Source organism: Streptomyces parvus, from assembly GCF_014648875.1.
Lineage (GTDB): Bacteria > Actinomycetota > Actinomycetes > Streptomycetales > Streptomycetaceae > Streptomyces > Streptomyces parvus.
Map to the genome: position 1 here is coordinate 1 of NZ_BMRY01000005.1, position 56,611 is coordinate 56,611.

The 56,611-nt window shown below is 71.3% G+C and carries 49 protein-coding genes and 1 pseudogene (1 of these 50 cut by a window edge); 21 read left to right on the forward strand and 29 right to left on the reverse strand.

The features are described 5' to 3' along the window. Positions 1-564 precede the first annotated feature (564 nt). A complete protein-coding gene (locus tag IE140_RS16795; protein WP_093435920.1) occupies positions 565-1,572 on the reverse strand; it encodes a stage II sporulation protein M in 1,008 nt (335 codons plus the stop codon). A 119-nt stretch (positions 1,573-1,691) separates the two neighbouring features. Here IE140_RS16795 and IE140_RS16800 point away from each other — a divergent pair, with 119 nt between their 5' ends. Next, positions 1,692-2,744 carry an RDD family protein gene (locus IE140_RS16800; protein ID WP_189460493.1) on the forward strand — a complete coding sequence of 351 codons (1,053 nt, stop codon included), beginning with the start codon at positions 1,692-1,694 and terminating at the stop codon, positions 2,742-2,744. Here the strand turns inward: IE140_RS16800 and IE140_RS16805 are convergent. The 8 genes from IE140_RS16805 to IE140_RS16840 form a co-directional block, all read right to left on the reverse strand. Then, complete coding sequence (locus IE140_RS16805) at positions 2,741-3,403, reverse strand: hypothetical protein (protein ID WP_150198419.1); 663 nt, start codon at positions 3,401-3,403, stop codon at positions 2,741-2,743. The two genes, IE140_RS16800 and IE140_RS16805, sit on opposite strands and share 4 nt — an antisense overlap. A 193-nt stretch (positions 3,404-3,596) precedes the next feature. Beyond that, entirely contained in the window at positions 3,597-5,054 is a 1,458-nt protein-coding gene (gene ahcY, locus IE140_RS16810; RefSeq protein ID WP_032784234.1) for an adenosylhomocysteinase, read from the reverse strand. A 280-nt stretch (positions 5,055-5,334) separates the two neighbouring features. Then, positions 5,335-6,321, reverse strand: a complete 987-nt coding sequence (locus IE140_RS16815; protein WP_032784232.1) for a cation diffusion facilitator family transporter — start codon at positions 6,319-6,321, stop codon at positions 5,335-5,337. A gap of 90 nt (positions 6,322-6,411) precedes the next feature. Next, positions 6,412-7,587: a mannose-6-phosphate isomerase, class I gene (gene manA, locus IE140_RS16820; RefSeq protein ID WP_093435927.1), complete on the reverse strand. Its 1,176-nt coding sequence runs from the start codon at positions 7,585-7,587 to the stop codon at positions 6,412-6,414. A gap of 224 nt (positions 7,588-7,811) precedes the next feature. Continuing rightward, positions 7,812-8,948, reverse strand: a complete 1,137-nt coding sequence (locus tag IE140_RS16825; protein ID WP_100561725.1) for an SIS domain-containing protein — start codon at positions 8,946-8,948, stop codon at positions 7,812-7,814. A 176-nt stretch (positions 8,949-9,124) separates the two neighbouring features. Next, entirely contained in the window at positions 9,125-9,307 is a 183-nt protein-coding gene (locus IE140_RS16830; RefSeq protein WP_032769610.1) for a Trm112 family protein, read from the reverse strand. 402 nt (positions 9,308-9,709) lie between these two features. Then, on the reverse strand, positions 9,710-11,077 hold the full coding sequence (locus IE140_RS16835) for a phosphomannomutase/phosphoglucomutase (RefSeq protein ID WP_150197543.1): 1,368 nt from the start codon (positions 11,075-11,077) through the stop codon (positions 9,710-9,712). Positions 11,078-11,159: 82 nt separating this feature from the next. Then, entirely contained in the window at positions 11,160-11,537 is a 378-nt protein-coding gene (locus IE140_RS16840; protein WP_006125017.1) for a DUF3499 domain-containing protein, read from the reverse strand. A gap of 389 nt (positions 11,538-11,926) precedes the next feature. Between IE140_RS16840 and IE140_RS16845 the strand changes: the two genes are divergently transcribed. Continuing rightward, positions 11,927-12,355, forward strand: a complete 429-nt coding sequence (locus tag IE140_RS16845; protein WP_075265990.1) for a metallopeptidase family protein — start codon at positions 11,927-11,929, stop codon at positions 12,353-12,355. Positions 12,356-12,438: 83 nt separating this feature from the next. On the opposite strand, the gene IE140_RS16850 is transcribed toward IE140_RS16845, so the two are convergent. The 3 genes from IE140_RS16850 to IE140_RS16860 form a co-directional block, all read right to left on the reverse strand. Further along, a complete protein-coding gene (locus IE140_RS16850; RefSeq protein ID WP_093442113.1) occupies positions 12,439-13,977 on the reverse strand; it encodes a DUF5719 family protein in 1,539 nt (512 codons plus the stop codon). After that, positions 13,974-17,849, reverse strand: coding sequence for a glycosyltransferase (locus tag IE140_RS16855; RefSeq protein ID WP_150197544.1), 3,876 nt, complete (start codon positions 17,847-17,849; stop codon positions 13,974-13,976). Before IE140_RS16855 ends, IE140_RS16850 begins: the two co-directional genes overlap by 4 nt. 281 nt (positions 17,850-18,130) lie before the next feature. Then, a complete protein-coding gene (locus IE140_RS16860; RefSeq protein WP_003968728.1) occupies positions 18,131-18,394 on the reverse strand; it encodes a WhiB family transcriptional regulator in 264 nt (87 codons plus the stop codon). 674 nt (positions 18,395-19,068) lie between these two features. Between IE140_RS16860 and IE140_RS16865 the strand changes: the two genes are divergently transcribed. The 3 genes from IE140_RS16865 to IE140_RS16875 are packed head-to-tail and all read left to right on the forward strand — an operon-like array spanning position 19,069 to position 21,927. Beyond that, a complete protein-coding gene (locus IE140_RS16865; protein ID WP_006125021.1) occupies positions 19,069-19,569 on the forward strand; it encodes a cysteine dioxygenase in 501 nt (166 codons plus the stop codon). A 13-nt stretch (positions 19,570-19,582) separates the two neighbouring features. Further along, a complete protein-coding gene (gene cofD / locus IE140_RS16870) occupies positions 19,583-20,539 on the forward strand; it encodes a 2-phospho-L-lactate transferase (protein ID WP_032769617.1) in 957 nt (318 codons plus the stop codon). Between the two features lie 59 nt (positions 20,540-20,598). After that, positions 20,599-21,927 (forward strand): coenzyme F420-0:L-glutamate ligase, encoded by a 1,329-nt coding sequence (locus IE140_RS16875; RefSeq protein WP_189460562.1) that lies wholly within the window; start codon positions 20,599-20,601, stop codon positions 21,925-21,927. Positions 21,928-22,283: 356 nt separating this feature from the next. Here the strand turns inward: IE140_RS16875 and IE140_RS16880 are convergent, their stop codons facing one another. From IE140_RS16880 to IE140_RS16890, 3 genes are all read right to left on the reverse strand, one after another. Beyond that, positions 22,284-23,282 (reverse strand): DNA-3-methyladenine glycosylase family protein, encoded by a 999-nt coding sequence (locus tag IE140_RS16880; protein WP_093442123.1) that lies wholly within the window; start codon positions 23,280-23,282, stop codon positions 22,284-22,286. An 89-nt stretch (positions 23,283-23,371) separates the two neighbouring features. Continuing rightward, entirely contained in the window at positions 23,372-24,463 is a 1,092-nt protein-coding gene (gene manB, locus IE140_RS16885) for a mannose-1-phosphate guanylyltransferase (RefSeq protein WP_032783567.1), read from the reverse strand. 80 nt (positions 24,464-24,543) lie between these two features. After that, positions 24,544-26,031 carry a peptidoglycan recognition protein family protein gene (locus IE140_RS16890; protein WP_189460495.1) on the reverse strand — a complete coding sequence of 496 codons (1,488 nt, stop codon included), beginning with the start codon at positions 26,029-26,031 and terminating at the stop codon, positions 24,544-24,546. A 137-nt stretch (positions 26,032-26,168) separates the two neighbouring features. On the opposite strand from IE140_RS16890, the gene IE140_RS16895 reads away from it, so the two are divergent. The 4 genes from IE140_RS16895 (at position 26,169) to IE140_RS16910 (ending at position 32,422) form a co-directional block, all read left to right on the forward strand. Next, positions 26,169-26,921 carry a TIGR03089 family protein gene (locus IE140_RS16895; RefSeq protein ID WP_093442128.1) on the forward strand — a complete coding sequence of 251 codons (753 nt, stop codon included), beginning with the start codon at positions 26,169-26,171 and terminating at the stop codon, positions 26,919-26,921. Between the two features lie 176 nt (positions 26,922-27,097). After that, positions 27,098-28,654, forward strand: coding sequence for an LCP family protein (locus tag IE140_RS16900; RefSeq protein WP_150196571.1), 1,557 nt, complete (start codon positions 27,098-27,100; stop codon positions 28,652-28,654). A gap of 224 nt (positions 28,655-28,878) precedes the next feature. Further along, complete coding sequence (locus tag IE140_RS16905; RefSeq protein ID WP_373296173.1) at positions 28,879-30,657, forward strand: LCP family protein; 1,779 nt, start codon at positions 28,879-28,881, stop codon at positions 30,655-30,657. 37 nt (positions 30,658-30,694) lie between these two features. Further along, positions 30,695-32,422 carry an LCP family protein gene (locus tag IE140_RS16910; protein ID WP_189460497.1) on the forward strand — a complete coding sequence of 576 codons (1,728 nt, stop codon included), beginning with the start codon at positions 30,695-30,697 and terminating at the stop codon, positions 32,420-32,422. Positions 32,423-32,504: 82 nt separating this feature from the next. On the opposite strand, the gene IE140_RS16915 is transcribed toward IE140_RS16910, so the two are convergent. Further along, positions 32,505-33,533 carry a glycosyltransferase family 2 protein gene (locus tag IE140_RS16915; protein ID WP_032783576.1) on the reverse strand — a complete coding sequence of 343 codons (1,029 nt, stop codon included), beginning with the start codon at positions 33,531-33,533 and terminating at the stop codon, positions 32,505-32,507. A 251-nt stretch (positions 33,534-33,784) separates the two neighbouring features. On the opposite strand from IE140_RS16915, the gene IE140_RS16920 reads away from it, so the two are divergent. Continuing rightward, a complete protein-coding gene (locus IE140_RS16920; protein WP_435852572.1) occupies positions 33,785-35,326 on the forward strand; it encodes an LCP family protein in 1,542 nt (513 codons plus the stop codon). A 147-nt stretch (positions 35,327-35,473) separates the two neighbouring features. Here the strand turns inward: IE140_RS16920 and IE140_RS16925 are convergent, their stop codons facing one another. Then, the gene (locus IE140_RS16925) at positions 35,474-36,043 is read right to left on the reverse strand and encodes an acyl-CoA thioesterase (RefSeq protein ID WP_150196573.1); all 570 of its coding nucleotides are present in this window, start codon (positions 36,041-36,043) and stop codon (positions 35,474-35,476) included. Positions 36,044-36,160: 117 nt separating this feature from the next. On the opposite strand from IE140_RS16925, the gene IE140_RS16930 reads away from it, so the two are divergent. Then, on the forward strand, positions 36,161-37,486 hold the full coding sequence (locus tag IE140_RS16930) for an LCP family protein (protein ID WP_150196574.1): 1,326 nt from the start codon (positions 36,161-36,163) through the stop codon (positions 37,484-37,486). Between the two features lie 108 nt (positions 37,487-37,594). Here IE140_RS16930 and IE140_RS16935 read toward each other — a convergent pair whose 3' ends face one another. From IE140_RS16935 to IE140_RS16945, 3 genes are all read right to left on the reverse strand, one after another. Beyond that, positions 37,595-38,641 (reverse strand): DUF5954 family protein, encoded by a 1,047-nt coding sequence (locus IE140_RS16935; protein ID WP_150196575.1) that lies wholly within the window; start codon positions 38,639-38,641, stop codon positions 37,595-37,597. A 77-nt stretch (positions 38,642-38,718) separates the two neighbouring features. Continuing rightward, the gene (locus tag IE140_RS16940; protein WP_150196585.1) at positions 38,719-38,916 is read right to left on the reverse strand and encodes a DUF397 domain-containing protein; all 198 of its coding nucleotides are present in this window, start codon (positions 38,914-38,916) and stop codon (positions 38,719-38,721) included. 5 nt (positions 38,917-38,921) lie between these two features. Next, positions 38,922-39,785 carry a helix-turn-helix domain-containing protein gene (locus IE140_RS16945; RefSeq protein WP_150196576.1) on the reverse strand — a complete coding sequence of 288 codons (864 nt, stop codon included), beginning with the start codon at positions 39,783-39,785 and terminating at the stop codon, positions 38,922-38,924. A 392-nt stretch (positions 39,786-40,177) separates the two neighbouring features. On the opposite strand from IE140_RS16945, the gene IE140_RS16950 reads away from it, so the two are divergent. After that, the gene (locus tag IE140_RS16950; RefSeq protein ID WP_150196577.1) at positions 40,178-41,254 is read left to right on the forward strand and encodes a hypothetical protein; all 1,077 of its coding nucleotides are present in this window, start codon (positions 40,178-40,180) and stop codon (positions 41,252-41,254) included. A 52-nt stretch (positions 41,255-41,306) separates the two neighbouring features. Next, on the forward strand, positions 41,307-41,894 hold the full coding sequence (locus IE140_RS16955; RefSeq protein ID WP_093441027.1) for a Uma2 family endonuclease: 588 nt from the start codon (positions 41,307-41,309) through the stop codon (positions 41,892-41,894). 3 nt (positions 41,895-41,897) lie between these two features. On the opposite strand, the gene IE140_RS16960 is transcribed toward IE140_RS16955, so the two are convergent. The 3 genes from IE140_RS16960 to IE140_RS16970 all read right to left on the reverse strand — a co-directional run bounded on the left by IE140_RS16960 (position 41,898) and on the right by IE140_RS16970 (position 43,953). Then, positions 41,898-42,503, reverse strand: coding sequence for a hypothetical protein (locus IE140_RS16960; protein ID WP_150196578.1), 606 nt, complete (start codon positions 42,501-42,503; stop codon positions 41,898-41,900). Positions 42,504-42,583: 80 nt separating this feature from the next. Continuing rightward, entirely contained in the window at positions 42,584-43,390 is an 807-nt protein-coding gene (locus IE140_RS16965) for a class I SAM-dependent methyltransferase (protein ID WP_167533537.1), read from the reverse strand. A gap of 83 nt (positions 43,391-43,473) precedes the next feature. Further along, complete coding sequence (locus IE140_RS16970; RefSeq protein ID WP_093441036.1) at positions 43,474-43,953, reverse strand: hypothetical protein; 480 nt, start codon at positions 43,951-43,953, stop codon at positions 43,474-43,476. A gap of 158 nt (positions 43,954-44,111) precedes the next feature. Here IE140_RS16970 and IE140_RS16975 point away from each other — a divergent pair, with 158 nt between their 5' ends. Beyond that, complete coding sequence (locus IE140_RS16975) at positions 44,112-44,684, forward strand: dihydrofolate reductase family protein (RefSeq protein ID WP_032767324.1); 573 nt, start codon at positions 44,112-44,114, stop codon at positions 44,682-44,684. 22 nt (positions 44,685-44,706) lie between these two features. On the opposite strand, the gene IE140_RS16980 is transcribed toward IE140_RS16975, so the two are convergent. Then, on the reverse strand, positions 44,707-45,231 hold the full coding sequence (locus IE140_RS16980) for a P-loop nucleotide/nucleoside kinase family protein (RefSeq protein ID WP_150196580.1): 525 nt from the start codon (positions 45,229-45,231) through the stop codon (positions 44,707-44,709). A 134-nt stretch (positions 45,232-45,365) separates the two neighbouring features. Between IE140_RS16980 and IE140_RS16985 the strand changes: the two genes are divergently transcribed. Continuing rightward, the gene (locus IE140_RS16985) at positions 45,366-46,640 is read left to right on the forward strand and encodes an outer membrane protein assembly factor BamB family protein (RefSeq protein WP_167533536.1); all 1,275 of its coding nucleotides are present in this window, start codon (positions 45,366-45,368) and stop codon (positions 46,638-46,640) included. A 37-nt stretch (positions 46,641-46,677) separates the two neighbouring features. Here the strand turns inward: IE140_RS16985 and IE140_RS16990 are convergent, their stop codons facing one another. Beyond that, a complete protein-coding gene (locus IE140_RS16990; protein ID WP_150196586.1) occupies positions 46,678-47,325 on the reverse strand; it encodes a class I SAM-dependent methyltransferase in 648 nt (215 codons plus the stop codon). 95 nt (positions 47,326-47,420) lie between these two features. On the opposite strand from IE140_RS16990, the gene IE140_RS16995 reads away from it, so the two are divergent. Next, positions 47,421-47,999: a maltokinase N-terminal cap-like domain-containing protein gene (locus IE140_RS16995; RefSeq protein ID WP_150196582.1), complete on the forward strand. Its 579-nt coding sequence runs from the start codon at positions 47,421-47,423 to the stop codon at positions 47,997-47,999. A gap of 132 nt (positions 48,000-48,131) precedes the next feature. After that, positions 48,132-48,680, forward strand: coding sequence for a hypothetical protein (locus tag IE140_RS17000; RefSeq protein WP_189460499.1), 549 nt, complete (start codon positions 48,132-48,134; stop codon positions 48,678-48,680). A 43-nt stretch (positions 48,681-48,723) separates the two neighbouring features. Here the strand turns inward: IE140_RS17000 and IE140_RS17005 are convergent. Next, a pseudogene (locus tag IE140_RS17005) lies at positions 48,724-49,131 on the reverse strand (XRE family transcriptional regulator); the annotation flags it as partial. A gap of 146 nt (positions 49,132-49,277) precedes the next feature. On the opposite strand from IE140_RS17005, the gene IE140_RS17010 reads away from it, so the two are divergent. Together IE140_RS17010 and IE140_RS17015 are read left to right on the forward strand one after the other, a co-directional pair. Further along, entirely contained in the window at positions 49,278-49,604 is a 327-nt protein-coding gene (locus IE140_RS17010) for a UCP032817 domain-containing protein (protein WP_229826826.1), read from the forward strand. A 74-nt stretch (positions 49,605-49,678) separates the two neighbouring features. Next, the gene (locus IE140_RS17015) at positions 49,679-50,308 is read left to right on the forward strand and encodes a class I SAM-dependent methyltransferase (RefSeq protein ID WP_150196463.1); all 630 of its coding nucleotides are present in this window, start codon (positions 49,679-49,681) and stop codon (positions 50,306-50,308) included. A gap of 896 nt (positions 50,309-51,204) precedes the next feature. Here the strand turns inward: IE140_RS17015 and IE140_RS17020 are convergent. Beyond that, positions 51,205-52,362, reverse strand: a complete 1,158-nt coding sequence (locus tag IE140_RS17020) for an acyl-CoA dehydrogenase (RefSeq protein ID WP_150196472.1) — start codon at positions 52,360-52,362, stop codon at positions 51,205-51,207. 206 nt (positions 52,363-52,568) lie between these two features. Between IE140_RS17020 and IE140_RS17025 the strand changes: the two genes are divergently transcribed. Both IE140_RS17025 and IE140_RS17030 read left to right on the forward strand, forming a co-directional pair. Next, complete coding sequence (locus tag IE140_RS17025; protein ID WP_093441056.1) at positions 52,569-53,912, forward strand: UDP-glucose dehydrogenase family protein; 1,344 nt, start codon at positions 52,569-52,571, stop codon at positions 53,910-53,912. An 85-nt stretch (positions 53,913-53,997) separates the two neighbouring features. Continuing rightward, on the forward strand, positions 53,998-55,200 hold the full coding sequence (locus tag IE140_RS17030; protein ID WP_150196464.1) for a GDSL-type esterase/lipase family protein: 1,203 nt from the start codon (positions 53,998-54,000) through the stop codon (positions 55,198-55,200). Between the two features lie 161 nt (positions 55,201-55,361). Here IE140_RS17030 and IE140_RS17035 read toward each other — a convergent pair whose 3' ends face one another. Both IE140_RS17035 and IE140_RS17040 read right to left on the reverse strand, forming a co-directional pair. Next, positions 55,362-55,688 carry a pentapeptide repeat-containing protein gene (locus IE140_RS17035; RefSeq protein ID WP_030803064.1) on the reverse strand — a complete coding sequence of 109 codons (327 nt, stop codon included), beginning with the start codon at positions 55,686-55,688 and terminating at the stop codon, positions 55,362-55,364. Between the two features lie 112 nt (positions 55,689-55,800). Further along, positions 55,801-56,611, reverse strand: the 3' portion of a protein-coding gene (locus IE140_RS17040; protein ID WP_109178801.1) for a dipeptidase. The gene runs 386 nt beyond the window's last position; 811 of the gene's 1,197 nt are visible here — the last part of the coding sequence; its start codon lies off the right edge, out of view; its stop codon occupies positions 55,801-55,803.

Below are 56,611 nucleotides of genomic sequence, written 5' to 3' on the forward strand. Positions count from 1 at the left end.
AACATATCTGGCGTTGACTTTTGGCACGCTGTTGAGTTCTCAAGGAACGGACGCTTCCTTCGGTCCCGTATCACCGGGGCCCTCCGGGCGCTTCCCTTCGTTTCACTTCTTTGTCTTGCTGTCTTGCTTTTCCGACTCTATCAGACTCTCTCGTGTCCGATTCCCGGTCGAAGCGGGCCGTGCAGATACGCTTTCCAGGTTCTTCACTTTCGCGTTTTCCCTTTCCGGCGGTTCCAACTTTACCAGACTCTTTTTCGTTCCGTTTCCGGTCCGAATTCGATTTCCGGTGGCCAGTGGAATGGCCTTGCCTTTCGGCGGATCCCACTTTATCAGAATCTCGAGGGGTAAACGAACAACCCGGGTGATTCGATATAAGGAGAATCATGCGGCCCGGCGAAGTTAACAAGAACTCCCGCACGAGCGGAGTAGACATTACGCGCTCATCTCGAACTTGTCCAGTCCGAGGCAACCGTTCAAATCTACCTCCCCACATCTGCCGTGTCAACGGGTTTTGTGGGCGAGGAGGACATTAGCAGCTCAGCAGGGGTGAAAGCACATCGGCGGTCAGGCTGCGGTGGGAAGTTCGGCGCTGCGTTCGACCGCAGCGAGGTCGCCCGTGTCGCCGGCTCGGGCCGCTCGGCCGCCCAGGATGTAGACGTACGCGAGAAAGGCCAGCTCAGCGGTGATGCCGATGGTGATCCGGGCCCAGGTCGGGAGACCGGACGGCGTCACGAAGCCCTCGATGAGCCCGGAGACGAACAGGACCAGGGCCAGACCGATCGCCATGCCCAGTGCGGCGCGGCCCTGCTGGGCCAGGGCGGTCCGGCGGGACAGGGGGCCAGGGTCGATCACCGCCCAGCCGAGGCGTAGGCCCGTGCCCGCGGCGACGAACACCGCGGTCAGTTCGAGCAGGCCGTGGGGCAGCACCAGGCCGAGGAAGACGTCGAGCCGGCCCGCGGAGGACATCAGCCCTATCCCGACGCCGAGGTTCAGCATGTTGAGGAAGAGGATCCAGATCACCGGTATGCAGAGGAACGCCCCCAGGACCAAGCACAGGGCGGCGGCCTGCGCGTTGTTCGTCCATACCTGCGCCGCGAACGACGCCGCCGGGTGGCTGGAGTAATAGGTCTCGTACTCCCCGCCCGGCCGAGTCATCGCGCGGAGGTCTTCCGGTGCCGCGATCGCGGCCTGTACCTCGGGGTGCGTACCGATCCACCAGCCCAGAAGGGCCGCCACCGCGATCGAGAGCACCGCCGTGGGCACCCACCAGTGGCGCGAGCGGTAGACCGCGGCGGGGAATCCCGCGGTGAGGAAGCGGGCGGCGTCCCGCCAGGAGGCCTTGCGGGTGCCCGTCACGGTCGATCGGGCGCGGGCCACGAGCTGGGTCAGGCGTCCGGTGAGGAGCGGGTCGGGGCTGCTCGACTGGATCAGCGAGAGGTGCGTCGCCGTGCGCTGGTAAAGGACGACCAGTTCGTCCGCTTCCGCACCCGTGAGGCGGCGCCCTCGGCGCAGGAGGTGTTCGAGGCGGTCCCACTCCGTGCGGTGGGCGGTGACGAAGACGTCGAGGTCCATGGGCGTCTGTTGCTCCAGGCGAAGGGGCGTACGGGTCCGTACTGCTGCGGCGCGCTGCCGGTCAGCTTGGCAGACTGGGCCCGGCTGGGGCAGGGAAGGTCGGCGAAGGGTGGGGCCCGATGAATGAGCTGGTGACCGGTGACGCGGTCGTTCTGGGCTTGAGGCCCGCTCGGCTGCCCAGCCGGGCTGTGGCCTCCGCCATCGATCTGGCGGTGACGTTCACCGTCTTCATCCTGGTGTCGGTGGTGCTGGGTATAGCCTCCGCGGCCCTGGACGAGGCAGCGGTCGCGGCGATCGGGGTCGCCTCGTTCCTGCTGGTCCTGATCGGTGGGCCCGTCGCGGTGGAGACACTGAGCCATGGCCGCTCCCTGGGGAAGCTGGCCTGCGGGCTGCGGGTGGTGCGGGACGACGGGGGGCCGATCCGGTTCCGGCACGCGCTCGTCCGTGGAGCCATGGGGCTCGTCGAGATCCTCCTGACCTTCGGTGCCCTGGCCTCCATCGCGTCCCTGGTGTCGGCGCGGGGGCGCCGGATCGGTGACGTGTTCGCCGGAACGCTGGTGATCCGGGAGCGCGTCGCCGCGACGGGCCGGTCCGTCGCCGTGCCGCCTCCCCCGCCCTGGCTGGTGGGCCGGTTCGCGCAGCTGGATCTGTCGGGCGTACCGGACGAGCTCTGGTCGGCGATACGGCAGTACCTGACGCGGATGCAGCAGCTGGATCCCGGTGTCGGGCGGGCGATCGCGGAGCGGCTGGCCGGTGAGCTGGTCGCGCGGACGGGGGCCGCCGCGCCGCAGGGCGTTCCCGCAGCCGCGTTTCTGGCCGCGGTGGTGCATGAGCGGCAGTCCCGGGATGCGCAGCGCGTGTTCGCCGGGCCTCGGGCCGGGGGGTACGTCGAGGTCCCCGTTGTCCCCGTGGCTCCCATTGCCGGTGGGGCCGCTGGGGCCAGTGGGGCTGCTGGGGCCAGTGGGGCTGCTGGGGCCAGTGGGGCCGCTGGGCTTGGTGGGGATGGGGGTGCCGGTGCTGCCGCTGGTGATGTCACCGGCCGGGCCGTCGGTGGGAGTGGAGTCGGCGGTGAGGGGGCTGCTGGGGCCGGTTCCCGGGGTGGGGGCGGCGGCGGTGATGACCGGCAGCGGCGCGGGGGTGCTTCCTCGGCGGGGTTCGCTCCGCCCGGCTAGTCGGCGGCCGGCCTGTCCGTGTCCGGCTCGCCGAGGTCCGACCCGTGGATGCGCGGGGACGGGGGTGTCTCCAGGTGTTCGAGCTCGATGCCCGGGGCCGCGAGGACCACGTCACCGGCGATGTGCACGGTGTGCTGCTCCCCCGTGTCCAGGGCGCTGACCTGGTATTCGTCCACGATCAGGGGGCCGTTGTCAGTGGGGTGCGCTTCACTGTTCATCAGGGCCCAGGACTGGTCGACGGTCCTGGGTGCGAGGACCGGGTCCGTGAAGGTGACCACGCGGACGCGGGTCGCGGGGGAAGCGGGGGTGAGGCGCAGGAGACGGGTCATGGCGATGAGGAACGCGGGGGATGTGCCGGCGAAGGTGTGGGCGCGGACGTTGCCTTCGGTGGCGTGGCTGCCGGTGGGATCGGTCCGGACCCAGGTGACCCCTTCCAGGGCCGCTCCTCGTACCTGCCAGCTCGCGGCATGGAGTTCGAGACGGATGGGCCGGCCCAGCTCGTCCAGGGCGAGGTCGACGGAGCCGAGGTGGTCTCCGGAGGGGGAAGTGGTCTGGGAGACGTAGCGCCAGCCGGAGGGGCCGGGGGCGCAGTGGAAGTGTTCTTCGCCGAGGGGGGTGTGATCGTGAAGGTCGTGGAGCGAATACCTGCCGCGGGGCATGGGGTCCTTCGGGTTCCTCGGGCTGTGCGGGGGCGGTAACGGGAGCAGGCCCCCGGCACGGGGGTGCGGGGGCCTGCACTCGGGCTGCTACGGATCTGCTGCGGACGGGAAGGCATCTGCCGCGGGGCTGCTGCTGGATGCTGTGACGCCGCCCGGCGTTCGGAAGGCCGGCCTTCCGAACGCCGGGGGTGGCTCAGTAGCGGTAGTGGTCGGGCTTGTACGGGCCCTCGACCTCGACACCGATGTACGCCGCCTGCTCGGGGCGCAGCGTCGTGAGCTTGACGCCCAGCGCGTCGAGGTGGAGGCGGGCGACCTTCTCGTCCAGGTGCTTGGGCAGCACGTACACGTCGGTCGGGTACTCCTCGGGCTTCGTGAACAGCTCGATCTGCGCGAGGGTCTGGTCGGCGAAGCTGTTGGACATCACGAAGGACGGGTGTCCGGTCGCGTTGCCCAGGTTCAGCAGGCGGCCCTCGGACAGGACGATGAGGACCTTGCCGTCGGCGAACGTCCAGGTGTGGACCTGGGGCTTGACCTCGTCCTTGACGATGCCGTCGATCTGCGCGAGACCGGCCATGTCGATCTCGTTGTCGAAGTGGCCGATGTTCCCGACGATGGCCTGGTGCTTCATCCGGGCCATGTCCTTGGCCATGATGATGTCCTTGTTGCCCGTCGTGGTGATGAAGATGTCGGCCGTCTCCACGACATCGTCCAGCGTGGCGACCTGGTAGCCGTCCATCGCCGCCTGGAGCGCGCAGATCGGGTCGATCTCCGTGATGATCACGCGGGCGCCCTGGCCGCGCAGGGACTCCGCGCAGCCCTTGCCCACGTCTCCGTAGCCGAAGACGACGGCGGTCTTGCCGCCGATGAGGACGTCGGTGGCGCGGTTGATGCCGTCGATGAGGGAGTGCCGGCAACCGTACTTGTTGTCGAACTTGGACTTGGTCACCGCGTCGTTCACGTTGATCGCGGGGAACAGGAGGGAGCCGTCACGGTGCATCTCGTACAGGCGGTGGACGCCGGTCGTCGTCTCCTCGGTGACACCGCGGATCTCGGACGCGAGCTGGGTCCACTTCTGGGGGGACTCGCCGAGGGTGCGGTTCAGCAGGGTGAGGATGTGGGCGTACTCCTCGCTGTCCGCGGTCGACGGGTCCGGGGCTGCGCCGGCCTTCTCGAACTCGACGCCCTTGTGGACGAGGAGGGTGGCGTCGCCACCGTCGTCGAGGATCATGTTCGGGCCGCCGGTGGGGGTGTTCGGCCAGGTCAGCGCCTGTTCCGTGCACCACCAGTACTCCTCCAGGGTCTCGCCCTTCCAGGCGAAGACCGGGACGCCCGCAGGGGCTTCCGGGGTGCCGTTCGGGCCGACCGCGATGGCCGCGGCGGCGTGGTCCTGGGTGGAGAAGATGTTGCAGGAGGCCCAGCGGACCTCGGCGCCCAGGGCGACGAGGGTCTCGATGAGCACGGCGGTCTGCACGGTCATGTGCAGCGAGCCGGTGATCCGGGCGCCGGCCAGCGGCTGGGCGGCGGCGAACTCCTTGCGGATCGACATCAGACCGGGCATCTCGTGCTCGGCGAGCGTGATCTCCTTGCGCCCGAACGGGGCGAGGGAGAGGTCGGCGACCTTGAAGTCCTGGCGGTCGGTGGCCGTCGTCATAACGGGCTGCTCCTCGTGATGGGTCGAGGGTGGGCTGTCTCTGGGCTGACTCTGCGGCGCGGCGGGCACAGGAATGCCCGGGCGGATTCGCAGTGCAGTCCGTCGGAGGCCCTCTGTCCCTCGCCCGGCTCGCTGGTGCCAGCCGGTCGACCGCCATCAGCAGCGACGTCTGTTTTCCGTATCCGAATCTACACCGAACGGCCCAGTGAGCCCCAGCCCGTTCGGGGAGAGGGGCGTGTGTGCGGGGTCACCGGGCCGATCGGGGCTGGTGTGCGATGGGTCAGTGGCCGGAATCGCTCGGGGTCTCGGCCGGGCCGTCGAGTGTCTTGCCCGGATTGGTTCCGGTCGCGGCGGCCTCCGCGTTGTAGATGTCCGGCTCCAGGTAGATGACCCGGGCGATCGGGACGGCGTCGCGGATGCGGTTCTCGGCTGCGTTGATGGCCTCGGCGACCTCGGCGGCGGTCTCGTCGTGCCGGACCGCGATCTTGGCGGCGACCAGCAGTTCCTCGGGGCCTAGGTGCAGGGTGCGCATGTGGATGATGCGGGTGACGGTATCGCCGTCCACCACGGCCGCCTTGATCTTCTGGACGTCCTCGATGCCGGCGGACTCGCCGAGCAGGAGGGACTTCGTCTCGACGGCCAGGACGATCGCGATGAGGATCAGCAGGATGCCGATGCAGAGGGTGCCGATGCCGTCCCAGACGCCGTTGCCGGTGGCGAGGGCGAGACCGACGCCGCCGAGCGCCAGGATCAGACCGACGAGGGCGCCGAGGTCCTCCAGCAGGACGACCGGCAGTTCGGGGGCCTTGGAGCGGCGGACGAACTCGGTCCAGGAGCGGTCGCCGCGGGTGAGGTTGGACTCCTTGATCGCCGTACGGAAGGAGAAGATCTCGGCGATGATCGCGAAGACCAGGACCCCGACCGGCCAGTACCAGGCCTCGATCTCGTGCGGGTGCTTGATCTTCTCGTAGCCCTCGTACACGGCGAACATGCCACCGACGGAGAAGAGGACGATGGAGACGAGGAACGCGTAGATGTAGCGCTCGCGTCCGTAGCCGAAGGGGTGTTCAGGGGTCGCTTCGCGCTTCGCCCTCTTGCCGCCGAGGAGCAGGAGTCCCTGGTTGCCCGAGTCGGCGAGCGAGTGGACGCTCTCCGCGAGCATCGACGAGGACCCACTGAAGAGGAACGCTACGAATTTGGCCACGGCGATCGAGAGGTTGGCGGCGAGTGCCGCCACGATCGCCTTGGTTCCGCCTGACGCGCTCATGAGTGCGTGGTGTCCCTTCGTCGGTGCGCGGCGGTACGTACCGCCGTGGTGAGGCGGCACATTGTTGCAGCCCCCGGGACGGCCCGTGGGTCAGGCCGCCACGGTGGCCCGGAAGAGTGTGCCCGGTCCCGTCGCCTCGACCCGCTCGCCGGCCGGGACGTAGGCCGACTCCCCCGGCCCGAGGGTGAGTTCGCCGAGCGTGACGGTGCCCGCCGTACAGAGCAGGATCTGGGGGGTGGGGGCGGTCAGGGCCGTGGGTGCCGCCCCGGAGGCGAGCGTGTAGCGGGACAGGGCGAACTCGTCGACCGGGGTTTCGTAGAGTTCCTCGCCCGACGGGGCCGCTTCCGGGCGCAGCACGCCGGGCTCGGTGGCCTCGAAGCGGACGATGCGCAGGAGTTCGGGGACGTCGATGTGCTTGGGGGTCAGGCCGCAGCGCAGCACGTTGTCCGAGTTGGCCATGATCTCGACGCCGAGGCCGTCGAGATAGGCGTGCGGGACGCCCGCGCCGAGGAACAGGGCTTCACCGGGCTGGAGTTCCACGTAGTTCAGCAGCATCGCGGCGAGGACCCCGGGGTCGCCGGGGAAGTGGTGGGCGATGCGGGCGTACGGGGCGTGGGCGCCGCCGAGGCGTTCGGCGGCGGCCGCCGCCTCGGTCACGGTCTCGGCCGTCTCCGCCGGGTCCCCGCCGAGGATCGCCGTGAGCACCTCGCGGAGGGCCGCCTCCTCGGGGTGGGCGCGGAGGAGGTCCACGTACGGCTTGAGGGAGTCGACTCCCAGTGCCTCCATCGCGTTCGCCGCCTCGGTGGGCGGGCGGAAGCCGCACAGCCCGGCGAAGGGGGTGAGGGCGCAGATCAGTTCGGGCTTGTGGTTCGCGTCCTTGTACGTGCGGTGGGGGGCGTCGATCGGGACACCCCGGGCCTCCTCGTCGGCGTAACCCTCGCGGGCCTGGTCCAGGTCGGGGTGGACCTGCACGGAGAGGGGGGCGCCGGCGGCGAGAAGCTTCAGCAGGAAGGGGAGGCGGGGGCCGAACCGGGCGACGGTCGGCGCGCCGAGCTCTCCTTCCGGGTCGGCGTCGATGGCGTCGACGAGGGCCAGTTCGATCTCGCCTGACGCGGTGGTGCGGGTGATACGTGAGGGCGCTCCGGGGTGGGCTCCCATCCACATCTCGGCCTGCGGTTCGCCGGTGGGCGCGATGCCGAGCAGGGCGGGGATGGCCGTGGTGGACCCCCAGGCGTAGGGGCGCACGGTGTTGGACAGCCGGTCCATGGAGTCGTCCTCGGGTGGGGCTGGGCGGGTGGGCGGTTCAAGCTCGCACCAGGGGTATCAGGGGTGCGTGAGGCCCTGGCGTCGGTGGGGTGGACGGGGGGTGAGGGGCGGGTGGGGCCGGGGGCTTGGAGACCTGGAGGTCTGGGGAGGCTTGGCGGCCCGGGGTACGTTGCGCCTCGCCGGACGAGGGTTGCCCGTCCTGTCACGCCCTGTCCCGTTCTGTGTCAGGGCTGGGGTGCCGAGGCCAGTGAGAGGTAGACCGCCGCGAAGTCGGTGATCGCGAGGAGTTCGGCGACGGCTTCCAGTGCGCCGCCCTCCTCCGGCTCCAGCTCGCTGACGGGTGTGTCGTGGCCGAGTGCCAGTTCCCGGGCGGCCGGGTAGGCGCTGAGGCCTCCCGTCGGGCGGTCCCGGAGCAGGACGACCCGGGCGCGCAGCGTCTCGCCCTCCTCGACCCGGTCGCGGAAGAAGTCGTCGGGGTCCGCGCCCGCCGCGAAGTCCCCGGCGAGGAGCGTGCCGTGCGAGGGCAGTGCCTCGGGGAGTTCCGCGGCCAGGGCGGGGCGGCCAGCCAGTTCGGACAGTACGGCGGCGAAGCGGCGGCCGACCGGACCCGCGGCTTCGCCCTCCGTCCACAGCAGCGGCAGGCTGTCGGCGAGTTCGGCGGCGAGCGTCTTGGCCGGGTTGCTGTACGTGGCGATGGCCGGGCCGCAGCGTTCCGCGGTGCGGTCCAGGCGGTCCGCCACCTTCTGCAGGTCCTCGGGGGTCGCGGTCACCAGGCCGACCCGGTCCAGGAGCGCCAGCAGAGGTGTGAGCAGCGCCCACAGCGTGCCGGGGCCGGCGGCCGAGGTCTCCGCGTCGTACTCGCCGTGCGGGGCGGCCGCCATCGGGACGACCAGGCCGTGCACCCCGTCGACCGCCTCGCGCAGCGGTGAGCGGGTGGGGGCGACGGCGACGACGGTGCAGCCGCGGCGGTAGGCCTGCTCGGCGAGCAGGGCGAGGCCGGGTTCGGAGCCGTCGGCGGTCGCGATGAGGAGCAGGTCCACGGATCCGGCCCAGCCGGGCAGGGCCCAGCGGAGGGCGCCGGGGGCGGGGGCGACGCCCGTGGGGTTGATGCGGGTGACGGGGGCGGCCGCGCCCGCCAGTGCGCCGATCAGGTCGGCGACGCCGGAGGCGGCGGTGCCGGGGCCCGCGACGAGGACGGCACGGGGGCGGCCCTCGGGGGCCAGGCCGCCGATGCCCGCCTCGGCGGCGTGCCGGGCGGCGGTACGGACCCGGGCGCCGGCCTCGGCCGCACCGCGCAGCAGGTCGCGGCGGTCGGCTCGGGCCAGGGCTTCCGGGGCGTCGAGCAAGGACTCGTCGAGCATGGCGGTGGGCCTCCGATCACCGGGTGGGGTGCGGGCTGCGGGTACGGGGTGGGGCGCCCTCGCCTGGCTTGGCTTCGCCTGGTTGGCCTTGCCCGGCTTGGCCTGGCTCCGAGCCGAGGCGGTTCGCCTCGGCTGCCGTCTGCTGCCGTTCTGTCCCGTACGGGTGTCGCTCGCGGTCAGGCGGGGCGGCGGGCCTCGTCGACGAGCAGGACCGGGATGCCGTCCCGGACCGGGTAGGCCAGGCCGCAGTCGCCGCCCGTGCAGACCAGTTCGGGAGTGTCGGCCGTCGAACGGTCGTCGAGCGGGGAGTGGCAGGCCGGGCAGGCCAGGATCTCCAGGAGGCCGGCTTCGAGCGGCATGGGGTGAGTCCCTTCGAGCATGCGAGTTCCGATCCGCGTGGATCAGGCGTCGTCAGCCTACCGCTGGGGTGGTGGGGGCGCGGCCTGGCCCGGGGGAGGAAGGGGGGGGGGGGGGGGGGGGGGGGGGGGGGGGGGGGGGGCCTGGGCGTGGGGTGGCCGGGTGGGTGGACGCCTGCGGCGGGCTTCTCCCCCCCCCGCCCCTTCCCGTAACCGGGGCTCCGCCCCGGACCCCCTGTGTCCTCAAGCGCCGGACGGGCTGGATTTCGGGGCTCCGCCCCGGACCCCGCTCCTCAAACGCCGGAGGGGCTGGAAGACGGTCCGGACCGCCGGAAGGCCCCCGGAGGGGTTGGAAGACGGCCGGACCGGCTAAACGTGACCCGGGAGGGGCTGCACACCTCCGGGTCAACCCCGGATCAGGCCCAGGACCTCGTCCCGTACCGCTGTCATCGTCTTCTCGTCCCTCGCCTCCACGTTCAAACGCAGCAGCGGTTCCGTGTTCGAGGCTCGGAGGTTGAACCACCAGTCGGGGGCCGTCACCGTGAGGCCGTCCAGGTCGTCGAAGGTGATGCCCTCGCGGGTGCCGTACACCTTCTTGACCTCGGCCAGGCTGGCGGACTGGTCGCCGACGGTGGAGTTGATCTCGCCGGAGCCGGTGTAGCGGTCGTACTCCGCGACCAGCTCGGAGAGCGGCTTCTGCTGGCCGCCGAGTGCGGCGAGTACGTGGAGGGCGGCGAGCATGCCCGTATCGGCGTTCCAGAAGTCGCGGAAGTAGTAGTGCGCCGAGTGCTCGCCGCCGAAGATCGCGCCGTGCTCGGCCATCTCCGCCTTGATGAACGAGTGGCCGACCCGGGTGCGGACGGGGGTGCCGCCGTTCTCGCGGACCACCTCGGGGACGGACGAGGAGGTGATCAGGTTGTGGATGACGATGCCCTCGCCGCCGTTGCGGGCCAGTTCGCGGGCGGCCACCAGGGCCGTGATCGCGGACGGCGACACGCCCGTGCCCCGCTCGTCGACCACGAAGCAGCGGTCCGCGTCGCCGTCGAAGGCGAGGCCCAGGTCGGCGCCCTCGGCGAGGACGCGGGCCTGGAGGTCGACGATGTTCTTGGGGTCGAGGGGGTTGGCCTCGTGGTTGGGGAAGGTGCCGTCCAGCTCGAAGTACATCGGTACGAGGTCGAGCGGGAGGCCCTCGAAGACCGTGGGGACCGTGTGGCCGCCCATGCCGTTGCCCGCGTCCACCACGACCTTCAGGGGGCGGATCGCGGTCAGGTCGACGAGGCCGCGGAGGTGGGACGCGTAGTCCGTGAGGGTGTCGCGTTCCTTGATCGTGCCGGGGGTCGTGGCCGCGGCGGGCCGGGGCGATCCTTCCGACCACTGCTCGACCAGCGTGCGGATCTCGGCCAGGCCGGTGTCCTGGCCGACCGGGGCCGCGCCCGCCCGGCACATCTTGATGCCGTTGTACTGCGCCGGGTTGTGCGAGGCCGTGAACATCGCCCCGGGGAGGTCCAGCGCCCCCGACGCGTAGTACAGCTGGTCCGTCGAGCAGAGGCCGATGAGCGTGACGTCCGCGCCCCGGGCCGCCGCGCCGCGCGCGAAGGCGGCGGACAGACCCGGTGAGGTGGGCCGCATGTCGTGGCCGATCACGATCGCGTCGGCGGCCGTGACCTGGACGAACGCGGCTCCGAAGAGTTCGGCCAGCGACTCGTCCCACTGGTCGGGCACCACTCCGCGCACGTCGTACGCCTTCACGAGCTGCGACAGATCAGCAACCACGGCCGGTCCTCCTGGGGTCTTTGCGGACCGCCCAAACTACCCGGCCGGGCAGTTCCTCAGGAGACGACCTCAGGAGACGGACTCAGGAGTCCGGGGAGCGCAGCACCCTCAGGTGGCCCCGGCGGGCCACCTCCACCGGGTCGGCCGAGCGCCGGCCCCGGCCCTCGCCGTCCGGGCCCCGGTCGTGCGGGCGTGCCGCCTCGCGGACCGCGTTGGCCAGTGCTTCCAGGTCGTCGCCGCTCGGGTGCGCCGGTGCGGAGCCGTCGGAGAGCCGCACCACTTCCCAGCCCCGCGGCGCGGTGAGCCGCTCACTGTGTTCGGCGCACAGGTCGTAGCAGTGGGGCTCGGCGTAGGTGGCGAGCGGGCCGAGGACCGCAGTCGAATCGGCATAGACGTACGTCAGTGTCGCGACGGCAGGGCGGCCGCACGCGGTGCGCGAACAGCGACGTACAGGGCTCACGATGTTGGACGGTACCGCACTCTTGAGCGGGCCGCGACGACTCCCCCTCGGGTCACTCCACCGTGTCGCCCTGTGACCTGCGGCACAGCGGGGCTTCCGGCGGCTACCCTGACCTGCGCCGCGGCAAGGGCTTCGTGATCGCCGGTCGCTCGCGCCGGTCGCGGGCCGGGGGGATCGCGGCGTCAGGAGCAGGGTCAATGATCGGATGACGGGCCTGAAATGGGCTCAACCTTGGCCGAAATGTTCAACTGTGGACATCCGGAAGCGGAGCAGCCGACTGCCCTCCCGGGGGTCGTTGCCCCGTCCGTCCCCGGTCCGGCCGGACCGTCGGTCCGGCCGTGTCGTCCCGCCGATCGCCCCGGTCCCCGGAGCGTTACGCTGCGTCGGTGATGGACAGCTCCGTACCTCCCCACCCGTTCGAGCCGCGGCCCCGGCGCCGTGACCGTCATGGCCGCGGAATGCGCGGGCCGGTCGCGCCGCCGCAGGTGCCGCTGTCGGCCAGCCGGGGCGAGACCTTCCGTGATCTGGTCCAGGACTCGGTGGAGCGGCTGGAGCGGCGCTGGCCCCAACTGGCCGAGGTCGATTTCGTCGTCCTCGATGTGCCCGGTACGCCGGAGGAGGTCGTTCCGCTCGGCAGTGCGGTCTCCGCGGAAAAGGGGCGGCCCGCGCAGATCGTCGTCTACCGGCGGCCCGTCGAGATCCGCACGAAGAGCCGCGACGAGCGTGCCCTGCTCGTGCACGAGGTCGTCGTCGAGCAGGTCGCCGAGCTGCTGGGACTGGCTCCCGAGTCGGTCGACCCCCGGTACGGGCAGGACTGAGCCCCTGGAGCCCGGCCCCCCGGTACGGGCAGGACCACGCGCTCACAACAGACCCAGGTCCCCTCAGCAGAACCAGGGTGCCCTCAGTCGTCCAGCACGGACAGGTCCTGGCGCGCCGACGGGACCTCGACCATGCCCCGGTCGTCGGGGAGCGTCTGCACCGTGAACATCTGGACGCCGTCCGAGGCGATCGCCAGGGAGCGCGACGCGTGGACCGGGCCGCCCGACGTCGTCTCCACGGTCAGGGCGTAGGAGCCCTTGAGGCCCTCCGGGGCCTTCGGGGTGACGGCGAGGGTCGTACCGGCCTTGACCGTGTACGTCTCGACGGCCGGTTCGCCGCCGCCGCTGCCCGCCGACGCGGTGACCTTGACCTTGGCCGTGGCGCCCGGCGCGGTCAGGGACAGCGTCGAGCCCTTGGCCCGGTTGTCCGGGACGGTCGCGCGGGCGCCCACGGGGCCGGTGGCGGGGATGTAGGCGATCTCCTGCTTGTCGCCCTTGCCCCGGACCACGCGCAGCGCGGCCACGATCGGGGTCGCCCGGTCCTTCCGGACGGGGCTCAGGAGCAGGGAGCCCGGCTCGCCGCGGGTGAGGTCCTTGAGGTCGGCGGAGGCCGTCATCGAGGACTTGATGTGCAGGGTGGCGTTCCCGGCCGGGGAGAACGTCGCGTTCTTCCCCATGAGCTGGACCTTCACGTCCGCGTCGTCCTCGCCGGGCGCGAACGCCACCAGCTGCACGGAGGTGGCGTCGGCCGGGATGCCCGGCATCACGAGCGTGCCGGAGGGGGCCTCGGACGCGGTGATCCAGTCGCTGCCCGCACTGTCGTCGGCGCTCATGACGACCGCCCCGATCCGCCCCGAGCGGGTGGTGACGTGGGCGGTCAGCTGGTCGACGGCCTCGGAGGTGAGGGTGGACAGCAGGACGGCGACGCTGGAGCGGGCCGGCACGGTGATGCCGTCGCCGACGTCGGACTTGAGCGCGCCCTCGGGGCCGTACAGCTCGATGTCGGCCACGGCGCCGGTGTCGTCGGGGTTGGTGAGGTGGATGTAGTCCTGGCGGGACTTGGCCGTGCTCGCGCCCGGGAACCAGAAGTCCGTGTCGGGGGCGGTGCAGGTGACCCCGAGGAGTCCGCGGGAGCCGCCCGCGGTGACCTCGGTGGTCTGCTGTGCCGCCCAGCCGGGGGCGAGCTTGCCGGTGGCCGTGCCGACGAGGGCCGGGGCAGCGGACCCGTTCGCCTCGGCGACGACCGGCTTTCCGGGCTCCTTCACGGCGAGGACCGGCTTCTCGGCCTTCTTCTTCGCCTTCTCCGCCGCTTCCTCGGCCTTCTCGGCCTTCTTCGGGTCGGTCTCGTCCTCGTCGTCCACGATCGGCAGCGCCGGCTTCAGCTCGGCGGTGCCCTTGGCGTCGCCGCCCGTGCCCGCCGGGGTGAACGCGGTGTACTGCGTCTCGGCGAGGTCGGAGTTGCTGGGCGCCGGGCAGACCAGACCGGCCCGCTCGACCGGCAGCAGCGTGGCGGACTTCGCGGTGGATTCGGCCGGGGCGCCGGGCGCGGTGACCGTGGCGAATCCGGTGACGGCGGCCAGGACGGCGGCGCCCGCGATCAGGGACAGGTGGGTGGACTTCACTCGGACTCGCCTCGCGATGCGTTACCGGTCTGCCACGGGGCCTGCCCCGGGGCCGGAGGGTCGGTCTGTTCGCCGTTCTCGGTGTACGGGTGCTGCTGGTGCTGCTGCCCGCCGACGTACCGGCCGTACTCGTCGTACGCGCCCTGGTCGTTGTACGCGGCGCCCTGGGCGTCGTACGTGCCCTGGTCGGCGTAACCGCCCTGACCGTTGTACGCGCCTCGGTCGTTGTACGTGCCCTGGTCCTCGTACTGCTGCGCGTACGGGTCCTGGACTCCGTAGCCGCCCTGGTAGCCGGCGTTCTCCGGCCCCTGCTGCCCCTGCTGTTGCTGCTGCTGCTGCTGCTGAGCGTACGGGTCCGGCTGCTGGTACGCCGCGTAGTAGTCGGCGGTCGGCTGCTGCTGCTGTCCGTGCCACTGCGCGTACTCGTCGTACTGCTGCGGAGCCGCCTGCTGCTGCGGGACCGCCGCATAGCCGCCGGTGGCCTCCTGCGGGTCGTGCGTCGGGGGGTTCTCGGCGTACGGGTCGGCCGACTGCTGCGCCGGGATGTACTCCCCCGGGTCCGCGGCATCCTCGGCCGCCGACTCGGCCGCCGCCGCCTCTGCCTGGGCCGCGGCGCGCAGCCTGCGGGCGCGGCGGCCCTCGCCGTCGACCGGCTCGGCGGCGACGGCGAGCGCCTCGTCGGGCAGGTCGTCGTCGATCTCCCGGCGGCGGCCCGGCAGGGCCATGACCACCAGGACCACGAGCAGCCCGATCTGGGTCCAGATCCACGCGGTGTGGGTGATCGGGGCGTCGTGGGTGAGGTCGAGGCGGCCGCCGTTCGCGGGCAGTTCGAAGCCCTGGGCCCAGCCGTCGACGGTCTTGCGGGTCAGCGGCTTGCCGTCCAGCGTGGCCGTCCAGCCCGGGTCGGCGGCGTCCGCGATCCGCAGCACGCGGCCCGCCTCGCCGGACGGGATCTCGGAGTGGGCCTCGACCGCGGCCGAGCCGACCGCGACGCGCTCGCCCTCACCGGAGGCCGGGGTGATCATGACGCGGGCGACCTGGCGGTCCACCCGCCACAGGGCGCTGCCGTCGAGCTGGCTGAGGCGGCTCAGGCCCGGGGTCGAGTCGAGGACCCGGCTCATCTCGCGCGGTGCTCCGTCCCGGACGAGGACGTAGCGGATCGCGAAGCCGCTGAGCTGGCCGCCCTGGTCGGCGCCGGAGCCGGCGACGAGGTTGGCGACGACCTTGTCGAGGTGGCTGTTGCTGCCGCCCGCCTCGGTCAGTTCGCCGTCGCCGAGCCGGGCGCCGGAGCCGCGGACCAGGCTGTACGAGACGGTGTCGGGCGAGGTGCCGCCCAGGATGAGGGTGCGGGGCTGGTCGCGGGTGGTGCTCTCCTCCGCGACGAAAGCGGGCACCTGTACGGGGTCGCGGCGCTCCAGCGGGCCGTCGGCGCCGCCGATCATCCAGCCGGCGGCGGCCAGGACCGGGGCCAGTCCGGCGGCCAGCGCGATCAGGGCGGCGACGGGCTGGCGCCAGCCGAAGCTCTGCTCGGCGACCCGGATGCGGGCGCCGTCCGCGCCGATCAGGGCGGCGGCGATCAGGGCGGTGCCGTAGACGAGGGTGGCGGGCCCGGCCCAGGTGGACCCGTTGGCGACGGCGGCGAAGAGGAAGCCGACGAGCGCGACGGCCCAGGCGGTGCGGACGGCGAACTGCCGCTCCTCGCGCAGCAGGGCGGCGAGCGCGGCCAGCACGATGCCGAGCAGCAGGATGCCGCCCGCCGCACCGGGGCCGCCGGGGCTGATGCCGAGCAGGTCGAGACCCGAGGCCTCTCCCGTACCGAGGTCGAGGCCCGCCTCGGTCAGGAGCGCGGACGGGTTCGTCAGGAGGCTCAGCGACCAGGGGGCGAGGACCAGCACCGGGGTGGCGACGATGGCGACGAAGCGGAGCCCGTACGCCGTGATGTCGCCGCGCCGCAGCACGAGCACGCCGAGGCCGAGGACCACGGCGAGCGGCCAGACGATCGGGGTGAACGCCATGGTGACGGTCAGCAGCAGCGTGTACGCCCAGGTGGCGCGCCAGCTGCCGCGCTCCCCCGCCGCGCTGTCGGCGCGCAGCCCGTGGGCGGCGACGCCCGCGCGGGCGATCAGCGGGAGGAGGACGAGGAGGACGGCGGTGCCGAGGCGCCCGGTGGCCAGGGCGCCGGTCGCGGCGGGCAGGAAGGCGTACGCGATGCTCGCCCAGGCCCGCAGCAGCCGGGAGGGGAGCAGCGGGCGGGAGGCGAAGTAGGCGGTGGCCCCGGCCAGCGGGATCGAGCAGACCAGCAGCACGCTGACGGCGAGCCCGGTCGAGCCGAGGAACAGGGCCGACAGCGCGGCGAGCAGGGCGAGGTAGGGCGGGGCGGTCTGGGTGCCGCCGGTGCCCACCGTGTGCCAGGCGTCCGCGTACCGGTCCCAGAGCGAGCCGAGCTCGGCGGGGACGGGCAGCAGCGCGCCGCCCGCGAGAGCGCCGCCGCTGAGCAGGTTGCGGCAGGCGACGAGCGAGACGACGAGGAGCAGGGCGAAGAGGACGGGGCCGGGCTTGCGGCCGATGCGCTTGAGGCGGGCGAACTGGTCGACTTCGAGGAAGTCGGCGTCGTCGCCGCCGGGACCGGATTCGACGGCTCCGTGGCGCGAGCCGCCCGAGTCGGAGTCCGTACGGCCGCCGAAGTTGCCCGCGACCTGGTCGACGGTGGCCCGGACGGTGGCGCCGGGCGGCGGGAACAGGGCGCGCAGTTCGGCGGCGTCGACGACGCCCTTTCCGCGGTTGCGGCGGGCGGCGAGGATGCGGCCGGGGCGCAGCAGGGTGCCGAGGAGTCCGGTGACCTCGTCGAGTGCCTGGCCCGGCACCTTGCCGACGAGGTAGGCGAGGGTACGGAGCAGGGTGCCGACGACGAGCCGGAGCAGGACCCAGGGCAGGGCCTTGCCGCGGGCGTTGACGAGCATCGTGTAGACCGCGCCCGCCTTGTCGACGCGGTGCGGGCTGGCCACGGAGCGGCCGGCGCAGTCGATGGGGCGGCGTTCGCGGGCGGAGGCCTCGGCGTGCCGCAGGACGGCGTCCGGGGCGACGAGGACCCGGTGGCCTGCGAGGTGGGCGCGCCAGCAGAGGTCGACGTCGTCGCGCATCAGGGGGAGCCTGCGGTCGAAGCCGCCGAGCTCCTCGTAGACGTCGCGGCGGATGAGCATGCCGGCGGAGGAGACGGAGAGGACGGTGCGGACCTGGTCGTGCTGGCCCTGGTCCTGCTCGCGGCGGTCCAGGCCGGTCCAGCGGCGTCCGCTGTTGGCGATGGAGACGCCGACTTCGAGGAGCTGCTTGCGGTCGTACCAGCCGCGCAGCTTGGGGCCGACGATCGTGGCGTGCTTGTCGGTGTCGACGACGCGCAGCATCTCGGCGAGCGCGTCCGGCTCGGGTGCGCAGTCGTCGTGCAGCAGCCAGAGCCACTGGACCGGTTCGCCGTGGGGCAGCTCGGGGAGGTCGTAGTTCTCGTCGACCCAGGTCCGGGTCTGCGGGTCCCAGCCGCCGGGGCGCTTGAGGTACGGCAGGTCGTCCGGGGTCAGGACCCCGGCCGTGCGGGCCGCCTCGTCGACGGCCGTGCCGAAGCTCGTACGGCGCGCGAGGTGCAGGACGCGTTCGTCGCCGAGCGCCTCGGTGACCAGCCGGGCCGAGTCGTCGGCGCTGCCGGTGTCGGCGGCGATGACGTTCTGTACGGGGCGTTCCTGCCCGAGCAGCCCGGCCAGCACGTCGGGCAGCCAGCGGGCGCCGTCGTGGGAGACGAGCACGGCGGTGACGACGTGCCGGGGGAACTCTGGGGCGGCGGCGGCCGCGTTCGGCGCCGCCGAGTGGCTGTGCACGGACATCGAGGTACGGGCCCTCCGGCCGGGTCCGGGGGCGTCCCCGGGGGCTGCATCGGTGTACACGCGCGCCCCGGCGGGGCGTTGGCGCGTCTCGGACGGGGCCCCACACTAACGGTACGGACAGGTGGCGGGGGTCGGAGCCGGTGAAGGGGACGGGCCCGGACCTGCCGACGGCCCGTCCACCGGCCCCGGGGGGAGGGGGCGGTGGACGGGCCGTCGGAGATGATCGGAGGGGCGGCTTGTGCCGGTCTGCCGGATGACGGGCGGCGGCTCAGCCGGACATGTCAGATCGCGGCCTTCTTGAGGCGTCGTCGCTCCCGCTCGGAGAGCCCGCCCCAGATGCCGAAGCGTTCGTCGTTGGAGAGGGCGTACTCGAGGCATTCCGAGCGCACCTCGCAGGCGAGGCAGACCTTCTTGGCCTCGCGGGTGGATCCGCCCTTCTCGGGAAAGAAGGACTCGGGATCGGTCTGGGCGCACAGTGCGCGCTCCTGCCAGCCGAGTTCCTCGTCCGCGTCCTCGACCAGCAGTTGCTGGAACAGCTCGGTCATGTGCGCCCCTCGTCTGTCTCTTGCGTCCCGTGATGCAGCCTTTTGCGGCTGAACGACACGAGTGAAATTACAAATCTGTAGCTCTGGGGCAGTCAAGCGAGGATCTGCTATTGGCCCAGGGATTCACTCTGCGGAACCAAGCGTATGCGGTAAGTGTTCAAATCAGCAAAAATCTGACATATGCCACGGGCTCCGCAGCCCCGCCCTCTCTCGATGAAGACGATCGAGGTCGGCCTTGTGTTGCGATTCGATCACCGAAGCGATCAAGATCACAGTCAGGTCACGGAGCGTCAGCCGCGTTTGAGGGCACGGATGATGCGCCACATGTCCCCGCCCCTGGCTGCATAAACCTTTCTCCGAATCCGACGACCGGAAGGGGTGAAACATTGCCCCCATACCGGGCATTGGGTTGACAGCGGACGGCCGAGCCGGTCTCCTTGACTCCATGCCAGCGACCGCAGCCCTGCACGTCACCCACGTCCGTGGGTTCCGTAGTGCTGTCCAGGCCCGCTGTTGCTGTTCCAGCTGTCACAGCTGTTGATGCCGTAGCGCTCCAGCTCTGATCCAGCCTCTCCGGCTCTCCGGACGAGCGTCTTTCTTCGTTTCCCGCTCCTCCCTGCAGTCATCGTGACTCCCCGCACGTGCACCCCCCATGCCGAGGAACCACCGCAGCAATGAACAGCGACAGCGACCTTCAGATCGCCGGCGACATCCTTGAGGTCCAGCACCTCCTCCAGCCCGCCCGCGAGCATCCCTCCACCGTCTCCGAGTTCGTCGGCCTCGCGCGCTCCATCGCGGCCGACCGCGCGCGGTGGGCCGGAATCGTCCAGTACGACTCCGCCTCCCGCTGGTACCACCGCCTGCACCAGGGCCCCGGCTACGAGGTGTGGCTGCTCAGCTGGGTGCCCGGACAGGGCAGCGGGCGGCACGACCACGGTCTCTCCGCCGGCGTCCTGACGGTCCTGGAAGGCGAGTTGACCGAGCACACCGAGCGCGGGACGCGGTCCCTCGGCGCGGGTGCGCAGCGGTCCTTCGCCCCGGGGTACGTCCACGAAGTGGTCAACGACTCGCTCGAACCGGCCGTGAGCCTGCACATCTACTACCCGGGCCTGACCGAGATGCCGATGCACCCGAGCCAAAGCGCCCCGACGGCCGTGGACGCCGTACCCGCCTGACAAACTGCTGTGCATGCGCATTGTTGTTCTGGCCGGTGGCATCGGCGGTGCCCGCTTCCTTCGCGGCCTCAAGCAGGCCGCGCCCGACGCGGACATCACGGTGATCGGCAACACGGGTGACGACATCCATCTGTTCGGGCTGAAGGTCTGTCCCGACCTCGACACCGTGATGTACACCCTCGGCGGTGGCATCAACGAGGAGCAGGGCTGGGGGCGTACCGACGAGACCTTCCAGGTCAAGGAGGAGCTCGCGGCGTACGGCGTGGGCCCCGAGTGGTTCGGGCTCGGCGACCGCGACTTCGCGACCCACATCGTCCGTACGCAGATGCTGGGCGCGGGCTACCCGCTCAGCGCGGTCACCGAGGCGCTCTGCGCCCGCTGGCAGCCGGGCGTGCGACTGCTCCCCATGTCGGACGACCGGGTCGAGACGCATGTCGCCGTCGAGATGGACGGCGAGAGCAAGGCGATCCACTTCCAGGAGTACTGGGTGAAGCTGCGCGCCTCCGTCGAGGCGCGGGCGATCGTGCCGGTCGGGGCGGAGCAGGCCAAGCCGGCTCCGGGGGTGCTGGAGGCCATCGGCGCCGCCGATGTCATCGTGTTCCCGCCGTCGAACCCGGTGGTGTCCGTCGGCACCATCCTCGCCGTGCCCGGGATCCGCGAGGCCATCGCCGAGGCGGGCGTGCCGGTCGTCGGCCTCTCCCCGATCGTCGGGGACGCGCCCGTGCGCGGGATGGCGGACAAGGTGCTCGCCGCGGTGGGCGTCGAGTCGACGGCCTCGGCCGTGGCCCGGCACTACGGGTCGGGGCTGCTGGACGGGTGGCTGGTGGACACGGTGGACGCCGGTGCGGTCGACGAGGTGGAGGCGGCGGGGATCCGCTGCCGGGCGGTGCCGCTGATGATGACGGACGTGGACGCGACCGCGGAGATGGCCCGGCAGGCGTTGGCGCTGGCCGAGGAGGTCCGGGCGTGAGTGGTTCCTCCGGTGCGCCTTCCTTCGGTCCGCCTTCCTCCGGTGCGCGTTCCACCGCTGTGACTTCACCGGGGCCTTCCGGTGCGCCTTCCTTTCGTGTGTGGGCCGTGGGTGGGATGCCCGAGGTTCGGGACGGTGACGATCTCGCCAAGCTGATCGCCGCCGCCGAGCCGGGGCTCGTCGACGGGGACGTCCTGCTCGTCACCTCGAAGATCGTCTCCAAGGCGGAGGGCCGGATCGTCGAGGCCGCGGACCGTGAGGCCGCCATCGACGCCGAGACCGTGCGGGTCGTCGCCCGGCGCGGGCCGCTGCGGATCGTGGAGAACCGGCAGGGTCTGGTCATGGCCGCCGCCGGGGTCGACGCGTCCAACACGCCCGCCGGGACCGTGCTCCTGCTGCCCGAGGACCCCGACGCCTCCGCCCGGACCATCCGGGACGGGCTGCGGGACATCCTCGGCGTGCAGGTCGGCGTCCTCGTCACGGACACCTTCGGGCGGCCCTGGCGCAACGGGCTGACCGACGTCGCGATCGGTGCGGCCGGGGTGCGGGTCCTGGACGATCTGCGGGGCGGGACGGACGCGTACGGCAATCCGCTCAGCGCCACGGTCGTGGCGACGGCGGACGAGCTGGCCTCGGCCGGGGACCTGGTCAAGGGCAAGGCGGAGGGGCTGCCGGTGGCGGTGGTCCGGGGGCTGTCGCACGTGGTCGCCTCAGGTGACGTGGACGACGGGCCCGGGGCTCGGGCGTTGGTGCGCAGTGCCGCCGATGACATGTTCCGGCTCGGGACGTCCGAGGCCGTGCGCGAGGCGGTGACGTTGCGGCGTACGGTGCGCGAGTTCAGCGACGAGCCGGTGGATCCGGGGGCGGTGCGGCGCGCCGTCGCGGCTGCCGTCACCGCGCCCGCGCCTCATCACACGACGCCGTGGCGGTTCGTGCTGCTGGAGTCCGCCGAGTCGCGGACCCGGTTGCTCGACGCGATGCGGGAGGCGTGGGTCGAGGATCTGCGGCGCGACGGGAAGAGCGAGGAGTCGATCGCGAAGCGGGTGCGGCGCGGGGATGTGCTGCGCAACGCGCCGTATCTGGTGGTGCCGTGCTTGGTGATGGACGGCTCCCATACGTACGGGGACGAGCGGCGGGACACCGCGGAGCGCGAGATGTTCGTGGTCGCGGCGGGGGCCGGGGTGCAGAACTTCCTGGTGGCGTTGGCGGGTGAGCGGCTGGGGTCGGCGTGGGTGTCCTCGACGATGTTCTGCCGGGATGTGGTGCGGGAGGTGCTGGCGCTGCCGTCGTCGTGGGATCCGTTGGGGGCGGTGGCTGTGGGGCATGGGGTGGGGGTGCCTCGGGAGCGGGCTGTTCGGGAGGCGGAGGGGTTTCTCACGGTGCGGTGAGGTGGGGGGCGGGCGTTGGTGGCGGGAGCGGGTGGGCCTTGGTGGGCGGGGTGCCGCTGCGCGGGGCTTGTCCCCTACCCGCCCCTTCCCGAAACCGGGGCTCTGCCCCGGACCCCCTGTGTCCTCAAGCGCCGGACGGGCTGGATTTCGGGGCGCTGCCCCGGACCCCGCTCCTCAATCGCCGGAGGGGCTGAGATTGCCCGGAGCCGCTGGAGAAGGCCCGAGGGGCTGGGGAGTGGCCGGAAGGGCGGGGGGTAGCCCGAGGCGCTGGAGAAGCCAGGGGGCTTGAGGCGGCCCGAGGCGCTGGAGAAGCCAGGGGTAGGGCTTGAGGCGGCCCGAGGGGCTTGGAAGATGCGCTACAGGTTCACGATGTTGCCCGGCTGCATTCTCGGGGCTCTGCGTGCCGGGACGCGGCCAGAGAGCAGGATCAGGCGCGTCGCCCGGTGGCGTTGGCCCTCGTAGGGGGTCAGCAGCCTCAGCATCTCCTCGTCGTCCGCGTCGCGGTTGTCCGCCAGGGCGTGGCCCACGATGCCGGGGAGGTGCAGGTCGCCGACCGTGACCGCGTCCGCCGCGCCGTTCGAGCGCTGGAGGGTCTCCGCCGATGTCCAGGGGCCGATCCCGGGGATCAGCTGGAGGCGGGTCCGGGCCTCGGGCAGCGGCATCGTCGCCGCTTCCTCCAGGCGGCGGGCCACCCGTACCGCTCGCAGGATCGTCGATGAGCGCTTGGCGTCCACGTTCGCCTTGTGCCATTCCCAGGACGGGATCATCGCCCAGCCGCGCGGGTCCGGCATGACGTGAAGGCCCAGGTCTGCGGTGGGGCCCGGGGCCGGGGTGCCGAAGCGGCGGACCAGGTGGCGCCAGGCGCGGTACGCCTCGTCCGTGGTGACCTTCTGCTCCAGGACCGAGGGGATCAGCGACTCCAGCACCAGGCCCGTGCGCAGCAGGCGCAGGCCCGGGCGGCGGTGGCGGGTCAGGGCCAGGAGACGGTGGCGCGGGACGAACGCCTCCGGGTCGTCCTCCGCGCCCAGCAGCGCCGGCAGGCCTTCCAGCAGCCAGTCCGCGCCGGGGCCCCACGCCGCCGCCGCGATCCGGTCGCCGCGCGCCGCGATCCGCAGAGTGCCGGGGCCCGCGGGTGTGCGGGTCGCCCGCCAGAACGTGCCGTCCCCCGTCATCCGGAACGTGGGGTCCGCCGGGCCCCGGCGCAGCGGGCCCAGCACCAGGCGGAGGTCCAGGGGGGCCGGTGGGGTCCACTCCCGGGTGAGGGGGGTGCCGGCCCCGGACGCGGCGGCCCCGGGCGCGGCAGCCTGGTGCGGCAGCGCTGCCCGCGTGGTGCGGGGGGCGAATCGTCCTGCCACGAAGCCTGGTGTCCCTGGGGTGTCGTCGGTGGGAGGAGAGCTGGTTGCTGTTCTCCTGCGGCTCTGTCGAGGGTACGGGCAGGCGGGGGCTACTGGTCCGAGGAGAAGCGGACCGAGGCGTCCGGCAGCGTCGATCCACACCAGATCCTGATGCCGTCGCGCAGTTCGTTGTCCGCGCCCACCCGGGCCCCGTCGCCGATCACCGCGCCCGCCAGGACCGTACGAGCGCCGATCACCGCGCCCGCCCCGACCAGGGAGTCCGTGATGACCGCGTTCGGCTCGACGGTCGCGTTCTCCAGGACCGTGGAGCCGTCCACCCGCGCGCCCGCGCCGATCACCGCGCCGGCGCCGACCACCGTACCTCCGGTGAGCTTGGCGTCCGGGGCCACGGAGGCGGTCGGCAGGACCAGGCGGTCGCCGCAGCGGCCGGGGACCGCCGGGGACGGGGCGCGGCCGAGGACGAGGTCGGCGGAGCCGCGGACGAAGGCCGCGGGGGTGCCGAGGTCCAGCCAGTACGTGGAGTCGACCATGCCCTGGAGGTGGGCGCCTGAGGCGAGCAGTCCGGGGAAGGTCTCGCGTTCGACGGAGACCGGGCGGCCGGACGGGATCGTGTCGATGACCGAGCGCCGGAAGATGTACGCCCCGGCGTTGATCTGGTCGGTGACGATCTCCTCCGGCGTCTGCGGCTTCTCCAGGAAGGCGGTGACCCGGCCCGTCGCGTCGGTCGGCACGAGGCCGAAGGCGCGCGGGTCCTCCACCCGGGTCAGGTGGAGGGAGACGTCCGCCCCGGAGACGGTGTGCGAGGTGACCAGGGCCCGGATGTCGAGCCCGGTCAGGATGTCGCCGTTGAAGATGAGGACCGGTTCGTCCGGTCCCGAGGACAGCTTCGGCGCCACGTTGCGGATGGCTCCGCCGGTGCCGAGCGGCTCCTGCTCGGTGACGTACTCGATGTGCAGACCGAGCGAGGAGCCGTCGCCGAAGTACGGCTCGAAGACCTCGGCCAGGTAGGACGTGGCGAGCACGATGTGCTCCACCCCGGCCGCCCTGGCCCGCGCCAGCTGGTGGGTGAGGAAGGGGACCCCCGCAGCCGGGACCATCGGCTTCGGGGTGTGCACCGTGAGCGGGCGCAGCCGGGTGCCCTTGCCCCCTACCAGGAGAATCGCTTCTTTTGCCTCTGTCACAGCACCGTCTCTGCTTCCTGATGGGGCTTGGTCTGGTTGGTGACTGGTCAGTTAAGCAGACCGGCCCAGCCCCGTTCCGGTCAGCGGCCCTGCAGTTTGGCGGAGCTGGTCCGGGCCGTGCCGAGCTTCTTGTAGAGACGCGCTCCGGGGCATTCGGTTGCGAAGCCGTCCCGATGGCCCGAGATCACGTTCATTTTGACCTTGGTGCCCGCCTTGTACTTGTTGCTTCCGCCGGAGGTGAGGGTCACCTTGCCCTTGGGGTTGGCGCCGAACAGGCCCAGTTTCCAGGCGGTGAGCTTGGAGACGGCGGTCACGGCGGCGGCGGGCGGGTTGGTGGAGGAGTAGGAGCCGAGGACCGCGATGCCCATGGTGTTGCTGTTGAAGCCCAGGGTGTGCGCTCCGAGGACCGCCTTCGTGACACCGCCGGCCCGGCCCTCGTAGATGTTTCCGCACTTGTCGACGGCGAAGTTGTAGCCGAAGTCGCGCCAGCCGCTGCTCTTGACGTGGTAGCGGTAGATGGAGCGGAGCACCGAGGGCGCCTGCTTGCAGGTGTAGTTGTTCCCGGTCGCACTGTGGTGCACGAAGGCCGCCTTGACGGTCCTGGTGTACGCGAACTGACGCTCGCGGAGCCTCTCGTCCGCGCCCCAGCCCTTACGGGTGACGATCCCCGGCCGGGGTCCGATGTACGGCTTCGCCCCGGCCGCGACGTTCGCCGCCTCCACCGTCTCCGCCTTGGTCAGCGCGGGGATGAAGGTCGCGCCGAGCGGTGCCAGCTCCGCGTTGACGGCCGAGGCGGCCTCGGACTCGGCGGTGAGCACCTCCGGCAGGACCACCGGGGTCGTGGGCGGGGCCGGGTTGACGGCGAACGCCGCCGTGACGGCGCTCCGGCCCGCGGGGGCGGCCCGGGCGGGCTCGGGGGCCGCCTCCGCGGCGGGCTCGGGGGCGGGGTCCGGGCCGGGGTCGACGAGTTCGAGGCGCAGCCCTTCGGGGAGCGGAGCGCCTGCGGACCGGTTCTGCGGATCGGCCGCCTCCGGCAGTACACGTACCTCCACGCCGTCCGAGTCGCCGACCCAGAGAGGGGCGGTCGCTCCGCGCACGGCGCCGGACGACCGCTCGTCGCTGCCGAGGTCGGCGGCGTGTTCGGCGTTGTGGGTCTCGACGTCCTGCCAGCCCGACCAGTTCGCGGAGCCGGCCGCCCGGGTCCGGACCTGGACCGTGCCGTGGAGTTCGGCATCGGCGTCGTCCCAGACCACCCCCACCAGGGAGAACGGCCGGGCCGTCCGGCGTTCCAGCCCCTGGCCGGCCGCCGCGCCCGCACTCATGGACCGGTCGGACGGTGCGGCGAGGGGCTCCAGGGGCAGGGACTGCGTCGATCCCGCGGCTTCGGCGGCCGCGCGGGACGCGGCGACGGGGAGTTCGGCGGCCCTTACCGACGGCGGGCCGGACCCCGGTGACTCGGCGGCCTGGGAAGGGGGTCGGGCCGGGGCGGACAGAGCGGGGGCGGCGAGCGGCAGAGTGAGGGCCGCCGCGCAGGTGACGCCGACTGAGGTGACCAATAGTGCACGCATACGAACGATCCTGAACATAGAGTGACGACTCCGGCTACCCGGACATCTGCCCCCTCATGACGCACCGTCTGCCGAACCGGTGTACGTGACACCCGTTCAGCCCGCCCCGCACAGCGTCCCCGCGTACGCTTGCGCGGATGAACTCCAGCGACCGCACCCCCGCCGACCTGCTGCGATCCGCCCTCTCCGCGGACCCGGCCCGCCCCCTGGTCACCTTCTACGACGACGCCACCGGAGAACGCGTCGAACTGTCGGTGGCCACCTTCGCCAATTGGGTGGCCAAGACCGCCAATCTGCTCCAGGGCGACCTCTCCGCGGAGCCCGGCGACCGGCTCGCCCTGCTGCTGCCCGCGCACTGGCAGTCCGCGGTCTGGCTGCTCGCCTGTTCCTCCGTCGGGGTCGTCGCCGACGTCCAGGGAGATCCGGCCACCGCCGATCTCGTCGTGACCGGCCCGGACACCCTGGAGCGGGCGCGGGCCTGCCGGGGCGAGCGCGTCGCCCTCGCCCTGCGTCCGCTGGGCGGCCGGTTCCCGCAGGCGCCCGAGGGGTTCGCGGACTACGCGGTGGAGGTGCCGAGCCAGGGCGACCGCTTCGCGCCCTTCGCCCCGGTGGACGCCGACGCCCCCGCGCTGGCCGTGGATGGGGTCGAGCTGACGGGTGCGCAGCTCGTCGCCCGGGCCCGCGAGGACGCCGCCGCCCTCGGCCTCGTACCGGGGTCCCGGCTGCTCACCGGGCGTACGTACGACACCTGGGAGGGGCTGAGCGCCGGGCTCTTCGCGCCCCTGGCGGCGGGCGGGTCCGTGGTGCTGTGCCGCCACATCGGGCAGCTCGACGCGGACGGCCTCGCCAAGCGGGTCGAGAGCGAGCGGGTCACCAACACCGCGGTATGACAAGCGCGCTGAGTCCACTCGTCCGGCCCACAGCGGGCCGAGTCCTCGGTGAACGGCAGCGGAGCGGGTAGATGATCGGGCGGTACAGACCACTCTCCTGGCCGTGCACAACCAAGCGCGAGTTTCAGCCGTCTACTCCTGCGACCGGCGGCCCCTCGCGCCGCCGAACGTGAAGGATGGACGCAGACGTGACCGACAGTGCTGGCCCGCCGTCCGACCCGGACCGCCCGGAAGCCACCGAGGGCGGGGGCCAGCAGGACGGCACCCCGCAGGACGGCACACCGGAGAGCGGTTCGCCGCAGGACGGTTCGCCGCGGAGCGGCGCGCCTCAGGGCAGTCCCTCCCAGAGCGGTTCGCCCCAGGACGGCACCCCTCAGGACAGCCCCCCTCAGGGCGATGTCCCGCAGGAGAAGGGCCCGACCGCCGCTGAGGCCGATACGGCCGACGGTGCTGGTGCCGCCGAGCCCGAGGCCGAAGCCGGCGCCGCCGCGTCGGGGGAAGCCGAGGGCGGGGCCGAGCCCGCGGCCGGCCCCGTCCGGGACGGGGCCGACGGTGTGCAGACCTGGGCCGATCAGCCCAAGGACGGCATCCTCGCCGCCCGCAGGAGCCACTGGCTGCGCTGGACCGCGCTCGCCGCCTCGTTCCTCGTCCTGATCGCCGCAGGGGTCGGCTGGTGGATGTACAAGAAGCTCGACGGGAACATCACCACCGATACCGGCGCCGTCGCCGAGCTCAAGGCGTACGAGAAGGAGCGGCCGACCCCGGTCGTCGTGGACGCCCAGAACATCCTGCTCATCGGGTCCGACAGCCGGGCCGGGGACAATCGCAAGTACGGGCGGGACGACGGCGGCAGCCAGCGCTCCGACACCACGATCCTGCTGCACCTCGCGGCGGACCGGAAGAGCGCGACGGCCGTGTCGATCCCCCGCGACCTGATGGTGGAGATCCCCAGCTGCCGCACCGCGGACGACAAGAAGACGCGGGAGCGGTTCACCCAGTTCAACGCGGCGTTCGAGCTCGGCGGCACCGCCTGCACGATCCGGACCGTGGAACGGATGACCGGCATCCGCGTCGATCACCACATGGTCGTCGACTTCAACGGCTTCAAGGACATGGTCGACGCCGTCGACGGGGTCGAGATCTGCCTCAAGGAGCCGATCAACGACAAGGACGCGCACCTGGAGCTCCCGGCCGGCCGGCAGACGCTGAACGGCGAGGAGGCCCTCGGTTACGTACGGGCGCGCAAGTCCCTCGGCAACGGCAGCGACACCGAACGCATGGAGCGCCAGCAGCAGTTCCTCGGCGCTCTCGTCAACAAGATGCAGAGCAACGGCGTCCTCCTCAACCCGACGCGGCTCTACCCGGTGCTGGACGCGGCCACCAAGTCGCTGACCACCGACCCGGGGCTGGCCTCGCTGCGCGATCTGTACGACCTGGTGCGCGGGATGCGCGACGTACCGACCGAGCAGGTGCAGTTCCTGACCGTGCCCCGACAGCCGTACCGTAACGACCCCAACCGGGACGAACTCGTCGAACCGGACGCGGGTGACCTGTTCAAGCAACTCCGCGAGGACAAGCCCGTCGCCGTGGTCCCGGCCGATGAACTCGAAGAGGCGGAACGGGACCAGGAGAGTGGACGGGACGGAAAGCCGGACGACGCCGCGTCCGAAAGCCCGACGCCGACACCCACCTATTCGGGTTCGAGTGCGGCGGACGACCTGTGCAAGCAGTAAAGCAATTGCCAAGACACAGAACATAATCGGCGCGTAATGGGAAGTATGCCCGGTTGTAAGGGGGGTGGAATGTGTCACGCACGTCGCTCGACCTGGAATCGGCCGGATAGTGTGACGCGATCCGGTGCTTCCGGCCGTCAGGTCGTGCACTGCTGGAGCGAAGGAACGAGCGCCTTGTCGGGGGAGGGCGCCTCGCGTGGCACCGACGGAGGACGCAGGCAACCGTGGACGCGCACAGTCGTGGACGGGCGGACGATATCGACCCCGCCGACCAGTGGGTACTCAACCCGCACACCGGTAATTACGAATTGCGACTGGACCACTCCGCTGGGGAGTCGAACAGTTCCGCGCGTACGGCGACTGCCGAGGAAACCGGCCGCCGCAGGGAGTCTCGGGCCGGTTCGTCCCGGGAGGGTTCGGGACGCCGCGCGGCCGGTTCGCGCGGGGGTGCCACGGACACGTCGCGCCGCGAGGTGCCGGGCCAGCGCAGCCGCCGCAGCTCCCAGGCGGGCCGCGGCGCCGCCGAGCCCCCCACGACCGGCCGCCGGAAGCGCAAGCCGCAGAAGTCGCGCAAGAAGAAGGCGCTGCTGTGGACGGGCGGTGTGATGGCGTTCGTGGTGGTGGGCACCTCGATCGGCGTGTACACCCTGTACCAGAAGCTCAACGGGAACATCGACTCCATCGACGTCGGTGACGCCGGCAGCAAGAACGTCGTCACCGACGGCCCGATGAACATCCTGGTCATCGGCACCGACAAGCGCACCGGCAAGGGCAACGAGGGCTACGGCGACAAGGGCAGCGAGGGCCACGCCGACACCAACATCCTGTTCCACGTCTCCGAGGACCGGACCAACGCGACGGCGATGAGCATCCCGCGCGACCTGGTGACCGACATCCCCGAGTGCGAGACGAAGCAGTCGGACGGCACCTCCACCACCATCCCCGGCACCCCGAACGAACGCTTCAACACCAGCCTCGGCCAGAACGGCCGCGATCCCGGCTGCACCATGAAGACGGTCGAGAACATCACCGGCCTCAAGCCGGACCACTTCATGATGGTCGACTTCAACGCGGTCAAGGAGCTGACCACCGCGGTCGGCGGCGTCGAGGTCTGCATGTCGAAGCCGGTCGACGACCCGAAGTCGCATCTGGTGCTGCCGCAGGGCAAGTCGAAGGTGCAGGGCGAGAAGGCGCTGGCCCTGCTCCGTACGCGCGACAGCTTCGGCAACCGGAGCGACCTCGACCGGATCAAGGTGCAGCAGCAGTTCCTCGGCTCGATGATCCGCGAGATGAAGTCGAGCGACACCCTGACCAACCCGAAGAAGCTGTACAAGCTGGCCGACGCCGCCACCAACGCGCTGACCGTCGACTCGGCCATCGGTGACGCTCAGAAGCTGATGACGCTCGCCCAGGAGATCTCCAAGGTCGACACGAAGAACATCACCTTCCTCACGATGCCGGTGATAGACAACCCGGCCGAGCCGAAGCCCGTCACCGTGGTCGTGGACCCGGTCAAGGGCGAGCAGCTCTTCGCGATGATGCGCTCCGACACCTCGCTGACCGAGGTGAAGCAGAAGGAGAAGGACGCCAAGAGCAAGCAGGCGGCCCTGCTCAAGGGCCCGAAGGCCGACCCCGCCGACGTACGGGTGGACGTCCTCAACGGCGGCGAGATCCCCGGTGCGGCCGGTTCGACCGTCACCTGGCTCCAGAACGAGCAGGGGGTGCTGAAGTCCACCAACAAGGCCAACGCACCCGAGAAGATCAAGAAGACGACGCTGGAGTACGCGCCCAACCAGGCCGATCAGGCCCGGGCGCTCGCCGAGATGATGGGGCTTCCCGCGACGGCCATGAAGAAGGGCACCGCCGACGCCGAGGGGCTTGAGGCGATGGTGCTCACGCTGGGGGCGGACTTCAAGGGCGCGGGCCAGCTCATCACCGGGCCGACGAAGGCTCCGGAAGGCGTCGAGCAGGCGAGCGCCGACAAGGCGGTATGCGCCAAGTGACACCGGGGCACCGCGCCGCGGCGGAAATCTGAACAGCATGGGGGGTCCGGTGGGACGGAGCAGCACGTCCGGGGAGAAGACGCGATCACGCGTCCGCCGCGCCGATCGGCTCGGCGGAGGCGAGGGCGGGGGCGAGGGTGGGAGCGGCACCGGGGGCGGCAGCCGGGACGCGGAGGACGGCGACGCGCCCGCGAGCGGCGGGAGCGGCCGGCGGGCCGAGGGGCACCGGCGCGGCGGCCCGGCCGGCGCCCGGGGCCGCAGCAGCCGTCGCGCGCCCAAGAGCGGCAAGCGGCGCGTCCTGCGCTGGAGCGCCTCCGTGCTCGCGGTGCTCATACTCGGCACCGGCGGCGCCGGATATCTCTACTACGAGCGGCTCAACAGCAACATCAAGAAAGAGGATCTGACCCTCGGCGACAAGCAGATGGCCGATCACAAGGCCAACGCCGCCGGGCAGACCCCCCTCAACATCCTGCTCATCGGTTCCGACGCCCGGGACTCCGAGGCCAACCAGAAGCTGGGCGGCGCCAAGGAGACCTTCGGCGGGACACCGCTCGCCGATGTGCAGATGCTGCTCCACCTCTCCGCGGACCGCAGCAACCTCTCCGTCATCAGCATGCCGCGCGACACCATGCTGAAGATGCCCAAGTGCACCGCCCCGGACGGCAAGGTCTACCCGGCCAGCACGCGCGACGTACAGACCAATGAGAGCCTGGGGCGCGGCGGTCCGGGGTGCACGGTCGCCACCTGGTACGAGCTGACCGGCATCCGGATCGACCACTTCATGATGATCGACTTCGCGGGCGTGGTCTCCATGGCCGACGCCATCGGCGGTGTCCCGGTCTGCGTCGACGCCAACATCCACTCACGCAGCGCCGACGGCAAGGGCTCCGGACTGAAGCTGGAGAAGGGCACCACGTCCATCAAGGGCGAGCAGGCCCTCCAGTGGCTGCGCACCCGGTACGGCTTCGAGGACAACACCGACCTGGGGCGGGCCAAGGCCCAGCACCAGTACATGAACTCGATGGTGCGTCAGCTGCGCAAGGGCACCAAGCTCACCGATCCGGCGAAGCTGATGAACCTCGCCGAGGCGGCCACGAAGGCGCTGACGGTCGACAAGGGGCTGGACACGGTCAAGAAGCTGTACGACCTGGCCGAGGAGTTCAAGAAGGTCCCGACGAAGCGCATCACGATGTCGACGATGCCGAACGTGTACGGCACCGGCGTCAACAGCGGCCGGGTGTACCCGAAGGCGGGCGACGCCGAGCAGCTGTTCCGGATGGTGCGGGACGACGTACCGCTGGACGGCAAGGCCTCGAAGCGGAAGAAGCCGGAGGAGCCCAAGGACCCGTCCGCGCCGGTCGGCGAGATCGCCGTCTCCGTACGGAACGGGACCGCGACCGACGCCCTCGGACCGGCGTCGGGGCGGGCCGGCGAGGTGGCGGACCAGCTGAAGAACGCGGGCTTCGGGCGGACCAGCGTCGACTCGGGCAACGTGACCGGGGTGGCGCGCACGGGGATCCTGTACCCGAGCGCGGATCTGGAGGGCGACGCACAGGCGGTCGCCAAGGCGCTCGGGGTTCCGCTGTCGCAGGTGAAGCGGTCCACCGACGTGTCGGGGATCTCGCTCGCGGTGGGCGCGGACTGGCGCGAGGACGGGGCCTATCCGGTGTCCAAGGGCACGGAGAAGACCCCGGAGTCGGCGGGCGCCCTCAACGGCGAGGACGAGGGGGCCTGCATGAAGGTCAACCCGAACTACACCTGGTGACGCCGTAACGGCACGCGCACGCGAGGAAGGGCCCCGACGCTCGGCGTCGGGGCCCTTCCGTACGTCCGGGGCGTCCCCGGGCTCAGACGGTCTCGCTGCTGCCGGTCATCGCCGGGCGGCGGCTCGCGATGACCCGCTTGGCCAGGGACCGGGGGCTGGTGAGGAAGCCGAAGCCCCAGCACATGTGCATGGTCGCCAGGGCCACCGGGATCTGGGCGCGGGCCTTCAGCGAGAGTCCCTTGCCCGCGGGCAGCGACCCGGCGACGATCGCGGCGACGTAACCGCCGGGGACGACCAGCGCCCACGGGGTGACGGTCGCGCCCAGGACCAGGCCAGCCGCGATGGCGACGACGGCGGTCGGCGGGGCCAGGTAGCGGAGGTTGATCGAGCCGGCGTGGTAGCGGGCGACGACGTGGCGCCAGCGGCCGTAGTCCTTGTACTGCTTGGCGAGCGCCTTCACCGTGGGGCGCGGGCGGTACTGGACCTTCAGCTCGGGCGAGAACCAGATCAGCCCGCCGGCCTCGCGGATGCGGAAGTTCAGCTCCCAGTCCTGGGCGCGGATGAACTCGACGTTGTAGCCGTCCGCCCGCTCCAGGGCCTCGCGGCGGAAGACGCCCAGGTAGACGGTCTCGGCCGGGCCCGCCTGGCCGCCGGTGTGGAAGGCCGCGTTGCCGACGCCGATCTTCGAGGTCATCGCGGCGGCGACGGCGTCCTCCCAGGCGTTCTCGCCCTCGGCGTGCATGATGCCGCCGACGTTCTGCGCGCCGGTCTCCTCCAGGAGGCGCACGGCGGTGGCGATGTAGTTCGGCGAGAGCATGCCGTGGCCGTCGACCCGGACGACTACCGGGTGGCGGGAGGCCTTGATCGCCGCGTTGAGGGCGGCCGGGGTGCGGCCGGTGGGGTTGGGCACGGTGTGGACGCGGGGGTCCTCGGCGACCAGCTCGGCGGCGATCTCGTCCGTCCGGTCGGCGGAGGGGCCGAGCGCGATCACGACCTCCATCTCGCCGGGGTACTCCTGCTCCAGGATGTGCCGGACCGAGTTCCTGAGATGGCGTTCCTCGTTGAGCACCGGCATGATCACGGAGACGGCGGGGTACTGCGCGGCAGACATGTGGTCCTCGGGGGGTCCTCGGGGGCGCCGGGGGGTTTCGTACCCCAGGAGGCGGCTCGGTTTTCGGCCGCCACGTTACCGCGAATGGGGGACACCGGTGCGCGCCGCCGGGTCGCGGGCGGGGGCCGTGGTCGTATGGGCCTACCGTGCGATTGGTTCCTCGTCCCTGTTCCCGTAGCACTGTTCCCGCAGCACTCGGCCCCCGCGCACCGCAGAGGTGTCTCCCTTGCACCCCGGAGGTGTCTCCCCCCGTGCCCGTACCGCAGCGACCGCAACGCCCCTCGCAGGGCCCGCCGCACCCCCGCACCACTCCCCCGCGACGCCGCCCGCAGCAGGGCGCCGGGCCACCGCGGGGCACCCGGCCGGTCCGGCCCCGGAAGCAGGACGAGCGGCCGCGCTGGGGCATGCGGGTGGCCACCGGCCTCTCGGTGCTGGTGCTGGGGGCGGGTGGGATCGGTCACGCCGTGGTGAGCAGCCTGGAGGGCGGGATCGGCCGGGTCGATCCGTTCCGGGACATGAAGAACCGCCCCGAGGGGGGTCACGGCACGAATCTGCTGCTCGTCGGCACGGACGGCCGGGACACGATCACCAAGGCCGAGAAGAAGAAGTACCGGCTCGGCGGCGCGCCCTGCCACTGCACCGACACGATCATGCTGGTCCATCTGTCGGCCGACCGGCAGCGGGCGAGCGTGGTCAGCCTCCCCCGGGACAGTTACGCCGAGATGCCCGCCCACACCGACCGCACCACGGGCAAGCACCACGAGAGCCACCCGGTGAAGCTGAACGCCGCGTACGCGGAGGGCGGGCCCACGCTGACCGTGCGGACCGTCGAGAACATGACCAAGGTCAAGATCGACCACTATCTGGAGGTCGACTTCACCAGCTTCATGAAGACGGTCGACGCGGTGGGCGGGGTGAAGATCTGCACGGCGCGGCCGATGAAGGACTCGTACACCGGTCTGAACCTGCCCGCCGGCACCCATGAGCTGGACGGCGGCCAGGCGCTCCAGTACGTCCGCTCGCGCCATGTGGACGTGGCCGCCGACCTGGGCCGGATGGAGCGCCAGCAGAAGTTCATGGCGGCGCTGATCAAGCAGGCGACGAGCAGCGGGGTGCTGCTGAACCCGGTGAAGTTCCAGCAGGTCTCCGGCTCGGTGCTCGGTTCGGTCCGGGCCGACAAGGGCTTCGGTACGGAGGAGATGCTGGCGCTGGGCAAGGCGATGAAGGACTTCGGCCCTGCCTCGTCGGAGTTCGCGTCCGTGCCCATCGGCAACCCGAGCTTGCCGGTCAAGGGCATCGGCTCGACGGTGCAGTGGGACGCGAAGAAGGCGGAGAAGCTGTTCCAGGCCCTGCGCGAGGACAAGCCGCTGGCCCCGGCGAAGCCGAAGCCGAAGCCCGCGGCGGGCCCGCAGCAGCAGCCCGCGAAGCTGGTCGACGTGGCGCCGAAGGACGTGCGGGTGCAGGTCTACAACGGGACCCCGAAGGACGGCCTCGGCCGGACCGTGGACGAGGAGCTGCGCGCGACCGGGTTCACCACGACCGAGGCCCCGCTCAACGGGGACGTGCGCGAGCTGAAGCGGACGCTCGTGGAGTACGACCCTCGCTGGGACCGGTCGGCGAAGTCCCTGGCCACGGCGCTGCCCGGGAGCGAGCTGAAGGCGGTGAAGGGCCAGGGTCCGCAGATGAGGGTGACGGTGGGCGCGGACTTCACGAAGGTGCAGCGGGTGAAGGCGGAGCCCCGTCAGACGGGCGAGTTCGGCACGGTGAGGGGCGACGAGGTGGTGTGCCCGTAGGGACGGTTGCGGACGGTTGCCGGGCCGGTGGTAGGCCCGCCCTCGGACCTCGGCCTCAGTCACCCCCGGCCTCCGGCCTCAGTCGCCCTCCGGACCTCGGCCTCACCCGCCCCCGGCCACCGGCCTCAGTCGCCCCGGCCTCCGGCCTCAGTCGTCGATTCCCTCGGCGGCGCGCTTCTCGCGCAGTTCCTTGATCGCGCGGCGGCGGGCGAGCCGGTGGGTGCGCCGGATCTGCGCCTCCTGGTAGCGCCGGTTGTCGCGCTCGGTCTCGGGGATCACCGGCGGTACGCGACGCGGCTTGCCGTCCCCGTCGACGGCGGCGAACACCAGATAGGCGCTGCCGACCTGCTGGGCGGGGGTGGACTCGTTCCAGCGTTCGGCCATCACGCGGACGCCGACCTCCATGGAGGACCGGCCGGTCCAGTTGACCTGGGCCTTCACATGGACGAGGTCGCCGACGCGGACCGGCTCCAGGAAGACCATCTCGTCCATCGACACGGTCACGGCGGGCCCGCCGGAGTGCCGGCCGGCCACCGCGCCCGCGGCGTCGTCGACCAGTTTCATGATCACGCCACCGTGCACCGTGCCGAGGAGGTTGGTGTCGCTGCCGGTCATGATGTGGCTGAGGGTGGTCCGGGACGCCGCGGTCGGCTTGCCCGGAATCTCATCCTCCGCGCGGTTGGCCGGATCTGTTACGCCAGTGGCCTGATCTGTCATACCGTCCACCTTATGCGGGGTCCGCGGTCCCGCAGAATGCATCAGGTTCGCAACAGCCCTGGTGCGATTTCCCTTACACCCTGTAATAGCTGTGGGCCGGGACGGCACACTGTCGGGATGAACGATTGGCCCGATCGACGGACCGGCGACCGCAGCGAACGCTACGGGCGGGGCAGCGCCAGCGCCCAGCCCGAGGGTGCGCGGGCGATGCCGCACATCCAGCGCCGCCCGTCCTCGCCGCAGCGGCCGCAGATGCCGCCCCAGCGGCCGCAGGTGCCGCCGCAGAGCCAGGGGTACGACGATCGCTACCAGGACGGCGGCTACGGCAACGGCCCCGAGCCCGGGTACGACAGCGGCTACAACACGGGCCAGGTCTACGGATCGGGCAGCGGCGGCTCCGACAGCCGGGGCGGCGGTGGCCGTCGCGGCGGCGGTGACGGAGGTTACGTCCAGGGCCGCCCGGCTCCGGACTGGGGCCGCCGGATCAAGCTCGGCGCGGTGACCCTGGTGGTCGTGGTGCTGGCGGTCTCGATCTCGACGTACTTCTGGGCCGACTCGAAGCTGAAGCGCGAGGTGGACCTCTCCAAGGTCATCGACCGGCCGGAGTCCGGCGACGGCACGAACTACCTGATCGTCGGGTCCGACAGCCGGGAAGGCATGTCGGCCGAGGAGAAGAAGCGGCTGCGCACCGGTTCCGCCGAGGGCAAGCGCACCGACTCGATGATGATCCTGCACGACGGCTCCAACGGCCCGACGCTGATCTCGCTGCCGCGCGACTCCAACGTGGAGATCCCGTCCTTCAAGGGGTCCGAGTCCGGGAAGATGTTCCAGGGCACCGGCCGGCAGGTGAAGCTGAACGCCGCCTACGCCGAGGACGGCCCCGAACTCCTGGTCCGTACGGTCGAGTTCAACACGGGCCTGCACATCGACCACTACGTCGAGATCGGCTTCGGCGGCTTCGCGAAGATCGTGGACGCGATCGGCGGGGTCGAGATGGACATCCCGAAGGCGTTCAAGGACAAGAAGTCCGGGGCGGACTTCCAGGCGGGCAAGCAGACGCTGAACGGCGAGCAGTCCCTCGCCTTCGTCCGTACGCGGTACGCGTTCGCGGGCAGCGACCTTGACCGTACGAAGAACCAGCAGAAGTTCCTCGCGGCGCTGGCGAGCCAGACGGCGACCCCGTCCACGATCCTCAACCCGTTCAAGCTGTACCCGACGATGGGCGCGGGCCTGGACACGCTGATCGTGGACAAGGACATGTCGCTCTGGGCGCTGGGCAACATGTTCTTCGCGATGAAGGGCGTCACGGGTGGCGACGGTACGTCGATGAACATGCCGATCTCGGGCAGCGTCAACGGGAACCTGGTCTGGGACAAGGCGAAGGTGAAGCAGCTGGTGCAGCAGCTCAACAACGACGAGAAGGTCACGGTCAAGGGCAACTGAGGCCGTACACCCAGCCGTTGGGGGGCGCCGGACGAATTGCAGCCCGGCGCCCTTTCGCTTTCGCCGTCCGGGGACGCCCGCTACGTGCCGTAGGACGCCTTCGACGCGCTACGTGCCGTAGGTGATGTTCCCGTGCTCGTCCATGGGGGGATGCATCTGGGAGGGGCCGTACTCGTCGACGTCGGACGGGCGCGGCGTCTCCGGTCCGTCGGGCCCGATGCGCATCATGCGCTCGACCCGGACGACCTCGAACCGCTTTCCGCGCACGAAGAGTTCGTTGGGCCGGCGACGTGCCATGAACTTCTTCGCGGCCCGTTCGTTGACGGCCGCCTCCTTCTCGTCCACCTTCATCCACGCGGGCAGCTCCGGCATGTCCGGGAGGTCCGGCAGCTTGGGGAAGGGCCGGACGAGGTGGTCGACGAGGGCGCGCCGGGCGCCCTGCGGGGTGGAGTGCTGCGCGGTCACCATCGACCAGGACACCTCCTTGCGCTGCACCACCCGGAACGTCGTCGGGAGGAGCACGACGCCCGGGTGGGTGGTCACCGCCCGCCGGGAATCGGCCCGTACGTCAGCGGGGAAGCGGTCCGCGGTGTAGGCGAGTTGGAGCAGCTCGGCCCGGCCGATCCCCTCACTCAGCCCGACGGCGGCCGCGTGGTCGACCACGAAGCCCTTGGTGCGGCAGGGGTCGGGGGCGTCCAGGTCCCAGCCGTCGTCGTCCGGGTCGGTGGCCCGGGGCGGCTCCAGGCGGTCGTCGCCGATCCGGGCGAACTCGTCGGCGCGCACGACCCGGTAGCGCACACCGCACGCGGACACCTCGTCGACCTTCTCGGTCTCCAGCCTCGCCACGGCCGCCAGCAGCGACCGCCGTTCGGCCGGGTCGTCGGTTTCGTCCTTCGCCTTGAACCAGAGGTGCGAATTGAGCTCGTCCCGGACCATCTGCGGGAATCCGCTGTCCAGTTCACCCATCAGCCGCCAGCGGGGCCGGTCCCCGCGCCGCTGCTCGGCCAGCCCGAACAGCGGCCCGCGGACGACGATGTTCGGATACCTGCGGGCCGAGGCGAACGCGTCCGCCTCGGTGACCTCGAAGACCGGGTCGTCGTGGTGGGTGACATTGATCGTGAGATGGTCCGGCGACTTCCCCGGGTGATCGTCCATGTACTCAGTGTGCCGAAGGGGGGTGCCGGTGTCAGGATTTCCGGGGATCCCGGGCTACCGCCGCGAAGGCGGGTGGCTCAGCTGCCGGAGGCGTACGGGAGGAAGTCGGCCCAGGCGGCGGGGGTGAAGCCGAGCGGCGGTTGGGCGAGGTCCTTGGAGTCGCGGACGTGCACGGTGCTGCGAGCGGCGGCGACCTCGACGCATTCGGGGCCGTCGTTGCTGCTGTAGCTGCTCTTGAACCACTCCAGAGCGGAGGTGTCATCGCTCGGGGTCATGCGCGTCATGTCTCTCCCAGCACTTTCTCGATGAAGGCCGTCGATTCCCGTGGAGTGAGTCCTTGGGCGCGGACGAGACCGAGCCGTTGCTCCAGGATCCGGATCTCCTTGGGGTCGAACGTCAGGCGGTTGAACAACTGCCCTTCCCAGTGTCCCACCGCAGTCCCGTCCTTGAACTTGAGGAGCTGGAGCTGGCCTCCCATGCCCGCGTGGTCCTCGCGGTCGGTCGGCATCACCTGGATCTCGACATTCCGTAACTGCCCCATCTCCAGCAGGTGTTCGAGCTGACGCCGCAGGACGGCACGGCCACCGAGGGGCCGCCGGATCGTCACCTCCTCCTGGACGAAGGTGAGCATGGTCAGGGGCTTCCGCTGGAAAATCTGCTGACGTGCCATGCGCGCGGCGACGTACCGTTCGATCTCGTCGGCACCGAAGGCCGGCCGCCGCATCTCGTAGAGCGCACGGGCGTATTCGGCGGTCTGGAGCAGCCCGTGGACGTTGTGATTTCCGTACGCGCCGAGCTCGACCGCTTCCCGCTCCAGCTTGGCGAGGTCCTTCACCTTCTTCGGGTACCGGGCCTCCGCAACGTCCTGCTTCATCGCGGAGATCTTGCCGCCCGCCCCGACGGCCACGTCCGTCGCGTCCAGGAACTCCGGTTTGGGGATGCGCCGTCCGCCCTCGACCTTGTAGACGAGATCCTCGCCGTACCCGATCATCGAGCCCAGTTCGGCGGCGCGCAGCCCGGCGGCCTCCCGCCAGAGTCTGATCTGCCGCCCCACGGCGGCCATCACCGCGCTGGAGTCGTCGGCCGGATCGATGTCGAGGTCGAGATCGGGCTCGGGCTCGGGTACGCCTTCGTCAGCAGCCATGGTGGGCAGCGTAAGGACGGCGGGGCGGGCCGAGGGGCGAATCCCCGTAGATCCACCCGAATTCGCTGCTCACACCGGGTCGTGGCTCCCCACGACCCGGTATCGGCCCACCGGATCGTGGCCGACCGCGACGCGGTGGGGCACGACATCAACTACTTAAAGAACCAAGAGAAATAACCCAACCCCACCCCACCTGATCCCGGCCGTCACCTGCGGAAGGGCTCGTCACTCGCGCGGGTGAGGTTTGCCGACTGAGCTGGATTTCGGACCGGTTGGCAGGCATATGCTCGCGCTGATCGACCTTCGATCCACCTCCAGACATCGAACAGCCCCCGGCCGGGACGGCAATCCCGAACCGAGGGCCTAACCAACAAGGAAGACACCACTTCCCGATGGATACCCAGCACGATAACGCCCTGGCCCCTGCCCTGGCCGCAATTCCCGGGCCCGTCCCGCCCTCCGGCGTCATTCACGTCGTGATCCCGCACACGAGCCGGTTCACCGTCGTCGGCAACCACCTCGCCCAGCACGCCGAGCTGTCCCTCGTCGCGATCGGGGTCGGCGTCCACATCCAGTCGCTGCCCGCCGGAACGGAAGTCGGCATCAAGACGCTCACTGCCCGCTTCCCCGAGGGCGAGGTGAAGATCGCCTGCGCCCTGCGTGAGCTGGAGGCCCACGGCTATCTGCGCCGGACCCGCGTCAGGCTGACGAGGGGCCGGGTGGCCACCCGCACGGTGTTCTGCAACCAGCCGGGGGCGGTGCTGCGGGGTGGGGTGGTGCCCGTGGTGGGCCCTGCGGTGCGCAGCGCTGCGCCCGCGCCCACCTTCGTGCGGGAACACATCCACCACGTACCGGAGCCGGAGCCCACCGGCGTACCGGAGCCCCGCCCCATGGCGGAGACCACCTCGGTACCGGATCCCATGCCCGTGCCGGAGCCCATGCCCGTACTGGAGCCCATGCCCGTGCGGGAGCCCATCCCTGTCCCGAAGCCCGTCCCCGTACCGGAAGCACCGCACGCCCCGGTCCGCTTACCGTCGCGGACCGCGCCCACCCAGCCGCGTCGGCCGCTCCCCCGCCCCCAGGCGCTCACCCCGGAGCTGCGGCAGGCCGCCTCCGCGCTCCTCGCCGATCTGCGGCGGCACGCGGAGGAACTGGTGCTCTCGGAGGAGGCCGTCGAGGAGCTGGTGCCCGGGGTGGCCGCCTGGCTCGAACGGGACGCGACCACCGACGCGATCCGGCGCGCCCTGACCGCCGACCTCCCGCAGCCGCTGAGGCACCCGGCGAGGCTTCTCAGGCACCGCCTGACGGCCCTCCTGCCGCCCCCGCTCCCCGGCGTCCACGACCTCGCGGCACCGCGCCGTGCGCCGGTCACCCCGTTCCAGACCTGCGACGGCTGCGAACGGGCCTTCCGCTCCCACGACCCGGGCCACTGCCGCGACTGCCGGGCCCAGTACTGGGAGGCGGCCTAGCATGAAAGGAACGATCCTGGCCCCCGGGAACCGACGACGAGGAGTGGGCACGATGACCATCGCCCCGGACGACGTACAGCGGGACACAGCCCGCTTTCGGGCCATGCGGGACATCGTGGGGCAGATGCGGGAGCGCATTCCGGGCAAGTTCGAGATCACCAAAGAAGGGATCGTGCACGACATGATGGCCCCGGGACGCCCCCACGAACTCACCGCGGCCCAGGTGAGCCGGCGCCTGGAGAAAGCGATGCCGGACGACGTCCTCGCGCATACGGGGACCCCGGATGTCGAGGTCGAAGCCGAGGGGATCATGCGCCACCCCGACGTCATGATCATCGCGGTGGCGGACATGGAGGGCGAGGGATCCTTCGACCCCCGCACCCTCATCGCGGTGATCGAGGTCGTATCCCGCTCCAACCCGGACAACGACTGGGTGAGCAAGGTACGCGACTACCCGCTTCTGGGCATTCCCGTCTACGCGATCTTCGACCCGCGCACCGGCTCCGGGGCCGTTCTGTCCGACATCCACAGGACGCCGGAGGGGCCGCGTTACGCGACCCGTAAGGACTTCCAGTACGGCGAGGACGTCACGATCGCCGAGTGGACGATCTCGACCGACGGTCTGCCGCGGTACGCCTGACCGTCAGCCGGTGTCGGCGCAGTCGTACCGCTCGGCAAGCCTGGTGGCCACTTCCCGCATCACGGTCGCGTTGTTGCGCGTCGCCGTGTCCGGGGCGACGGGCGGCTTCTCTCCCCGCCTGTACAGGCGTTCCTCGTCCTGCGAGGGCACTTCGAGCGACGCCGTGACGCGCGGGGCGGCCGAGCCCATGCGGGCGGCGCAGCCGGCGGGCAGGGTGACCTCTGCCCGGTCGGGGAGCGCCCAGCCGGTGAACCCGGACCCGAGAGGGACGGAGTCCTCCTTCGTCCCGGGGGTGCTCCGCGTTTCCTCGACGACCAGCTTGTAGAGGCCGCGCCGCTCGGCACCGTCCTGGCCGGCGCGCAGCACGTGGCACTCCCTGAGCACCGCGGAGTCGGTGGTGCCGCCCTTGCTCTCCCACGCGCCCGCGCTGACCTCACCGCCGCCCTGGCCGTCGTCTATCAGCTCCGCCGTCGCCCGGCTGAGCGCACCGTGACACAGGCTCTGCGGCAGCGGCGGCTTCTCCACGTCGTCCGGCCAGAAGCTCGCCGCCACCACCGCCACCCCGGCGACGCCAAGCGTGATGGTCAGCGGCAGCCACTTCTTGTCCATCGGTCACTGTCCCCGCTCACTTGGTCGCCGCCGTAGGGCAGCCGGACGATACTTCACCAGGAGATCCGGCCTCCTGGGCCCTACACAGTCCCCGCCGCCAGCAGCGCAACGTGCGGCAGCACCAACAGGCCTTCCCGCGTGCGGAATTCGGTGCACAGGTCGTCGTACGCGCGCCGCGCCGCCGCCATCCCCTCCGCGCCGCCGCTATTGAGGACCTGCCCGATCGCGCCGATCCCCCGCTCGGCCCCCGCCCACCAGGTGTCCGGGTCGCAGCGGTGCTCCCAGGCCGTCTCGGAGCACTCCGCGCCGAGGAGCCCGGCCGTGTCGAGCAGGGCCGCGAGCCCTTCGGGCGTACGGGGGAAGTCGTCCTGCGGCGCGAGCGCGGGGAGCCAGGTGGGGCGGGTCAGGCCGGCGGCCTGGGCGGCCCGGCCGATCAGGCTCTGGCCGGGGGCTCCGGGCGACCGCCAGATGGTGACCGCGACCCGGCCGCCGGGGCGGGTGATGCGGTGGAGTTCGGCCAGGGCGGCGCGGGGGCGGCCCACGTGGTTGAGCACGAAGTTGCCGACTGCGGCGTCGAACGTGGCGTCCGGGTAAGGCAGTTCGGGGAGTCGGGCGATGTGCGGGGTGACGCCCGGTACGGCTCGGCGGGTCGCGGCCGCCATGCCGGGGTCGGTGTCGGCCGCGTACACGGACGCTCCGCGCACGACGGCCGCCGCGGTCACGGTTCCGGTGCCGCAGCCCACATCGAGGACGCGGGTTCCGGGCCCCACCTCGGCAGCGTCGAGGAGGGCCGGAACGAGGTGGGCGCAGAGGCGGGCGTAGGTGTCGGCGTACGGCTCGGCCTTGCCGGACCAGATGCGGCGCTCGGCGTGGTCGAAGGAAGTGATCGCGGGGGCGGTCGCTTCGGCCGCCTCAGTGGCCTCGGTGGGCTCGGTGGGCTCGGTGGGCTCGGTGGCCGCGGTGGCCTCCGTCATGGTGCGGTCCCCCTCGGTTCGAGTTCGGCGAAGTCCTCGTGGAGGGCGTCGAGATGGCGGCCGGTCGGTGCGCCCGCCGCGTTCAGCTCCGCCAGCCGCCAGCCGGGCAGTTGCGCCTCGACCTCGGCGGGGAGCGAGCCGTCCGCCGGGTCCGCCAGGGCGTACAGCACCCCGAACGCGGTCTCCCTGGCAACCTCGCGGGCCAGCGCGCCGAGGTCCTCGGGGGTGAGGCCGGCCGCGAGGGCGCGGTCGACGGCGTCGGCCGCCGCCCCGTCCGTGCGGTAGGCGGCCACCCACTGCGGGGCGGCCGTGCCCCAGGCGTCGACGTCCTGCCACACCGTCCGCAGAAGGCGGTAGCGGGCGAGCTGCGGCAGCCCCTCCTCGGCCTCGGACTCCGCCCAGTCCCGGGCGTCGGCGTCGGCTCCCAGGGCGCTGAAGAGGGCGGTCAGCCTGTCGAGTTCGGTCGCTTCGGTCATGGGGAGGGAGGCTACCGGCCATGGCCGGGAATCTGTCCGGCGGTTCGAAGGCGTGGGACCGATGAGTTTCCGCCTGGCACGCGGTCAGTACATCCGTAAGAGTGAGAAGCGACGCCGGGCGCCGGACGGGGCCCACCACCACACACCCAGGAGACCTGATGCGCACCCTGATCAGCACCGCCTTCGTTTCGCTCGACGGTGTCATGGAGGCCCCCGGCGGCGAGCCCGGCTACCGGAACTCGGGGTGGACGTTCAAGGACATCGAGTTCCTGCCGGAGGCGTACGAGCTCAAGGCCCGGGAGCAGGACGAGGCCGCGGCCCTGATGATGGGCCGGGCCAGCTACGAGGCGTTCAGCCCGGTGTGGCCGGGCATGGAGGAGTTCACCGGGTACAAGGCGATGCCGAAGTACGTCGTCTCCACCAAGCTCACCGACGGCGACCTGGTGTCCGACTGGGGCGAGACCACCATCCTGCGGTCGCTCGACGAGGTCGCCGCACTGAAGGAGACCGAGGGCGGCCCGATCATCGTCCACGGCAGCACCGAGCTGAACCGGAACCTCGCGGACGCCGACCTGATCGACCGGTACCACCTGCTGGTCTTCCCGGTCCTGCTCGGCGCGGGCAAGCGCCTGTTCAGCACGACGGACAAGGACCAGCAGAAGCTGAAGCTCGTCGAGCATGAGGCGTACGCGAACGGCATCCAGAAGAACGTCTTCGAGGTCGTCCGCTGACCCGTCGGGCCGGGACGGGCCGTCAGCCGGCGCGCACCTCCCGCAGGACGGTCTCCGCCACCGCGGTGGGCGGGACACCGGTCGTGTCCACCACCTGAGCCTCCCGGCGGAGCCACAGCAGGGCCCGCTCGTAGTCGCTCAGGTGGTCCAGCCGCCACTGCCTGGCGGCGACGCTGTCGGGCTTGGTGTCGGTCTCGATGCGCTCGACGAGGGTGTCCCGGTCGGTGTGGAGCAGGAAGTGGTGCACGGGGACACCGGCCTTCGCCAGACCTTCGCGGATCTCCTGCCAGTATGCCTCGACCAGCACGGTCTGCGTGACCACCAGCGTGCCGCCCACATGGTCGAGCACCTGCCGCGCGGTCTCCACCACCAGGCCCCGCCAGGGCGGGAAGTCCTGGAAGTCCTTCTCCGGGACGCCGAGGACGTGCCGGAGCATCCAGCCGACCGTCTCCGTGTCGAAGAGCCGGGAGTCCGGGAGGAGCGAGATCACCTCCTTCGCGGTGGTGGTCTTGCCCGCGCCGAAAGTTCCGTTCAGCCAGATGATCATCTGACTACCCTAGAGGTGTTGCCCTGCCTCGACGGGGCTTCGACTTCGAGCCAGGGGTGGGGATCCGCATGGCAACACGCTCGACCGATGACACGGGGCCGCAACGGGATCGGCGGCTGCCGGGCCGTCGGGGAATGCGGCCGCTCCGCCCGCTCCTCGCGGCCGTCACCGCGCTCCTCGTCGCCGGCTTCGCCACGGGCTGCTTCACCCCGGAGGGCTCGCTGCGCGTCGTCTGGGAGGCCCCGGTCGACAGCAGCGCCCGGGACTACGGCAACGGCGCCTGGCTGGTCGGCGACACACTCGTCCGCAGCCGGTACGACGCGGTCAACGCCTTCGACGCGGGGACGGGGAAGGGCCGTTGGGAGTACACCCCACCCGCACAGGAGCACATCTGCGCCGTCAGCCGCCGGGCGGCAGGTTCCATCGTTCTGATCGCCCGGGGAAGCATGGCGGACGCGGACTGCTCGACCGTCGCCGCGCTCGACCTCACGACCGGCCACGAGCGATGGCACACGTCCCGCGCCCCGGGGGATCTGACCGAGACGTTCACCGACATGGTCGCCGTCGGTGGCGGGATCGCGGTCCTGCGGGACGCCGACGACATGTGGGCTCTCGACACCCGGCCCGCCGTCTCCGGATCGAAGGCACTGCGCGCCTTCGATCTGCGGACCGGCGCCCCGCGATGGACAGCGGCCGTCCCTGAGGGCTGCGCGCCCGAGCAGGTCGCCGCCGGGGAGCGGCAGGTCGTCGCCGTACTCGCTTGTGCCCGCACCGAACTGCGGCTCGCCGCGTTCGATCCGGCTGATGGCCGGCAGCGGTGGACCGCGCCCCTCGGTCAGCGGAGGACGCCCGTACCGGACGGGCAGGTGACTCTGCGGTCCGCCGAGCCCGCGGTCGTACAGACCGGCGGGACGACGGAGGGCCAGCCAGGCGCCTTCCTCGCCTTCGGCGCGGCGGGAAAGGCCACCGGTCGGATCGAAACCACCGGCGCGTACGGAATGGTCCAAGCGCACACGTCGTCCCTGGTGGCCGTCGCTGACGGGCGCCTCTATCTCGGCGCCGAGAGCAGGGAGCGCGAGGCGTACCGAGATCGCGTGGTTGCCTTCGACCTCGCGAGCGGCAGCCAGGTCTGGCTGCAGGATGTAGCCGTCGCGGGCGGTCTGCGTGCCCTCGACGTGACCGGCGGCCGGGTGACCGTCATCGCCGACCGCGGCTCCCGGCACGACGGCCTCGACGAACTGCGGGTGCTCGACGCCGCCACGGGCGATGAAAAGGAGAGCATCGAGGCCGGTCTCGACGTGGACCGGGCGCAGGGCGAGCTGGCGGACCTGTTCGTGTACGAGAAGCTGGTCGTCGCCGTGCGGCAGGATTCGGGGGTGCGTCCCTTCTCGGCGTACGCGCGCGAGTGACGGTTGTCCCGGCCGTGATGGCGGGCGGGTCCGATTCTCACTGATGCCAGACCAACGTGTAGCGCCAGAACAGGCGTCGGCGCAGCCGGGCGCCGGGCAGGACCCGGCGGGCCTCGCGGACGATCTCGGCGAAGCTCATGGCCGCCGGGCGGGTGGGAGCCGTCATCGAGTCCGGCCGTGGCGCCCGGCGCCCCTTGTTCTTGATCCAGGCCATGGCGATGTTCAGCGGGATCGCGGCAGCGCCGAGGAGATGGTCACCGGGGGACGCCGCCCGGGCGACACCGACGACGACCAGGGTCCCGCCCGGCGCGAGGTGCCGGCGAAGGTGGGTGAGGGCTTCGGCGAACGACGGCAGGTGGTGGAGGGTGGCGACGCAGGTGATGACGTCGTAGGGCCCGGGCGGTATCCCCGTCGGCGCGTCCGCGACGGTGAACGTCACGGGGGCGGCCGGGTCCGTGCGCTCCCGGGCCTTCTCGACGATGGCGCGATCCGCGTCCAGGCCCTGCACCACCGTGGCCCGCGTGGCCAGGAGCCCGGCCAGGTCTCCGCTGCCCGATCCGACGTCCAGGGCCCGGTCGAAGCGCCGGGGGATCTGCCGCATGAGCCACGGATGGTAGTGAGCGTTATGGTCCCACGGGTGGACGCTGTGGAATCGGTCGATTGCCCGGAGGGCCCGGGTCGTCATGGTCACCACGGCACGAGTCCATCACCCCGGGAACGTGACGACCAGAGAGTCCCCGGCCGAAGTCCGCGGCCGGAGACCGACAACAGGGAGCTCGCATGGCATTCATCCACCGCACCACCATGTCGCCCGGCAAGCTGGAGCTCCTCACCGGCTGGCTGCCGAAGCAGAGTTGGTACGCGGGCACCGGCGGAACGCCGGACCTGGTCAACGCCGGCGGGTTCCGGCTGGACGATCCGGAAGGCGCGGTCGGGATCGAGTTCATGGTCGTGGTGGACTCCGCCGGGCCGGAGCCGGTGGCGTACCTCGTCCCCCTGGGCTACCGCGACGCCGCTCTGGAGGGCGTACCCGAGGAGGCGCTCATCGGTACCTCCGAGCATGGCGTGCTCGGCACCCGGTGGGTCTACGACGGTGCCCACGATCCGGTGGTGCTGGCCCAGTTGAGCGCCCTGCTGCGGGGCGAGGCGGATCCGCAGCAGCAGAGCGTGAGCGACACTCCCGACCCGACCGTCACCGTGCACGGGGCCGGCGGAGACGGTGAGCCGGGCGTGCGGATCAACCGCGTCCTGCGGGCCGGGGAGGACGAGCAGCCGTCGTCGGCGCACCTCGTCGCCGGTTGGACCCGGCCCGACGGAACGGCCGCGCGGGGCGTGTTCGCGGTCGTCGCTCCGCGGTAGGGGCACGGACAGCGTGAGACGGCCCGTCCGTCGCCGAACTCCCTGGGCATGCAACCGAGTTCAGCCGTACGGTGGTCTGACCGAAGATGCTCACGGCAAGCGGAGGACGGCGAGCGGCGAACGGAGGACCGGGTGCAGCAGATCGGGCCCAGGGTCGGCATGCGGCTGATCCATATGACGCACACCGAGCACCGCGGATCGGACACCTACCACCACTACCGGATCCAGACCGCCTGGGTCGACCGGCCGCCCGAGGGTGTCCGGACCGGGTCTCTGCGGTGCGCCACCTGCGGTGACATGGTCGGCTTCCGGCTGCGCAGCCGGGCCCGCGCCGAGGCGCGCCGGGGGCTGTGGCTCGCGATCGGGCTCATCGCCGCTGCCGCACTCGCGGTGCTCATCGTGATCACGGCGAGGATGATCAGCAGCGGCTCGGGGGACGAATCCCGGACTCTCGTGCCCGCCGCTCTCGCCGTGGTCGCACTGATTCCGTCGGTCATCCTCCTCCCCGGCGAGGACGGCGTTTCGCTGATCCGCCTCCGGGGCAGCGGCCCGCACGCCTTCAAACCGATGAAAATCCGTGCCGCGTGGTCCAAGCCGGCCGCGACCGACCGGCCCGTCCGTGCGGAGATCGTCTTCCACGACTCGGACCCGCCCGCCGCGCCCGCCCCGCCCGCCCCCTGAGCCCCTGCACCTTGGCCGGCCGGCAACGACGACACGACGGCCCTCACTCCGGGGAAGCCGAGTACCTTTCGATGCTGGCCCGTTCCGTGGAACGGTCGAGCAGGCGCAGCTCCCAGGGCCCACTGTTCACATCGAAGTCCTTTCCGAACCCGACCCACTTGCCTGCCATACGACGGCCTGTCGGCTCGATCAGTAGCTGGACGGCACCGTGATACCGGGCGCCACGGTAGTAGCCGTCCACCGCCGTCTGTTCCGTCCACGTGCCCGTGATGATGTTCCGGTCCACGGTCAGATCGAGAGACAGCGGACTGTCCGGGTTGGTCGACGCGCCAGGCAGGCTCTGGGCCGTCAGCCTGTTGCCGTACTGGACGATCACCACGTGGTGCTTGCAGTCGAAAGTCTCATCACGGCTGGACGAGTAGAACTCGTACTGAGACAGCCAGATGCCCGCGTACTCGCCCTGTGCCCCCTGCTCCGGGCTTGCGACGGCATCGGTGGTGCCGGCTTCCCCAATTTCCATGCCTCAAACTGGCGGAAGCCAAGTTCGGGCAGGCCATCGCCTACCTGGTCACGTGCGGTGAGAACCCGGACGTTCTCATGGGCCCGTCCAAGCAGGTGGACGAGGCGTGGCACTCGTTCCTGCTCGACTCGATCCCGTACCACCAATTCACCGAGCGGAACTTCGGCCGGTACATCCACCACGTTCCGGAGCTTCCGGAAACGACGGCCGAGGCCCAGTGCGTCAGCGACGACAGGGCGACGCGGGACGGACACGACTCCGATACCGGTCGACCGCTCGTCCTGGAGCAGACGATCACAGCCATCAAGGCAGCCGGGTTCGACATCGATCCCGACCTGTGGGGCATGGAGAGTGCGGCCAACTGCAACCAGTGCCACGCCGGGTGCCACGACTCACCCAAGTAGAACCGCACAGCCGCTCAGTTGGGGCCTACCTCGTACGTTGGGGGTAGGCCCCTTCCGCTGGAGAGGATCACCGCATGTCATTGGCTGAGTCCTGGAACAAGTACGCGGTCGGGAGCAAGCCGCGCAGAGCAGTGAACGCCAAGGGCGAGACAACGTGGCTGAACTGGACTCAGTACGCCGATCACGGGCCGAACGAGAGCGTTCTGGGATCCGTCGAAGGACGTCGGGTGCTGGAACTCGGCTCGGGCAGCGGGAGCAACCTGGCACACCTGGTCACGCTCGGTGCGACCGGCCTGGGAGTGGACGTCGCGCCGGCCCGCGAGACGGTCGCGAAAGAACGCTGGGCCGGACTGGCGGGCCTTGAGTTCCGCACGGCAGAGGCGACGGCATTTCTGAGCGAGACGGACGAGACGTTTGACGTCGTGCTCTCCATCTTCGGTGCCGTGTGGTTCGTCGATCCGCACACCCTACTACCGCTGATTCGATCCCGTCTGGCATCGGGTGGCACTCTCGCGTTTTCCCACCTCCCTGCTGAAAGTCAAGACGTGAAGCCAGGAAAGGCAGGGTTGCGGCACAACCACAGCCTCGACGCATGGGAAATCCTGCTCACAAGCCACGGATTCGCAGCGGTGTCAGCATCACTCGTCGATCCGCCGCAGGGCGAGAAGGTGGGCACGATGCTCGTACGCGCGGTAGCACGCTGACCGCGGCGCGGAAAGCCGTTTCGGCGGGTTGCGAACCATCAGGAATGGTGGACCCGGTTCGTACCCTCGTAGATCCGGGTGCCATACACGTCATACGGCGCTGACCTGCGCCGACCCCTGGAGGGGCCTCCCCGGCATTTCCCTGTGATCGTCAGCAGTCTGCCCAGGTAGGGCGTCGCACAAAGGCACCGCCACACGCCACGCGAGAGACGAGCGGGCTCGTGGCAGGTTACGCGGTTCTGTCCATCAACCGTGATCGCTTGCCCCGCGTCCGCGAGCCGTTCCGAGCACTGCGGTTGCGGCACAGGCCCTGGGGCCGCTGCGCTTCGGGGCGGTAGACGTCCAAGCAGACGACCTTGGCTCCACTGCTTCCCATTACGGTCCGCTGGGCCGGCCCCAACTCCTCGTGCTGGGAAGGTTTCCCACGGAGCGTGAAGACTGTGGCCGGTCAGCCGGCCTTCCCCGACCCTGCCCGCGGCCACTTCTTCCGGACTACTGACCAGGCTCTGCGGACCATCGCTGAGTAAGGCGAGGACAGTCGGGAAGGGTCGGGCCACACGTTGCATGGCGAGGGGAGCGCCGTGGCCGCCACTACCACTACAACTTCGAAGGGGCCGAGCAGCGCGGTCGGGCAGCCATCGCAACCATGCTGACGCCCGGTGCCGACGACCCCACGGAGGCGTCGGAGGCCGTGGGGTCCACAAGTGACAACAGCCCCGGCATCACGCCGGGGGCTGTGTCGTTTGTGCTGGTCAGTGACCCCTTTTGGGCCTGTCAGTCGCCCAGGATTCCCTCAGCATGACGCCCATAAACGCTCCCGATCGAGGCGTAACGGGCGGAAAGCCGAGAGTCTTCCTCGGGGCCGCAAAGATAGCCCCTGACCTGCAAAAACGCGGCTAGGGAAGGTTCCTGGCCATCACGATGCGCTGGACCTGGTTCGTGCCCTCGTAGATCTGGGTGATCTTGGCGTCACGCATCATGCGCTCCACCGGGTAGTCCCGCGTGTAGCCGTAGCCGCCGAGCAGCTGGACGGCGTCCGTGGTGACCTCCATCGCGATGTCCGAGGCGAAGCACTTGGCGGCCGCGCCCTGGAAGGTCAGGTCGGCGTCACCCCGCTCCGACTTGGCGGCGGCCGCGTACGTGAGCTGGCGGGCGGCCTCGATCTTCATCGCCATGTCCGCGAGCATGAACTGGATGCCCTGGAAGTCCGCGATCGGCTTGCCGAACTGCTTGCGCTCCTGGACGTACCCCTTGGCGTAGTCCAGCGCACCCTGGGCGATGCCGAGCGCCTGGGCCGCGATCGTGATGCGGGTGTGGTCCAGGGTCTTCATCGCGGTGGCGAAGCCCGTGCCCTCCTCGCCGATCATGCGGTCCGCGGGGATACGGACGTTGTCGAGGTAGACCTCGCGGGTCGGGGAGCCCTTGATGCCGAGCTTCTTCTCCGGGGCACCGAAGGAGACGCCCTCGTCGGACTTCTCGACGACGAACGCCGAGATGCCCTTGGAGCGCTTGGTCGGGTCGGTGACCGCCATGACCGTGTAGTACTCGGAGACACCCGCGTTGGTGATCCAGCGCTTCACACCGTTGAGCACCCAGAAGTCGCCGTCGCGCACGGCCTTCGTCTTCATGCCCGCCGCGTCGGAGCCGGCGTCCGGCTCGGAGAGGGCGTACGAGAACATCGCGTCGCCCTTGGCGAGCGGGCCCAGGTATTTCCGCTTCAGCTCCTCGGAGCCGGAGAGGATCACCGGGAGCGAGCCGAGCTTGTTCACGGCCGGGATCAGGGAGGAGGAGGCGCAGACACGGGCCACCTCCTCGATCACGATGACCGTGGCGAGCGCGTCCGCGCCGGCCCCGCCGTACTCCTCCGGGACATGGACGGCGGCGAGGTCCGACGAGACCAGGGCGTCCAGCGCCTCCTGCGGGAAGCGGCTCTCCTCGTCGACCGCGGCGGCGAAGGGGGCGATCTTCGACTCGGCGAGCGCGCGGATCGTCTCGCGGAGCATGTCGTGCTCCTCGGCCGGACGGTACAGGTCGAAATCGGTCGAACCCGCCAAGACGCTCACTCCCCAGATGCTAACTACCGTTAAGTAACTCGATTTTAGTGCGCGGACCGCCCGGCGGCATACGTACCGCGCACGTGAGCTTGCCGACAAGGGTGGGGCGCGAGGGAGATACCAGGCATATCCGGCGGTGAAATCCGGCCTGCGGTCCCCGACTATGCTCGGTCCGCACGTCCGTCCGTACCTCCCAGGAGCACTCCATGGCCCTCAGGATCACTGTGATCGGCACCGGCTACCTCGGCGCCACCCATGCCGCGGCCATGGCCGAGCTGGGCTTCGAGGTCCTGGGGCTCGACATCGTGCCGGAGAAGGTCGAGCTGCTGTCCGGCGGGCGCGTTCCGATGTACGAGCCGGGGCTGGAGGAGATGCTCCAGCGGCATGTCGCCGGGATCGAGGGGTCCAGCGGCCGGCTGCGCTTCACCACCTCCTGGGAGGAGGTCGCGGAGTTCGGCGACGTCCACTTCGTCTGTGTGAACACTCCGCAGAAGCACGGCGAGTACGCCTGCGACATGAGCTACGTGGACAGCGCCTTCGACGCGCTCGCCCCGCATCTGACCCGGCCCGCCCTGGTCGTCGGCAAGTCGACCGTCCCCGTCGGCTCCGCCGCCCGGCTCGCGGACCGGCTCGCCGAGCTGGCTCCGGCGGGGGCCGGGGCCGAGCTGGCCTGGAACCCGGAGTTCCTCCGCGAGGGCTTCGCCGTCAAGGACACCCTGCACCCCGACCGGATCGTCGTCGGCGTCACGAGCGAGAACGCCGAGAAGCTGCTCCGCGAGGTGTACGCCGGGCCGATCGCCGAGGGCTCGCCGTTCGTCGTCACCGACTTCCCGACCGCCGAGCTGGTCAAGACCTCCGCCAACTCCTTCCTCGCCACCAAGATCTCCTTCATCAACGCGATGGCCGAGGTCTGCGAGGCCGCCGACGGGGACGTCGTGAAGCTCGCCGAGGCCATCGGGCACGACGACCGGATCGGGAAGAAGTTCCTGCGGGCCGGGATCGGCTTCGGCGGCGGCTGTCTGCCCAAGGACATCCGCGCCTTCATGGCCCGCGCCGGTGAGCTGGGCGCCGACCAGGCGCTCACCTTCCTCCGCGAGGTCGACTCCATCAACATGCGCCGCCGCGGCCACATGGTGGAGCTGGCCCGGGAGGCGGTGGGCGGCGGCTCGTTCCTCGGCACGCGGGTGGCGGTGCTGGGCGCCACGTTCAAGCCCGACTCCGACGACGTACGCGACTCCCCCGCGCTCAACGTCGCCGGGCAGATCCACCTCCAGGGCGGCCAGGTGACCGTGTTCGACCCGAAGGGGATGGACAACGCCCGGCAGCTGTTCCCGACCCTGGGTTACGCGGACTCGGCACGGGAGGCCGTGCGCGGCGCGGATGTGGTGCTGCACCTGACGGAGTGGCGCGAGTTCCGCGAGCTGGACCCGGCCGAGCTGGGCGAGGTGGCCGCCCGCCGGATCATCCTGGACGGGCGCAACGCCCTGGACAGCGCGGTGTGGCGCGAGGCCGGGTGGACGTACCGGGCGATGGGCCGCCCGAAGGCCTAGCCGTATTGCCCGTCGGCTCGGCCCCGAAGCCGTCCGGCAGTGTTCGTACGGCTTCGGCCCGGCCTCCGGCGGACAGGCTGAGGCCATGGACGACTCCCGCGACCGGAACTCCCGCGACTGGATCACCACCCCGCTCACCGCCGGCTTTCTGCGCGGCGCGCTCGACCTGGAGCGCACCGGGCGCGGTGGTCTCCTCCCCCACCGGCTGCCCGCCCCCGGGCGCGCCCGGTCCGGCGGCGACGAGCAGGTGGCGCAGGCGGAGTCGCAGCCCTCGGGGGTGCGCGTGGTGTTCCGTACCCGGGCCACCGCCGTGGAGCTGGACGTCCTGCGTACGGTGATGGCCCACCGGGGGCTCCCGCCCCTCCCGGACGGGGCCTGGGACCTGTACGTCGACGGGGAGGCGGCCGGCCGGGCCACGGCGAGCGGCGGCAACGTGCTGATGGTCGACCTGTCCGACGGGTCGCGGGAGCTGTTGCCCGGCAGCGTCGGGGCCGTGTCCTTCAGCGGGCTGCCCGCGCGGGAGAAGACCGTCGAGATCTGGCTGCCGTACACCGAGACCGTCGAGTTGTTCGCGCTGCGCACCGACGCGCCTGTGGCTGCCGCGGAGCCGGGCGGGCGGCCGGTCTGGCTGCACCACGGCAGTTCCATCAGCCAGGGTTCCTCGGCCGACAGTTCCGCCACCGCCTGGCCCGCCCTGGCCGCCGCGGCGGGAGGCGTGGAGCTGGTCAACGTGTCGCTGGCGGGCAGCGCGCTCCTCGACCCGTTCACCGCGTGCGCCCTGCGGGACACCCCCGCCGACCTGATCAGCGTCAAGATCGGCATCAATCTCGTCAACCGCGATGCGATGGGGCTGAGCGACTTCGGCCCGGCCGTGCACACCTTCCTCGACACCGTCCGCGACGGGCATCCCACCGCGCCGCTGCTCGTCGTCTCGCCCATCCTCTGCCCGGCGCAGGAGGACACCCCGGGGCCCGCCGCCCCGGACGTCCGCGACGGGCGGGTGGGGTTCGCCGCTCTGGGGGACCCGGCCGACGCGGCTCGCGGCAAGCTGACACTGCGCGTCGTACGGGAGGAGCTGGCCCGGATCGTGGCGGAGCGGGCGGCCTGCGACCCGTGGCTGTCCTACCTGGACGGCCTCACCCTGTACGGCGAGGCCGACCACGCCGAGCTGCCGCTGCCCGACCGGCTGCACCCGGACGCCGCCGCCCACCGCCGCATGGGCGAGCGCTTCGCGGCGTTCGCCTTCGGTCCGGGGGGACCGTTCGCGGGGGCGGCGGAGCACCCCTGAAGCCTCTCAGGTGCCTGGGGCCCGCTCCGGCACCCGAGCACTCCGGTGCGTGAAGCCGCCCGGCGTCGACCACCCGGGCCCCACGCACGCGGGCCGGCCGCTGGTCGAGCGGGCGGCCGGCCCGGGGGTGCCCGGCCGGAGCGGCCGGGCGCGTGAGGCGATCAGTTGCCGATGCCGGAGCTGCCCACGCCGGTGTTGCCGATGCCGGAGCTGCCGAGGCCCGAGTTGCCGTGGCCGTGGCTGCCGATGCCGGTGTTGCCGATACCGGCGTTGCCCCAGCCCCAGTTGCCGAGGCCGGCGTTGCCGATGCCGCCGTTGAAGCCGCCCGCGTTGCCCAGGCCCATGTTCTCGATGCCCGCGTTTCCGACGCCCTTGTTCCCGATGCCCGCGTTGCCCACACCGTCGGCGGCGGCCACGCCCGCGCCGCCGATGGCCAGTACGGCCGCGGCACCGAGCGCGGTCGTGATGCGGAGAAGATTCGTGCGCATCGTTGCGTACCTCCTGTTGGGGGGATTCCTGCCCGCTATCCCTAACACGAGGTTGCATCGGATATGGGGATGATTGCCCGAATCTTCCGTGTCGTCGGAGCGCCTGCCCGGGTCAGCGCGTCCGCTGCCCGTCCAGCTCGGCGATCGTGGCGTGGGACGGGCCGCGCCCGCTCTGCTCGTCGCGGGCCACGGCCTCCGCGTCGCGCAGCACCCGTACGGAGTTCTGCCAGGTCAGCTTGGCGAGGTCGCCCTCGGACCAGTTGCGGCGCAGCAGCTCGGCGATCAGGTTCGGGTAGCCGGCGACGTCCTCCAGGCCGCGCGGGGTGAACGCCGTCCCGTCGTAGTCGCCGCCGATGCCGATGTGGTCGATGCCCGCGACCGCGCGCATGTGGTCGAGGTGGTCCGCGATGGTGGCGACCGTGGCCTCGGGGCGCGGGTGGGCCGCCTCGAAGTCCTCGTGGATACGCATCGCGACCGGGGTGGTGTCGAGGTGGTGCAGGCCGTGCTCGCGCATGTTGCGGTCGGCGGCCAGGGTCCAGGCGACCGCCTCGGGCAGCACGAACTTCGGGACGAAGGTCGCCATCGCGACGCCCCCGTTGGCCGGGAGGGCCGCCAGCACGTCGTCGGGGATGTTGCGCGGGTGGTCGCAGACGGCACGGGCCGAGGAGTGCGAGAAGATCACCGGCGCGGTGCTGGTGGCGAGCGCGTCACGCATGACGCCGTCCGCCACGTGGCTGAGGTCGACGAGCATGCCGATGCGGTTCATCTCGCGGACGACCTCGTGGCCGAAGGCGGAGAGCCCGCCGAGGCGCGGCAGGTCCGTGGCGCTGTCGGCCCAGTCGATGTTGTCGTTGTGCGTGAGCGTCATGTAGCGGACGCCCAGGTCGTACAGGGCGCGCAGGGTGCCGAGCGAGTTGTTGATG

Coding starts and splice junctions, on each gene's coding strand:
- IE140_RS16865 (WP_006125021.1), top strand. CDS start 19,069: ATGAACAGCGACAGCGACCTTCAGATCGCCGGCGACATCCTTGAGGTC.
- IE140_RS16915 (WP_032783576.1), bottom strand. CDS start 33,533: ATGTCTGCCGCGCAGTACCCCGCCGTCTCCGTGATCATGCCGGTGCTC.
- IE140_RS17030 (WP_150196464.1), top strand. CDS start 53,998: ATGGACGACTCCCGCGACCGGAACTCCCGCGACTGGATCACCACCCCG.
- IE140_RS16925 (WP_150196573.1), bottom strand. CDS start 36,043: ATGACAGATCAGGCCACTGGCGTAACAGATCCGGCCAACCGCGCGGAG.
- IE140_RS16815 (WP_032784232.1), bottom strand. CDS start 6,321: ATGAGCGCGTCAGGCGGAACCAAGGCGATCGTGGCGGCACTCGCCGCC.
- IE140_RS16960 (WP_150196578.1), bottom strand. CDS start 42,503: ATGGACAAGAAGTGGCTGCCGCTGACCATCACGCTTGGCGTCGCCGGG.
- IE140_RS17010 (WP_229826826.1), top strand. CDS start 49,278: ATGGGCCCGTCCAAGCAGGTGGACGAGGCGTGGCACTCGTTCCTGCTC.
- ahcY (WP_032784234.1), bottom strand. CDS start 5,054: ATGACGACGGCCACCGACCGCCAGGACTTCAAGGTCGCCGACCTCTCC.
- IE140_RS17025 (WP_093441056.1), top strand. CDS start 52,569: ATGGCCCTCAGGATCACTGTGATCGGCACCGGCTACCTCGGCGCCACC.
- IE140_RS16930 (WP_150196574.1), top strand. CDS start 36,161: ATGAACGATTGGCCCGATCGACGGACCGGCGACCGCAGCGAACGCTAC.
- IE140_RS16970 (WP_093441036.1), bottom strand. CDS start 43,953: ATGACCGAAGCGACCGAACTCGACAGGCTGACCGCCCTCTTCAGCGCC.
- manA (WP_093435927.1), bottom strand. CDS start 7,587: ATGGACCGGCTGTCCAACACCGTGCGCCCCTACGCCTGGGGGTCCACC.
- IE140_RS16955 (WP_093441027.1), top strand. CDS start 41,307: ATGACCATCGCCCCGGACGACGTACAGCGGGACACAGCCCGCTTTCGG.
- IE140_RS16855 (WP_150197544.1), bottom strand. CDS start 17,849: ATGTCCGTGCACAGCCACTCGGCGGCGCCGAACGCGGCCGCCGCCGCC.
- IE140_RS16940 (WP_150196585.1), bottom strand. CDS start 38,916: ATGACCCCGAGCGATGACACCTCCGCTCTGGAGTGGTTCAAGAGCAGC.
- IE140_RS16985 (WP_167533536.1), top strand. CDS start 45,366: ATGCGGCCGCTCCGCCCGCTCCTCGCGGCCGTCACCGCGCTCCTCGTC.
- IE140_RS16845 (WP_075265990.1), top strand. CDS start 11,927: ATGGACAGCTCCGTACCTCCCCACCCGTTCGAGCCGCGGCCCCGGCGC.
- IE140_RS16935 (WP_150196575.1), bottom strand. CDS start 38,641: ATGGACGATCACCCGGGGAAGTCGCCGGACCATCTCACGATCAATGTC.
- IE140_RS16900 (WP_150196571.1), top strand. CDS start 27,098: ATGGACGCAGACGTGACCGACAGTGCTGGCCCGCCGTCCGACCCGGAC.
- IE140_RS16830 (WP_032769610.1), bottom strand. CDS start 9,307: ATGCCGCTCGAAGCCGGCCTCCTGGAGATCCTGGCCTGCCCGGCCTGC.
- IE140_RS16945 (WP_150196576.1), bottom strand. CDS start 39,785: ATGGCTGCTGACGAAGGCGTACCCGAGCCCGAGCCCGATCTCGACCTC.
- IE140_RS16860 (WP_003968728.1), bottom strand. CDS start 18,394: ATGACCGAGCTGTTCCAGCAACTGCTGGTCGAGGACGCGGACGAGGAA.
- IE140_RS16910 (WP_189460497.1), top strand. CDS start 30,695: ATGGGGGGTCCGGTGGGACGGAGCAGCACGTCCGGGGAGAAGACGCGA.
- IE140_RS17015 (WP_150196463.1), top strand. CDS start 49,679: ATGTCATTGGCTGAGTCCTGGAACAAGTACGCGGTCGGGAGCAAGCCG.
- IE140_RS16990 (WP_150196586.1), bottom strand. CDS start 47,325: ATGACGACCCGGGCCCTCCGGGCAATCGACCGATTCCACAGCGTCCAC.
- IE140_RS16975 (WP_032767324.1), top strand. CDS start 44,112: ATGCGCACCCTGATCAGCACCGCCTTCGTTTCGCTCGACGGTGTCATG.
- cofD (WP_032769617.1), top strand. CDS start 19,583: ATGCGCATTGTTGTTCTGGCCGGTGGCATCGGCGGTGCCCGCTTCCTT.
- IE140_RS16995 (WP_150196582.1), top strand. CDS start 47,421: ATGGCATTCATCCACCGCACCACCATGTCGCCCGGCAAGCTGGAGCTC.
- IE140_RS16795 (WP_093435920.1), bottom strand. CDS start 1,572: ATGGACCTCGACGTCTTCGTCACCGCCCACCGCACGGAGTGGGACCGC.
- IE140_RS16895 (WP_093442128.1), top strand. CDS start 26,169: ATGAACTCCAGCGACCGCACCCCCGCCGACCTGCTGCGATCCGCCCTC.
- IE140_RS16800 (WP_189460493.1), top strand. CDS start 1,692: ATGAATGAGCTGGTGACCGGTGACGCGGTCGTTCTGGGCTTGAGGCCC.
- IE140_RS16890 (WP_189460495.1), bottom strand. CDS start 26,031: ATGCGTGCACTATTGGTCACCTCAGTCGGCGTCACCTGCGCGGCGGCC.
- IE140_RS16980 (WP_150196580.1), bottom strand. CDS start 45,231: ATGATCATCTGGCTGAACGGAACTTTCGGCGCGGGCAAGACCACCACC.
- IE140_RS16950 (WP_150196577.1), top strand. CDS start 40,178: ATGGATACCCAGCACGATAACGCCCTGGCCCCTGCCCTGGCCGCAATT.
- IE140_RS16805 (WP_150198419.1), bottom strand. CDS start 3,403: ATGCCCCGCGGCAGGTATTCGCTCCACGACCTTCACGATCACACCCCC.
- IE140_RS16825 (WP_100561725.1), bottom strand. CDS start 8,948: ATGCTCGACGAGTCCTTGCTCGACGCCCCGGAAGCCCTGGCCCGAGCC.
- IE140_RS17035 (WP_030803064.1), bottom strand. CDS start 55,688: ATGCGCACGAATCTTCTCCGCATCACGACCGCGCTCGGTGCCGCGGCC.